Source organism: Serratia sp. B501 (genome assembly GCF_051172315.1).
In the GTDB taxonomy this organism is placed as follows: domain Bacteria; phylum Pseudomonadota; class Gammaproteobacteria; order Enterobacterales; family Enterobacteriaceae; genus Serratia; species Serratia ureilytica.
Genome location: NZ_JBPIZB010000005.1, coordinates 111,849 through 168,043 on the forward strand (window position 1 = coordinate 111,849; position 56,195 = coordinate 168,043).

Below are 56,195 nucleotides of genomic sequence, written 5' to 3' on the forward strand. Positions count from 1 at the left end.
ATCGCGCTGCTGGGCGAGATGGTGAAAAACATCTGTTTCGACAACGCCAAAAACTATTTCGCCATTGAACTGGCGTAGCCGTTATCCGGGACCGGTTTATGCAAAGTACGATAAAGATTCACGAGCAGGATAACGTGGCGGTGGCGCTGCGCGATCTGGCTGCCGGAGAGCGCGTTGAGCTGGAAGGCGCGGTCGTCAAACTGGCGCAGCCGGTGGCGCGCGGGCATAAATTTGCGCTCGGCCCGATCGCCGAGGGTGAAGACATCATCAAATACGGTCAGCCGATCGGCCATGCGCTCGCGGACATTGCGCCTGGGGAGCATATTCATTCGCAAAACGTCAAAACCAACCTGAGCGATCTGGACAGCTACCGTTACCAGCCGCAGTTCCCGGCGCTGCCGCCGCAGGCGGCGGATCGCGAGGTGCGGCTGTACCGACGGGCCAACGGCGAAGTGGGGATCCGCAACGAGCTGTGGATCGTGCCGACCGTCGGTTGCGTCAACGGTATCGCTCGCCAGATCCAGCAGCGCTTTTTGCAGCAAACACAGGCGGACGGGATCGACGGCGTGCATCTGTTCAGCCACCCGTTCGGCTGCTCGCAGCTGGGGCAGGATCATGCCAACACCCGCATCATGCTGCAAAACCTGGCGCGCCATCCCAATGCCGGCGCGGTGCTGGTGATCGGGCTGGGTTGCGAGAACAATCAGGTGGATGCCTTTCGCGCCACGCTGGGGATAGGGGACGAGAGGCGGTTGCGCTTTATGGTGTGCCAACAGCAGGACGACGAAGTGGAGGCCGGGCTGGCGCTGTTGCACGAGCTGTATCGGGAGATGCGCCACGATCGCCGCGAGCCGGGCCGCCTGAGCGAGCTGAAGTTCGGCCTGGAATGCGGCGGTTCGGACGGGCTGTCGGGCATTACCGCCAACCCGCTGCTGGGGCGCTTTTCCGATTATGCGATCGCCAACGGCGGCACCACGGTGCTGACCGAAGTGCCGGAGATGTTCGGCGCCGAGCGCATTCTGATGAGCCGCTGCCGCGATGGAGAAACCTTCGACAAAACCGTCGACATGATCAACGATTTCAAACGCTATTTCATCGCCCATCAGCAGCCGATTTATGAGAATCCGTCGCCGGGCAACAAGGCCGGCGGCATCACCACGCTGGAGGAGAAGTCGCTTGGCTGCACCCAAAAGGCGGGGCTAAGCCAGGTGGTGGACGTGCTGAAATACGGCGAGCGGCTGCGCGTGCCGGGGCTGAATCTGCTCAGCGCGCCGGGCAACGACGCGGTGGCGACCAGCGCGCTGGCCGGCGCCGGCTGTCATATGGTGCTGTTCAGCACCGGGCGCGGCACGCCGTACGGCGGCTTTGTGCCGACGGTGAAGCTGGCGACCAACAGCGAGCTGGCGGCGAAGAAACCGCACTGGATCGATTTTGACGCCGGCAGCCTGATCCACGGCGTGGCGATGGAGACGTTGCTCAGCCGCTTCATCGATCTGATTGTCGAGATTGCCAACGGGCGTCCGGCGCGTAATGAAACCAACGACTTTCGCGAGCTGGCGATCTTTAAAAGCGGGGTGACGCTGTAAAGCTGACAAAAAAGGCGCTCGAGGGAGCGCCTTTTTATGAAGCAACGCGCGATTAACGCACCTTCAGCGGGTCTTCGTTCGCCAGCCGCTGGTCTTCCGCCTGGCAGGCGGCGGCGGTGAACAGCACGTCGGTGGAGGAGTTGAGGGCGGTTTCCGCCGAATCCTGCAGCACGCCGATGATAAAGCCGACCGCCACCACCTGCATCGCCACGTCATTCGGAATGCCGAACATGTTGCACGCCAGCGGGATCAGCAGCAGCGAGCCGCCGGCCACGCCGGAGGCGCCGCAGGCGCACAGGGCGGCCACCACGCTCAGCAGCAGGGCGGTCGGGACGTCCACCGCGATGCCCAGCGTGTTTACCGCCGCCAGCGTCAGCACGGTGATGGTGATCGCCGCGCCGGCCATGTTGATGGTGGCGCCCAGCGGGATGGAAACCGAGTAGGTGTCCTCATTCAGATTCAGCTTTTTGCACAGCTCCATGTTCACCGGGATGTTGGCGGCGGAGCTGCGGGTGAAGAAGGCGGTCACGCCGCTCTCGCGCAGGCAGGCGAACACCAGCGGATACGGGTTGCGGCGGATCTTCCAGTACACGATCAGCGGGTTGAGCACCAGCGCTACCAGCAGCATGCAGCCGATTAACACCATCAGCAGTTGCGCATAGCCCCACAGCGCGCCGAAGCCGGTTTCCGCCAGCGTGGAGGCCACCAGGCCGAAGATGCCGAGCGGCGCACAGCGGATCACTGCGCGCACCACCAGCGTGACCGCATGGGACATGTCGTTGATCAGCCCCTTGGTGGTTTCGGAAGCGTGGCGCAGCGCCAGCCCCAGCCCGACGGCCCACGCCAGAATGCCGATGTAGTTGGCGTTAATCAGCGCATGGAACGGGTTGGCCACCACGCTCATCAACAGGCCCTTCATCACGTCCACGATGCCGCCTGGCGGGGTGATGTCGGTTGCGCCGGTGGTCAGCGCCAGCGTGGAAGGGAAGATAAAGCTGACGACGACCGCCACCAGCGCCGCAGCGAAGGTGCCCAGCAGATAGAGGAACAGGATGGGGCGAATGTTGGTTTTCTGCCCCTGTTTATGGTTGGCGATCGAGGCCATCACCAGTATCAGCACCAGCAGTGGCGCTACCGCTTTCAGCGCGCCGACGAACAGGGTGCCGAGCAGGCCGACCGCCGCTGCCGCCGCCGGTGAAACCAGCGCCACCAGAATGCCGGCCACCAGGCCGACCATGATTTGTTTGACCAGGCTGCCCTGCGTGATCTTTTGTAGTAGTTTTTGCATAGTGCTTCTCTTCCTGATGTTATCTGGCCGCCGCGGCGGGAACGACGCCGGACAGCTTTATATGATTCTGTAACTAAGTGTGTTTGCCGAATCAGTATTCAGTAATCGAATGATGTTGGAAAGAGGCGAGGGTGAAATTCTGAGCGCGGATCAACACTTGATAACATACTGGTTACATTTGTGTGATCGTAATAACGTTTGGCGTTTTGGGGGAATTGCCAAACAATCGCGGGGCGACTAGCGCCCCGGATAACAGATTATGGTTATTTCTTCGCCAGGCGATCGTTGCGGCGATTGACCCAGGCGTTGATCAGCAAGGTGAGCGTCAGGATGCCCGCCACCACGCCGAGCGAGATACCGATCGGGATGTGGAAGAAGTCGATTATCAGCATCTTGATACCGATAAACACCAGGATCACCGACAGGCCGTATTTCAGCATCGAGAAACGTTCCGCCACGTTGGCCAGCAGGAAGTACATGGCGCGCAGGCCCATGATGGCGAACAGGTTAGAGGTCAGCACGATGAACGGGTCGGTGGTCACGGCGAAAATCGCCGGGATGCTGTCCACCGCGAAAATCACGTCGCTCAGTTCCACCAGGATCAGCACCAGCACCAGCGGGGTGGCGAACAGGATGCCGTTGCGGCGCACGAAGAAACGCTCGCCTTCCAGGCTGTCGGTCATGCGCAGGCGGCTGCGCAGCCATTTCACCAGCGGCTTGTCGCCGATTGCCGAGTCGTCTTCCTTCGCCAGCGCCATCTTGATACCGGTGAACAGCAGGAAAGCGCCGAACAGATACAGCAGCCACTGGAACTGGCTGACCAGCCAACTGCCGGCGAAGATCATGATGGTACGCAGCACGATCGCCCCCAACACGCCGTAGATCAGCACCCGCCGCTGCAGGTTGGCCGGCACGGCGAAGTAGCTGAACAGCATCAGCCAGACGAACACGTTATCCACCGCCAGCGCTTTTTCGATCAGGTAGCCGGTCAGGAAGGCCAGCGCCTGGGTATCGGCGACGGCGCGCCCGGCGGTTTCATTCAGGTAGTACCAGAAACCGAAATTGAACAGCAGAGAGAGGCTGACCCACACCAGCGACCAACTGGCGGCCTGCTTCAGGGTCATGGTGTGCGCGCCTTTACGGCCCTGCAACAGGAGGTCGATTGCGAGCATCACGACTATGACGGCGGCGAAGCTGCCCCATAACCACGGTGTGCCAACGGAATTCATCATCAGAGGTATCCTTCAAAAACAAAAACGGCCAACGTCGGAAGACGCCAGCCGCTCTGTGAACGCTGCAAGCAAACCTCGCCTTCCGGCAAGGTCTCACTTACAACGTTGATGAAGGTGGTTACACCTTTGACATCAGGTTGCCCGGTAACCGGATGCTTGCGCATCGTAATGACGATTGACCGGCAATGAAGTTACTCCCCTTTGCAGAGCAGAAAGTAATGCAAAATGTGTCGGCGGTCAACGTGAATCGCGTTAGCCGGCCAACGCTTTTTGCGCGCCCAGGCTGACGACGAATCCCTGCAGCAGCAGGCGGCTGAACGGCGTGTCGCTAACCTGTTGTTGTTGCTGCTGATAGCGAGCCTGCTGCTCGGGATGCAGCTCGCCGAGCCACTGCAGATACTGGCTCATCACCGCGCCGTTGAATTCCGGGTGGAACTGGGTGGTCAGGGCATGATCGCCATAGCGCAGGATCTGGTGCGCGTCCTGCTGCGAACGCGCCAGCGTCTGCGCGCCGGCGGGCGGCGTCAGCACGCTCTGCGAGTGGATCAGGTTGGCTTTGAAGCGCGGTGGCAGCAGGGTGAGCCGCCGGTCTTCGGCCGCGGCGGGCAGCAGTTCGATCTCCAGCGTGCCCACCTCCATGCCCTGCGGGTGGTAACCCACTTCGCCACCGAGCGCGTAGGCCAACAGCTGGTGGCCGTAGCAGACGCCGAACAGCGGCAGTTTGAGCGCCATCGCCTGGCGCAGCCACTCGGCCGCCGCCTCGCTCCACGGTAGCTGTTCGGTCACCATCGCCGGCGAGCCGGTGATGACCACGCCGCAATAGGCGGCCGGCGGCAACGGCCGCTCGCCGGCGGGCAAGTGTACGATGTGCGCGCGTTCGGCGTCGATATTACCCTGTTGCAGGAACATGCCATCAAAGTTGGCCAATTCCTGACGAATGGCCTGCGGCGCGTCGCCGGTTTGCATCACGAGCAGCGGTTTCATCTCATTCTCCGTCGGCGGGGAAGACGACGCCGGTCTGGCGGCGGATATCGGTCAGCAGGCGGGCGACGATCAGCGAATTCTCCAGCCCCGGATGTTCCACCCGGTGATTTTCCACCAGCTCGGCGAAGGCCAGCGCTTCATACAGCATGGTGTTGATGTGCTGCGGCTGGCTCAGATCTTGGCGGTTGCCGCCGCGCGGCGTCAGCGCCACGCCCTGACACTCGGAAATCTTGTCGATAATCAGCGTGCCTTCCTCTCCCTGGATCTCGCTGGGGATCGCCGAGTCGCTGACCTTGGAATGGGAAAGCGTGACGTCGAAATCGCCGTAGTTCAGGCAGACGGTGCCGTGGGCGTCCACACCGGTATCGAGCAGCGTGGCGCTGGCGAGCACCGACTGCGGCGCGCCGAACAGCGCCACCGCGCTGGCCAGGCAGTAGTAGCCGATATCCATGATGGAGCCGTTGGAGAACTGCGGGTTAAACGTGTTGGGGTTCTCGCCGGCCAGGTAGCGCGGGTAGCGCGAAGAGTATTGGCAGTAGTTGATGAAGGCTTTGCGCAGCCGGCCGACTTTCGGCAATGCCTGCTGCAGCGCCAGAAAATTCGGCAGATAGGCGCTTTTGAACGCTTCGAACAGCACCACCTGATTTTCCCGCGCGCAGGCCGCCAGCTGTTCCGCTTCGCGCTGGTTGGAGGCCAGCGGTTTTTCACAGATCACGTGCTTTTTATGGCGCAGGAACAGCAGCGATTGCGGGCAGTGCAGGGAATTGGGGCTGGCGATATATACCGCGTCTATGGCGTCGGACTGGGCCATCGCCTCGAGCGAGTCGAAAAACTGCGTGACCTGATAGTTGGCGCCAAACGCCTGCGCCTGTTCCAGCGAGCGTGAATACACGGCGCTCAGCTTGAGTTTGCCGCTCTCATGGGCGGCATCGATAAAACGTTCCGTAATCCAGTTGGTGCCGACGACGGCAAAGCGAATCATGGCGAACTCCGGTCCAGGCTTAAAACCGCAGATTATCACGCCCTCATTCGCTATGCATACAGCTCGCCGAACAGCGAAAGGTGCGTCAGATACAGCCGGGTATCGAACTCCAACTGGTGGTAATCCGGCTCCATATGGCAACACAGGCTGTAGAACGCCTTGTTGTGATCTTTCTCTTTCAGGTGCGCCAGCTCATGCACCACGATCATGCGCAGGAACGGTTCGGGCGCGACCTTGAACACCGTCGCCACGCGGATTTCCGCCTTGGCCTTCAGCTTGCCGCCCTGCACGCGCGAGATGGCGGTGTGCAGGCCCAGCGCGTGCTTCATGACGTGGATCTTGCTGTCGTAGGCCACCTTGCTCAGCGGCTGGGCGTTGCGCAGATACTGGTTTTTCAGATCGACGGTAAACTGATACAGCGACTTGTCGGTGGTGCAGTCGTGCACCTGCGGATAGCGCTGCAGCAGCACGTCTCCCAGCCGGTTCTGGTGGATCAATTGCTGCACCTGGCTTTGCAGATGCGCCGGGTAGCCTTGCAGGTAGGTCAATTCAGACATTCTTGTTCCGTATCAACGGCCATTCAGCCGGTCATTCTATGCTGTTTTTTCGCTCAAATCCTGACATACGCAATTTATCCGAAAAAACATTTTACTGACGGGCGTTTTTAGGGGATAAACAGCCCAAATTTTATCAGTCAGGAGGGGCAATGAGCCAACTCGATCTGGGAACACAGCAACTTGAGCTGGAGCGTTATCCCCAACAGGAAGAATCCACCCAGCTGCAGGCGTGGGAAGCGGCGGACGAATATCTGCTGCAACAGCTTGAAAACGTAGATATCGGTGGCCGCCCGGTGCTGATTTTCAACGATAACTTCGGCACCCTGGCCTGTGCGCTGCACGCGCATCGTCCTTACAGCGTCAGCGACTCGTACATGAGCCAGCTGGCGACGCGTCACAACCTCAAGCTCAACGGTCTGGATCCTGAGCAGGTCACGCTGTTGGACAGTCTGGCCGAGCTGCCGGCGGCGCCGGCGGTGGTGCTGATTCGCGTGCCGAAAGCGCTGGCGCTGCTGGAACAGCAGCTGCGCGCGCTGCGCCACGTCGTGACCGAAGACACGCTGATCGTCGCCGGCGCCAAAGCGCGCGACGTGCATACTTCGACGATGCAGCTGTTTGAAAAGGTGCTGGGCCCAACGCGCACCAGCCTGGCGTGGAAGAAGGCGCGCCTGATCTTCTGCCAGGCGGCGGACATCGTCCCGCCGGCGGCGGCGGAAACCACCAACTGGACGCTGGACGGCACCGATTGGCTGATCCACAACCACGCCAACGTCTTCTCGCGCGGCAGCCTGGATATCGGCGCGCGCCTGTTCCTGGAGCATCTGCCGCGCGGCCTGAATGGCCATATCGTCGATCTGGGCTGCGGCAACGGCGTGATTGGCCTGACGGCGCTGGCGCAGAATCCTGACGCGCAGGTGACTTTCGTCGATGAATCCTACATGGCGGTGGCCTCCAGCGAGCTGAACGTGGAGCACAACCTGCCGCAAGAGCTGGACCGCTGCCAGTTTGAGGTGAACAACGCGCTGGCGGGCATCGAGCGCGAAAGCGTGCAGGCGGTGCTGTGCAACCCGCCGTTCCACCAGCAACACGCCATTACCGATCACACCGCCTGGCAGATGTTCTGCGACGCCAAGCGCTGCCTGCAAGTGGGCGGCGAACTGCGCATCGTCGGCAACCGTCACCTCGACTACCATCAGAAGCTCAAACGTCTGTTCGGCAACTGCACGCTGGTGGCCTCGAACAAGAAGTTCGTGATCTTGAGAGCGGTGAAATCCGGCGCGCGTCGCTGAGAATCAATAACAAGGGGCGCGGTGCGCCCTTTTTTTACAGCGCCATCGCCAGCCGCGTGCCCTGATCGATCGCGCGGCGGGCGTCCAGCTCGGCAGCCACGTCGGCGCCGCCGATCAGATGCACGGTTTTCCCCATCGCCAGCAGCGGCTGCTGCAGTTCGCGGCGCGGTTCCTGCCCGGCGCAAATGACCACCGTGTCCACCGGCAGGCAGCTGTCTTGCTCGGCGCGGGTGATGTGCAGCCCTTCGTCGTCGATCAGCCGATAGCTGACGCTGTTGAGCATCTTCACGCCGCGCATCGCCAGGCTGGCGCGGTGGATCCAACCGGTGGTTTTCCCCAGACCTTCGCCCACCTTGCTGGTTTTGCGCTGCAACAGGTAGATCTGCCGGGCGGCGCGTGGTGCCTGCGGGCCTTGCGCCGCCAGCCCGCCGCGTTGCTCAAGGCGGCCGTCGATGCCCCATTCGCGGTTGAATTCCGCCTGATCCAGGCTGCTGGAGACGCCGTGTTGGCTAAGGTACTCGGCGGTGTCGAAGCCGATGCCGCCGGCGCCGATGATCGCCACCCGCTGGCCGACCGGTTTTTTATCGCGCAGCACATCCAGATAGCTCAGCACCTTGGCGTGCCCGATGCCGGGAATATCCGGGGTGCGCGGCACGATGCCGCAGGCGAGGATCACCTCATCGAATTCGCTTAAATCCGCCGCCTCGACCTTGACGCCCAGTTTGACCGTCACTTCACGCAGCGCCAGCTGGCGGCGGAAGTAACGCAGGGTTTCATGGAATTCTTCCTTGCCGGGGATCTGCTTGGCGATGTTGAACTGGCCGCCGATCTGCTCGGCAGCGTCGAACAATGTCACCTGATGGCCACGGCTGGCGGCGGTGGTGGCAAACGCCAGCCCGGCGGGGCCGGCGCCGACCACCGCCAGTTTTTTCGGCTTTTCCGCCATCGTCAGCGGCATTTCGGTTTCACGGCAGGCGCGCGGGTTGACCAGACAGGAAGTCAGCTTACCTTCAAAGATCTGGTCGAGACAGGCCTGGTTGCAACCGATGCAGGTATTGATCTCGTCGGCGCGCCCCTCGGCGGCTTTCTGCACAAAGGCGGCGTCGGCGAGGAACGGGCGCGCCATCGACACCATGTCGGCGCAGCCGTCCGCCAGCACCTGCTCGGCTACCGCCGGATCGTTGATGCGGTTGGTGGTGATCAGCGGGATGCTGACCTTGCCCATCAGCTTGCGGGTCACCCAGCTGAATCCGGCGCGCGGCACCATGGTGGCGATGGTCGGAATACGCGCTTCGTGCCAGCCGATGCCGGTATTGATGATCGTGGTGCCCGCCTGTTCGATCGCCAGCGCCAGCTGCTCGATCTCCTGCCAGCTGGAGCCATCTTCCACCAGATCGAGCATCGACAGCCGGTAGATCAGAATGAATTCCGGGCCCACCGCCTGGCGTACCGCCTTGACGGTTTCGACGGCGAAGCGCATGCGGTTGGTGAAGCTGCCGCCCCATTGGTCGTCGCGCTGATTGGTGCGCGTCGTCAAGAATTGGTTGATCAGATAGCCCTCGGATCCCATCACCTCAACGCCGTCATAGCCGGCCTGCTGCGCCAGCGCCGCGCAGCGGGCGAAGTCGGCGATAGTCTGCTCGATCTCCGCTGCGCTGAGCGCGCTCGGCGTAAACGGGTTGATCGGCGCCTGCAGCGCGGAAGGGGCCACCAGCTTGGGTTGATAGCTGTAACGGCCGGTGTGCAGGATCTGCAGCGCAATTTTGCCGCCCGCCCGGTGGACGGCTTCAGTCACCGGGCGGTGGTGAGGCAATTGCTCCTCGCTGTTGAGGATCGAACCGCCGCGAAACACCACGCCCTGTTCGTTCGGGGCAATGCCGCCGGTGACGATCAGCGCCACGCCGGCGGCGGCGCGCTCGGCATAGAACGCGGCCAGGCGCTGCGGGCCGTCGGGCAGCTCTTCCAGGCCGGTATGCATCGATCCCATCAGCACCCGGTTTTTCAGGGTGGTGAAGCCGAGATCCAGCGGCGCCAGCAGGTGAGGGTAATTGCTCATTGCACTCTCCATCGGGTGAAATCGGGGCCCGTTGTTATAATTATGTGAACACAAGTGGTCGGATGAGATAAATCTAGCCGTTGTCGCGCCGCTTGGGAATCTGCGTTGCGCCGAATGTGATAGATGTCATGAATCTCAGACTCTGTTTGCATAACGAACAAAAGATCGGTTAGCCTTTACGCGTTGTAAATTCCTTCTCTCTGCGGAGCCATCACCGAAAATGAACACCCACACCTGTTGATATCGTGTCCCACGCTGTGCGCTCTCGCGCCCTGTGGGGATGTTTTGATCTCATTCAGGAGTGCTTATGGCTCATTCAGCGCAGTCCCCTTATTTCGTTTTACATCAACTGACCTGCCAATTTGCTGACGGCGAAACGCTGTTCGGCCCGCTGGATCTCGCTTTCGACCGGCAGCGCTGCGGTCTGGTAGGGCGCAACGGCGTCGGCAAAACCCAGCTGCTGCGCCTGATCGCCGGGCGGGATCAACCGGGCAACGGGCACGTCGAATCTCATGCCGCAGTAGCTTACGTTGCACAGCAACCGGAGATCGCCGCGGACACCACGCTGGCCCAGCTGTTGGGCTATGGCGAGGTGTTCGCCGCGCTGGCGCGTCTCGAGCAGGGGCGGCCGCTGGCGGACGATATCGATCGTCTGGAAGGGCGATGGGATCTCCACGATCGCCTGCAAAACGCCTTCGCCGCCGCCGGGCTGCCGGCCTTCGATCCGTTGCGATCCGCCAGTTCGCTGAGCGGCGGCGAGCGGATGCGCGCGGCGCTGTGCGGCGCCTTGCTCGGCGAGGCGGATTTTCTGCTGCTGGACGAACCGACCAACCATCTCGACAGCGTCGGGCGCGCCTGGCTATATCAGCAACTGGATCAGTGGCGGGGCGGGTTGCTGATCGCCAGCCATGACCGGCAGCTGCTGGCGCGCATGGAGCGCATCGTTGAATTGACGCCCGGCGCGCTGCGCAGCTACGGCGGCAACTATGATGACTACCGGCGCCAGCGCGATACGGAGCAGCAGGCGGCGCGCGCCGATCTGGAGCATGCACGCGAGGAGCGCCGCCGCACCCGCGCCCGCCAACAGAAAGAGCACGACATGAGCCAGCGGCGCTCGGCGCAAACGCTGCGCGTCGTCGATACGCTGAATATCGCCTCTTTCGAGCGGGTGGCCTACAAGTCGGCGGCGAAGGAGAGCCTCGGCACGCTGCGCAAACAGCATCAGGATCGGCGCGACAGCCTCGATGCGGCGGTGCGCGAAGCCTACCAGCGGGTGGAAGAGGAACAGCCGGTGTTGCTGGCGCTGCCGGGCAGTGAAGTGAGCGCGAACAAGCAGGTGCTGGTGCTCGAGCGGCTGCAGCTGCCGTTCGTCAGCGCGCCGCCGCTGGATCTGCGTATCGACGGCCCGATGCGCGTGGCGTTGACCGGCCCCAACGGCTGCGGCAAATCCACTTTGCTGAAGACTATTCTCGGCCGGCTGGCGGCGCTTTCCGGCCATTGTCATTGTCCGCTGTCGACCGCCTACCTCGATCAAACCCTGTCGCAGCTCGACCCGGGCCTGTCGGTGATGGAGCATCTGGGGCTACAGGATTCGCCGTTGGCGGAAGGCGCGTTGCGCACCCGGCTGGCGCAGCTGCAGCTTGGCGCGGATCGCATCGCGTTGCCGCTGGGCTCGCTGAGCGGCGGTGAACGGCTGAAGGCGGCGTTGGCCTGCGCGCTGTGGCGGCGACAACCGGCGCAGCTGCTGTTGCTCGACGAGCCGACCAACCACCTGGATCTGGCGTCGTCGCTGGCGATTGAAACCGCGCTGGCGGATTTCCCCGGCGCGATGATGGTGGTGTCGCACGACGAAGACTTCCTGCAGGCGCTGCGGCCGACGCACCGCCTGCACCGACAGGCGGACGGCTGGTGGCTTCAGGCCTGGTGAGGCAGGTGGGCGGCGCTCTGACTTAGTGCGGGGCGTTGATGCACGCCAACAGTTGGGTGAAGGCGGCGGCCATCTGCTCTTCCGGCACGCAGGCAAAACCCATCAGCAGGCCGCGCCGCCGATTGGGCAGCATGTAGTAGCGCGACAGCGGCCGCACCAGCACCCCTTGCGCGCCGGCGGCGGCGGCGATCGCCACGTCGTCGGCCTCGTCCGGCAGGTTGAGGATCAGGTGCAATCCGGCGTTGCTGTTGAACTCGCTGAGCGCCTGTTTGCCGAGGTGCCGTTCGATCAAGCCGGTCAGGAAGGCGCGCCGCCGGGCGTACAGCAGCCGCATGCGGCGGATATGCGCGGTGTAGTGCCCCGCCTGGATGAACTCCGCCAGCGCGCTCTGGATCAGCAGGTGCCCGCCGCGATAGAGCTCGGCGTGGGCGGTTTTCAGCGCCTGCACCAGCGGCGGCGGTAACACCACATAGCCGAGGCGCAGCGCCGGGTAGAGTGTTTTGCTGAAGGTGCCGATGTAGATCACCGGCGCGTCGGCTTCCAGCCCTTGCAGCGCCGGGATCGGTTGGCCGGAAAAGCGGAATTCGCTGTCGTAGTCGTCCTCGACGATCCAACCGCCGGCGTTGCGCGCCAGCGCCAGCAGTCGTTGGCGGCGCGCCAGGCTCATCACCGAGCCGAGCGGATACTGGTGCGACGGGGTGACGAAGATCAGCCGCGGCGGGTTGGTCGGCTGCTCCGGCGGCACCAGCCCGGCTTCGTCCACCGCCAGCGGGCAGATGTTCAGCGCATTGATGCGCAGGATATTGCGGATCCCCCAATAGCCCGGCTCTTCGATCCAGGCGTCATCCCCCGGATTGCACAACATGCGCGTCACCAGATCGATCGCCTGATGGATGCCCTCGGTGATCAGGATCTGTTCCGGCGAGCAGCGCACCGAGCGCGCCACCCGTAAATACTCCACCAGTGCATGCTGTAGCTCCGGGCTGCCGCCCTGATTGCTGTAGGTCAGCCGCTGCGGCGTCGGGCGGCGGCTGAGGCGCGCCTGGATCTTGCTGAACAGCTGATGAGGAAAGGCGTTGACGTCGGGCACGCCGGGAATGAACGCCCCCCACTGTTTGGGGCTGGCGCTGGCGTGGTGCAGCAGCGTGGCGCCGCGCTCCGACAGTTCGACGCGCCGCGGTTGCCCGCTGCCGTCCGCCGGAGCGCCGCCGGTGGAGAGGCAGCTGTCCGGCACCGTGTCAGCGACGAAGGTGCCGCTGCCGGCGCGCGCCGACACGTAGCCTTCCGCCAGCAGTTGTTCATAAACGGTTAACACGGTGTTGCGGGACAGGCTGAGCTCCTGCGCCAGATCGCGTGAGGCGGGCAGGCGGCTGGAGGGCGGCAGGCTGCCGTCGAGAATGCTGGTGCGGATCGCGTTATAAAGCCGCTTGTGCAGCTTGTCATCGGACTGTTCGCCGAGGCGCTGCAGCAACAGATCACCACTCAATGAGCGCAATTGGATCCCTCAATTATTCGTAACTGGCACTCGATTATAGGGCCACATCCTGTGTAAATAAACGGCATTGTTTCACGAATGTGAACGAAACGTGTAACTGGCACCGACCGGAGAGAACAGCATGAAAAACGCAGAATTGAACCAACGCCGTCAGGACGCCACCCCGCGCGGAGTGGGCGTGATGTGTGGTTTTTACGCCGAGCGCGCAGAGAACGCCACGCTGTGGGATGTGGAGGGCAAAGAAGTGATCGACTTTGCTTCGGGGATCGCCGTGCTGAACACCGGGCACCGTCACCCGAAGGTGATCGCCGCAATTGAAAAGCAGCTGCAGGCCTTCACCCACACCGCCTATCAGATCGTTCCTTACGAAAGCTATGTTTCTTTGGCGGAGCGCATCAACCAGCGCGCGCCGATCGCCGGTCCGTGTAAAACCGCTTTCTTCACCACCGGCGCGGAAGCGGTGGAAAACGCGGTGAAGATCGCCCGCGCTTACACCGGCCGTCCGGGCTTGATCACCTTCGGCGGCGGCTTCCACGGCCGCACCTATATGACCATGGCGCTGACCGGCAAAGTGGCGCCTTACAAACTGGGCTTTGGCCCATTCCCCGGCTCGGTGTTCCACGGCCAGTACCCGAACGCGCTGTACGGCGTGACCACCGAAGACGCGATGAACAGCCTGGATCGCCTGTTTAAAGCGGATATCGATCCCAAGCAGGTGGCGGCCATTGTGCTGGAGCCGGTGCAGGGCGAGGGCGGTTTCAACGTGGCGCCGGCCGATTTCATGCAGGCGCTGCGCGCGCTGTGCGACCAGCACGGCATCCTGCTGATCGCCGACGAAGTGCAGACCGGCTTCGCCCGTACCGGCAAGCTGTTCGCCATGGAGCACTACAGCGTTAAGCCCGATTTGATCACTATGGCGAAAAGCCTGGCGGGCGGCATGCCGCTGTCGGCGGTGGCGGGCCGCGCCGAGGTGATGGACGCGCCGGCGCCGGGCGGGCTGGGCGGCACCTATGCCGGTAACCCGCTGGCGGTGGCCGCCGCGCACGCGGTGCTGGACGTGATCGACGAAGAGCAGCTGTGCCAGCGCGCCGAGCGCTTGGGGCAGCACCTGGTGGAAGTGTTGCAGCAGGCGCGCAAAACCAGCCCGGCGATCGCCGATGTGCGCGCGCAGGGATCGATGGTGGCGGTAGAGTTCAACGATCCGGTTACCGGCAAGCCTTCGGCGGAGATCACCCGTCAGGTGCAGCAGAAGGCGATGGAGGAAGGGCTGCTGCTGTTGAGCTGCGGCGTGAACGGCAACGTGATCCGCTTCCTCTACCCGCTGACTATCCCGGACGATCAGTTCACCAAGGCGATGGGCATTCTGTCCCGCGCGCTGGCCCACTAAGGAGCGATCGGCATGAAATTGAATAATCCCGAGCTGTTGCGCAGCCAGTGTCTGATCAACGGCGAGTGGTGCGATGCCCTGAGCGGCAAACGCGAAGCGGTGATCAACCCGGCCACCGGCGCCGAACTGGCCAGCATTCCGCTGGTCAGCGAAGAGGAAACCCAGCAGGCGATCGCGGCGGCGCTGCGGGCGCAAAACGACTGGAAACAGCTGACCGCCAAGCAGCGTTCCGCGCTGCTGTTGGCCTGGGCCGACAAGGTGCTGGCCGCACAGGAAGATCTGGCGCAGCTGATGACTGCCGAGCAGGGCAAATCGCTGGCGGAAGCACGCGGCGAAGTGGCGTACGCCGCGTCGTTCATCACCTGGTTCGCCGAAGAGGCCAAGCGGGTGGACGGCGCGGTATTGCAGGCGCCGCAGGCTTCGCAGCGCCTGGTGGTGGTGAAGCAGCCGATCGGCGTGTGCGCGGCCATCACCCCGTGGAATTTCCCGGCGGCGATGATCACCCGCAAGGTGGCGCCGGCGCTGGCGGCAGGCTGCGCCATCATCGTCAAACCGGCCGAGCAAACGCCGCTGACCGCGCTGGCGTTGGCGAAGCTGGCGCAGGACGCCGGTATTCCCGCCGGCGTGTTGCAGGTGGTGACCGGCGAAGCGGCGCAGGTGGGAAAGGTGCTGTGCGACAGCCCGGTGGTGCGCAAGCTGAGCTTTACCGGTTCGACCGAGGTCGGCCGCATTCTGATGGCGCAGTGCGCGCCGAGCATCAAGAAACTGTCGCTGGAGCTGGGCGGCAATGCGCCGGTCATCGTGTTCGACGACGCCAATCTGGACGCGGCGGTGGCGGGCATCATGGCCTCCAAGTTCCGCAACAGCGGCCAGACCTGCGTGTGCGCCAACCGTATCTACGTGCAGGACGGCATCTACGAGCGGCTGGCGGAGAAACTGGTGGCGGCGGTCGAGCAGTTGAAAGTCGGTGACGGCAGCCAGGAAGGCACCACTCAGGGGCCGCTGATCGACAGCGATGCGGTGGCGAAGGTGCAGAGCCATATCGACGACGCGCTGATCAAAGGGGCGCAGATCGCCACCGGCGGCCAGCCGCACGCGCTGGGCGGCACCTTCTTCCAGCCGACGGTGGTGACCGGCGTAACGCAGAAGATGCGCTTCGCCAAAGAAGAGACCTTCGGGCCGGTGGCGCCGCTGTTCCGTTTCCATGACGAGGCGGAAGCCATCGCCATGGCCAACGACACCGAATTCGGCCTGGCCGCCTACCTGTTCACGCAGAACGCCGCGCGCCAGTGGCGCGTGCCGGAAGCGCTGGAGTACGGCATGGTCGGCATCAACACCGGGCTGATTTCCAACGAAGTGGCGCCGTTCGGCGGCGTGAAACAGTCAGGGCTCGGGCGTGAAGGATCGCGCTACGGGATAGAAGAATATCTGGAGCTGAAATACCTGTGTATCGATGTGAGCTGTTGAGCGTCAGGACGTTAACCCATCCCGGCGGCCAGCGTCGCCGGGCGATGAAGGATGATGCATGTCTGATAATATCTCTGTTTCTCCGGCGCTTGCCGCCGGGGTGCGAGCACCTGCACCCGCCAAATCGTTAAGTTTCCTCGAAGGGGTGGCGATGATCGTCGGCACCAACATCGGCGCCGGGGTGCTCTCCATCGCCTACGCCTCCAGCAAGGCCGGCTTTCTGCCGCTGCTGTTCTGGCTGGTGCTGGTGGGAAGCCTGACCACCATCACCATGCTGTACGTCGCCGAATCCACGCTGCGCACCCGCGCGCATCTGCAGCTGAGCGGGCTGGCGAAGCGCTACGTCGGTGGACTGGGCGCCTGGCTGATGTTCGCTTCGGTGTGCGTCAACAGCGTTGGGGCGCTCACCGCCTATATGACCGGCAGCGGCAAGCTGCTGCAATCGCTGTTCGGCATCTCGCCGGCTCTGGGCAGCCTGCTGTTCTTCGTGCCCGCCGCCGGCGTGCTGTACCTCGGTTTGAAAGCGATTGGCCGCGGCGAGAAGTTCATCAGCATCGGCATGGTGGTGATGTTGACCGCGCTGGTGGCGGCGACGCTGCTGAAAGACACCACCCAGATGCGCAACCTGCTGGACGGCGACTGGCGCTATATGGTGCCGGTGTTCAACGTGGTGGTGTTCTGCTTCTCGGCGCAGTACATCGTGCCGGAAATGGCGCGCGGCTTTGCCGACAAACCGGAGCAACTGCCGAAGGCGATCATCGTCGGCATGGTGGTGACGTTCATTTTGCTGGCGGCGGTGCCGATGTCGGTGATTGCGCTCAGCGGGTTGAATGACATCTCCGACGTGGCCACCATTTCCTGGGGCCAGGCGCTGGGGCAGTGGGCGTTCTTCTCCGCCAACATCTTTGCGCTGTGCGCGATGCTGACCTCGTACTGGGGATTGGGCGGCAGCTTCCTGACCAATATCTTCGACAAGTTCCGGCTGGGCAACGACGAGCTGCCGCTGCGCCGCTTCGGCGTGCTGCTGCTGGTGGTGGTGCCGCCGTTCGCGCTGGCCTACAGCGGGCTGGTGTCGTTCGTCAACGCGCTCTACTTCGCCGGGGTGTTCAGCGGGGTGATCCTGTCGATCATGCCGATGCTGATCCTGCGCGGTGCGCGCAAACAGGGCGACCAGACCCCGCGCTGGCAGTGCAACTGGATCACGCACCCGTTGCTGCAGGTCAGCATTGTGTTGCTGTATCTGGCCAGCGCGGTGTACGCCATCGCTTCATTGTTAGGCTATCTGCCCTCTGGATGGTGATTTGCCTTCCCTCAAGCAGTGATGTTGTTTCTCGGCATTGAGAACGGCGGCGTCGTGGCCGCCGATTTTTTTCTCAGGCGCGCCGTTTTTCCGACAACGCCAGCCAGGCCTGCACCGACGGGCGCTGCCACTGCTTGTGCGCATAGTGGCGCACGCGCTCCGGCACCGGATCGCCGTGCATCACCAGCCGGTTGAGCATCAGCGCCAGATCGGTGTCGGCGATGCACCACTCCCTGAACAGATTGTCCTGCCCGTGGCTCAGCAGCTTTTCCACGGCGGCGATCAGCTTGCGCGCGGCCTCCTGCGCGGCTTCGGACAGCGGCGGGAACTTGCCGTTGTTGAACACCACCTCGGTCGAGCGCTCGGCGCGGATCGGCAGCAGATCGCTGCGCAGCCAGGCCTGGATCTCGCGCGCCTTGGCGCGCAGCTTCACGTCGCGCGGGTATACGGCGTGGGCTGGATGGATGTCTTCCAGGTATTCTGCGATCGCCGAAGACTCCGAGAGCTGGAACTCGCCGATCGCCAGCGTCGGCACCCGGCGGGTGAGCGACAGCGCCGCGTAGGCCGCCTCTTTGTTCTCTTCTTTCGCCAGGTCCACCGGCTTCACGGTGAACGGAATGCCTTTTTCCGTCAGCACGACAAAGGCGGACATGGCGTACGGGCTGAAAAATTCACTGTCGGTATAAAGCTCGGTGATCGGTTGAGACATCGGCGGTTCCTCGGGGTTAAGGGGGGAACATTCATCATTGTTGAGGGGAGGCTAAAAATCAATCTGTTAGCCTAAAAGTTCTTTTATGACGCGGCGGACGGCGGCGCTGGCGCGACGTGATATATTTGTTGCCAACACGTGAATTGAGCCGTATCGGGTAACATGAAGACGCAGTGGATAGAACGGGTAAGAGTGGGAGTTGCGCGCCTGTGGCCGCACCCGCTGGCGGTGGGCAAGCGAGAGATGCTGATTTCCAGCGTCGGCGCCGGTTTGGGGCTGATGCTCGCCGGCTGGATCAGCCACTTTATTTTGGGTGAGGTGAACCTGTGGTTTATCGCGCCGATGGGCGCTTCGGCGGTGCTGCTGTTCGGCGTGCCCAACAGCCCGCTGGCGCAGCCCTGGTCGATCGTCGGCGGCAATGCGCTGGCGGCGACGGTGGGCGTCAGCGCCGGTCTGCTGATCCTCGATCCCGGCCTGGCCTGCGGCGTGGCGGCGGCGGTGGCCATCGGCCTGATGTTCAAGCTGCGCTGCCTGCATCCGCCGGGCGGCGCGGTGGCGCTGACCGCCATCCTCGGCGGCCCCGGCATTCACCAGATGGGCTATCACTTTGTGCTGTACCCGGTGCTGCTGAACTCGGTGCTGCTGGCGGTGCTGGCCATTCTGTTCAATAACCTGGCCGGGCGACGCTACCCGCACGCGCTGGCGCCGGCGGAGGCCAAGCCGGCCAATCTGCCGATCGATGCCGTTGCCATCACCCGCGCCGATCTGCACGAGGCGCTGATGGAGGGAGATCTGTTCGATATCGACGAGGACGATCTGCAGGAGATCCTGCTGCGCGCCGAGCAGCTGGCGCACCAGCGGCAAAGCAAGGCCGCCTGATCAGCCCAGCGTTTTATCTGATGGCGGAAGGCGCGTAACCAAAACGCTTTTGAAAGCGTTCGCTAAAGCGCGCTCTGGATTTGTAGCCGCAGGCTTCTGCAATGCGGGTCATATCCCATCGGGTGGTTTGAACCAACATCATGGCGTGATGCATACGGACGTCTATCAGTAAGTCTTCGAAGCGCGTCTGTTCGGCGGCAAGACGCCGCCGCAACGTTGCCGGGCTCATCGCTAACGTTTTTCCCGCTGTTTCCGCCGTCCAGTTTTGTTCCGGAGCCTCAAAAATCAAGGTGCGCAGGCGCTGTGATGCGCTATCCAATGGCAAATGCGTGAAAACATGCCCCCGTTCGGCCAGCGCGGTCAAAAAGTCCAACAGGCGATATTGCAGGCGAATATCGCTGATTTCCTGTTTTTCCACGCTTTCAATCACGTGATAAAACGTCGCCGACAGATCTTCGTTCAGAGGCAGCGTGTTACACGCGTAGTCTGTATAGCGAATGGGGGCCGAAGCTTGCCGGTTTCGGTGAAAGGTATCCAGCAATTCTGCCGACAGCGTCAGGAATAGCGAGCGAAAAGGCCGATCGATGTCGACCGGTGTTTTGACCAAATCTGCACGGGTATTGGGGGCGATCAAGACCAGTTCGCCGGGGTTCTCCAGAGAGAAGTGGTGTGAGGCCGTTGTAATATCGAGCTGGCCGGCCACGATCAACAAGACCGTCGCTTCATGGAAGACGAATTGCGGCGTATGCAGCTGGCGTTTCAATGTCGGCTGACACACCCCGCATAGCCGACGCCTTGACACCGGAGCCCCCGAAGGAGAATACCAGGGCAAACGCTTCGCATCTGGCTCGCGTCTGGTTTTCATTGGCCTGGAGGAACTGTGCCGGTTCATGCTCGACTCCTTCATGCGGTTATTTTACCGTCGGCGCTACGTTTGGGTTCAGGCTGTAGAGCCCCGTCAGGCTCGCCTGGGCTAACACCGGCGCTTCCGCCAGGGCGGCATTCACATTAGTCCCTGTCAAAGGCCCCTGCACATCCAAACCGGGGGTAGCAAGCGCATAAACCGTGAAAATATAATGATGAACTAACGTATCGTTCCACGGTGGGCATGGGCCATCGTAACCGTAATATTCCCCCTTCATCTGCTCGTCGGCGGCAAACCAACCGGTATAGTCATTGATGCCGTGGCGATAGGCCGAAGGGGCGTTTGGCCCGGTTTTGCCACGCGGCGTTACGCCGTCCGATTGAGAGCCCGCCGCAATTTCCACGGTACTGGCCGGAATATCCAGCAGCAGCCAGTGAAAGAAATCAACGCGCGGCAACGATGCGGGCACAACCCGACCCTCTTGATTCACATCATCACCGCGGCTTGGCACGTCGGGATCATGGCAGACGATCACGAAAGACTGCGTGCCTGCAGGCACTTCACTCCAGGCGAGATGGGGGTTGCGATTTGCCGATAAAGCGACATGGTTGGCGGCATCGGGGACAGCGAAGGCGAAATCACCGGGAATGAACTCTCCTTCTTTAAAGCTTTGGCTGGTCAGTTTCATAAATGCCAATCTCCTGTTCTATTGAGCGGTATCTGCGGGTATGTGATGTCCCCATTATAAGTTTTTCAAAATAAAGTAAGGCGACAAATCCAATCAAAATAGAACCAATTACGCTCATTATGATTGTATTTGATAGCCTTATGTTGATGGGCGACCGATACGGCTGCTATGCCGGTGAGAGTGCCACGGCAAACGCTGGATGGGGATGGGGTTTGGTTAATATTGGTGGGGAAGAGGCTGCTGCGCGCCGAGCAGCTGGCGCATCAGCGGCAAAGCAAGGCCGCCTGATCAGCCCAGCGTTTTACGGTAAAACACCACCCGTTCCGTTTCGGCAAAACCCAGCGCCGCATGCAGGCGCTGGGAGTCCAGATTGGCGATGTCGGTATCCGACGCCAGCTCGCTGCACCCCTGTTGCTTCGCCCACTCCTGCACCTGCGCGATTAAGAGCGCGGCCCAGCCCTGGCGGCGGGCGCGTTCGGCGGTATAAATCCCTTCCAAAAATGCCACCGGCGACGATTCGCAGCCGTTGACATAATCGTAGCGCAGCGCGACCTCGGCAAAGGCGACAAAAACGCCATCCAGCCCCCGCGCCATAAACGCGGTGTGGTGCGGCGAAGCCAATATTTCGCGCATTTCCGCGCGGTGTTCTTCCAACGGGCAGGTGGGCCATAGCGCCGAGCGCAGAGCCAGCCAGGCATCAAGGTTGTCGTGGTCGCAGTTGACGATCATGCGGGGCCCTTTTGAGTCGGAATAAATCAGGCATGCCGAAAGTGAAGTGTGGCACGGCGGCGGGAAACAAAAAAGCCACCCCGAACAGGATGGCTTGTAAGGCTGTGAAAACAGCTAAAATTTGGTGGCCCCTGTTGGGTTTGAACCAACGACCAAGCGATTATGAGTCGCCTGCTCTAACCACTGAGCTAAGGGGCCAAGCCGCGAGATTATAGGGAATCCTTAAGCGGCGGTCTACTGTTACCCGCCCGTATGTTGCTTTTCTGCACAGTTCTAGCCTGTTGTAATTGCTGGCGGATTTTGCGATAACCGCAGTAAATCTCTGCAATGGACTCACGATACTCATGGAACTTCTGGCGCCTGGCCTGCGGGTGGTGTTTTGCGGCATCAATCCCGGCCTTTCTTCCGCCCATCAGGGCTATCCTTTCGCCAACGGCAGCAACCGCTTCTGGAAGGTGATCCATCAGGCCGGCTTTACCGAGAGCCAGCTGGCGCCGGAGCAGTGGCAGCAGCTGAAGGATAACGGCTGCGGCATTACCGCGCTGGTGGCGCGCCCGACGGTGGCGGCCAGCGAGCTGTCGCGCGACGAGTTGCGCAGTGGCGGTGAGGCGCTGCAAGAGAAGATCCTGCGCTACCAGCCGCGCGCGCTGGCGATTTTAGGCAAGCAGGCGTTCACCACCGCCTTTGGGGTGAAAAACGCGCCCTGGGGCAAGCAGACGATGATGCTGGGGCAAACCGAGGTGTGGGTATTGCCCAACCCCAGCGGATTGAACCGCGCCACGCTGGAGCAGCTTACCGCCAGCTATCACGAGCTGTTCCTGGCGCTGCAATGACATAAGGGAGTATGCGATGACATCGATAATGAAAGGCTGTGTGATGGCGCTGTTATTGGTGACCGGCGCTGCGCAGGCGGGGCATTCGCCACAGGAAGCGCGCAACAAACAGAACGTGCTGGAGTTTTATCGGCAGGGGCTGAACAACAAGGATTTTGCGGCGGCGCGGCCGTTTTTAGGCGAACAGTACAAACAGCATAACCCCAATGCCCAAGACGGCGTGGAGGGATTTCGTCAATTTGTCGAGCTGCTGAAAACGCGTTACCCCAACTCGCACAGCGAGATTAAACAGGCGTTCGTCGACGGCGACTACGTGATCCTGCATGTGGAGGTCAGCGGACGCGAAGCCGGCAAGACGGCGGCGATCGTCGATATCTTCCGTCTCGACAGCGCCGGAAAAATCGTCGAGCACTGGGACGTGACGCAGCCGGTGCCGGAAAAGACCGCCAGCGGCAACAGCATGTTCTGAGGCATAAAAAAACCCCGGCAGGCCGGGGTTTTTGTTTTTGATGCGGCAGCCGGACTTAGTCGTCCAGGAAGCTGCGCAGCACTTCGGAGCGGCTTGGGTGACGCAGCTTGCGCAGCGCCTTGGCTTCGATCTGACGAATACGCTCACGGGTAACGTCAAACTGCTTGCCAACCTCTTCCAGCGTGTGGTCGGTGTTCATGTCGATGCCGAAACGCATGCGCAGCACTTTCGCTTCGCGCGCGGTCAGGCCGGCCAGCACGTCGTGGGTGGCGGAACGCAGGCTTTCCGAAGTCGCGGAATCCAGCGGCAGCTCGAGGGTGGTATCCTCGATGAAGTCGCCCAGATGCGAATCTTCGTCGTCGCCGATCGGCGTTTCCATCGAGATTGGCTCTTTGGCGATCTTCAGCACCTTGCGGATCTTGTCTTCCGGCATCAGCATGCGCTCGGCCAGCTCTTCCGGCGTCGGCTCGCGGCCCATCTCTTGCAGCATCTGGCGCGAAATACGGTTGAGCTTGTTGATGGTCTCAATCATATGCACCGGGATACGGATGGTGCGCGCCTGGTCGGCGATGGAGCGGGTGATAGCCTGACGGATCCACCAGGTGGCGTACGTCGAGAACTTGTAGCCGCGGCGGTATTCGAACTTGTCTACCGCTTTCATCAGGCCGATGTTGCCTTCCTGGATCAGATCCAGGAACTGCAGGCCGCGGTTGGTGTATTTCTTGGCGATGGAAATAACCAGACGCAGGTTGGCCTCAACCATCTCTTTCTTCGCGCGGCGGGCTTTCGCTTCACCGATCGACATGCGACGGTTGATGTCTTTGACCTGCTCGATGGTCAGGCCGGTCTCTTCTTCGATCTGACGCAGTTTCTGCAGGCTGCGCTGCACGTCTTCAGCAACGTCTTTCAGCTTTTCCGACCATGGCTTGGCCATCGCCAGTGCGGCTTCGAACCAGGAATCGCTGGTTTCGTTGCCGGCGAACAGGGTGACGAAGTTTTTCTTCGGCATTTTGCACTGTTCAACGCACAGCTTCATAATGATGCGTTCCTGGGTGCGAACGCGGTCCATCATGACGCGCATGCTGTTGACCAGGAAGTCGAACTGTTTCGGCACCAGGCGGAACTGCTTGAACACTTCAGACAGCTTCAGGATCTCGTCCGCGGCGCTGGCATGGCTGCGGCCGTTCTTTTTGATCACCAGACGCGTCGCTTCATACTGATCGCGCAGTTCGGCGAACTTCTGACGCGCCAGCTCAGGATCGATGCTGTTGTCGTCTTCGGTGTCGTCGTCTTCGGCATCCTCATCTTCTTCGTCGTCGTCTTGCTCTTCGCTCGACAGTTCGGAACCGATGTGGGTCGCGGTTGGGGCGATGTCCTCTTCCGCGTTAGGATCGACGAAGCCGGTGATCAGATCGGACAGGCGCGCTTCGCCCGCTTCGACGCGATCGTACTGCTCAAGCAGGTAGGTGATGGCTTCCGGGTATTCGGCAACCGAGCACTGCACCTGGTTGATGCCGTCTTCGATGCGCTTGGCGATGTCGATTTCGCCTTCGCGCGTCAGCAGTTCGACGGTACCCATTTCGCGCATGTACATGCGCACCGGGTCGGTGGTGCGGCCGATTTCGGATTCCACGCTGGACAGAACCTGTGCGGCGGCTTCTTCCGCATCTTCGTCCGTGCTGTTCGAGTTTTCGGCGAGCAGCAGGTCATCGGCGTCCGGTGCTTCTTCCATCACCTGGATGCCCATGTCGTTAATCATCTGGATGATGTCTTCGATCTGATCGGAGTCGACGATATCTTCCGGCAGATGGTCATTGACCTCAGCATAGGTCAGATAGCCTTGCTCCTTACCACGGGTGACAAGTAGCTTCAGCTGTGACTGCGGGTTTTGCTCCATAAGACGGTATCCACACTTCAGAGTATTTAGGTTGGTGTCGGTCGGCGAAACCGCCAACAATAGCATTTGGGGCGTTTTCGTTATCGCCGCGGCCCACTATGGCGGCACTGTGCAGGGCTCTGCCCTCGCAATTATCGGCACTTAAGCCGTTTGGTATTCAGTTTTTCTTCGCTAAAACCTGGTTGAGGGAACGGACTTCTTCACGTTCCTCCGGGCTCAGTCCGCGCGTTCTGGCCTGCGCGATCAGCGTTTCCAGCCGTTGCTCGAGCACCGAGTCGTACAGGCTGGCCAACGTATCCAAAAAGGTCTGTTCGACCATGTCCTCAACGATCATATGGTTCCAGGTCGCCAAGGTTTCAAGCTGCTGGCTGAATTTGTTGTCGCGATACAGCTCCAGCAATTGCCCGGTTGTCAGGCCCGGCTGCGCCAAACAGGTCTGCACCAGTTCGACGAACAGCGGCAATCCCGCCTGTTTGGTCTGCTCCAACCCTTCCAGCGAAGGGATAAGTGTAGCCAACTGCGGATTTTGCACCAGTAACCCTATCAGTATACGCATGGTTGTGCGTTTTAGCTGGGGCGCCTGATAAGGATTCGCATTTTCAGCCTGCTTGGGCATCAGCTTGTCGAGCTGGCTGTCGTCCAGCAGCCCCAGCTTGTTGCCGAGCTCCTGACGCAGGTACAAGCGCAACGTTTCGCCCGGCACCTGAGTAATCAGCGGCAGCGCCAGCGTGCTCAGCTTGGCGCGCCCGTCCGGGCTGCTCAAATCCACCTGCGGCAGCAGGCTTTCGAACAGGAAAGTGGACAGCGGCTGCGCCTGCTCCATTCGCTGTTCGAAGGCTTCTTTGCCTTCCTTGCGCACCAGGGTGTCCGGGTCTTCGCCGTCGGGCAAAAACATGAACCGCAGCTGGCGCCCGTCGTTCAGGTACGGCAGCGCGGTTTCCAGCGCCCGCCAGGCCGCTTCGCGGCCGGCGCGGTCGCCGTCGTAACAGCAGACGACGTTGTCGGTGGCGCGGAACAGCAGCTGAATGTGTTCAGCCGTCGTCGAGGTTCCGAGCGAGGCGACGGCATAATCGATGCCGAATTGCGCCAACGCCACCACGTCCATATACCCTTCCACCACCAGCAGCCGCTGCAGGGTAGGGTGATTCTGCTGTGCTTCATACAGGCCATACAGCTGGCGGCCCTTATGGAAAACTTCGGTTTCCGGCGAGTTCAGGTACTTGGGCATGCCGTCGCCCAGCACGCGGCCGCCGAAGGCGATGACGCGCCCGCGCTTGTCGCGGATGGGGAACATCACCCGTTCGCGGAAACGGTCGTACGAACGCCCCTGATCGTTAGTCACCAGCATGCCGGCATCGTTCAATGCGCGGCGCGAGTCGGCGTCGCGGCCGAAACGCTTCAGGGCGTTGTCCCATCCCGCCGGCGCGAAGCCGATGGCGAAATGGCGAATAACGTCGTCACTTAATCCGCGCTGCTGCAAATAGCTGCGCGCCGGTGCCCCGGAGGACTGCTGCAGTGACTGTTGATAGAACGCGCTGAGCTGTTCCATCAGTTGGTATAGGCTCTGGCGCTGATGGCGTTCGATCTGGGTCGGCCCGGTGCCCGCTTCGTAAGGCACTTCCAACCCGTGCATGGTCGCCAGCTCTTCGATGGTTTCGACAAACTCGAGTCGGTCGTAATTCATCAAAAAGTCGACGGCGTTGCCGTGCGCACCACACCCAAAACAGTGATAAAACTGCTTTTCGCCATTAACGGTAAATGAAGGCGTCTTTTCGTGGTGGAACGGACAGCACGCGTGGTAGTTCTTGCCTTGCTTCTTGAGCTTCACGCGGGCGTCGATCAAATCGACGATGTCGGTGCGAGCCAGCAAGTCATTGATAAATACGCGCGGAATTCGTCCAGCCATAAGCCCTTACTTCATTAGCCTATAAACGAGAACAAGCCGCGCATTCCTTTCGGAAAGCACGGCCTTCGTATGCAACTACTCGGTCTGCGCGATTTTGAAAATCAGAAATTCACGCGGTGGGGTTGCCCCCGAAGAATTAATACAGACGAGTGCGGCGTGCGTTTTCGCGAGCCAGTTTCTTCGCGTGACGTTTCACAGCAGAAGCTTTAGCGCGTTTACGTTCGGTAGTTGGTTTTTCATAAAACTCACGACGACGAACTTCAGCTAAAACACCCGCTTTTTCGCAAGAGCGTTTGAAACGACGCAGAGCAACGTCAAATGGCTCGTTTTCACGTACTTTAATTACCGGCATGTGCCTCTCACCTCAATAAAATTCGGTTTGCTGCTGGCCAAGCGCCAGCCTTTTCAAAATGGTGCGGAATTTTACTCCAATGGATGCTGCTTTGTAAAGCATCACCGCAAATTGAAACCCGCGTCGCTCTGCCGCAACGTGCGCAATTTTGCACCGGGCGCTGATTATAGACTAATCAGAAAAAAATGCTCGTGTTTAATCGCTCGGGCATTTTCTGGATGAATCATCGACATAGGCGCAAGCCGGTGACAAGATGCGCCGCAGCGGCGGTAAATGCGGCGGAATGTGGTAGACTGGCGGCCGCACGTGAATGATGGGAAATGTAATGCGAGTACTGGGTATAGAAACGTCCTGCGATGAAACCGGAATTGCAGTGTATGACGATCAAACCGGTTTGTTGGCTAACCAATTATACAGCCAGGTGAAGCTGCACGCCGATTACGGCGGCGTGGTGCCGGAACTGGCCTCCCGCGATCACGTGCGCAAAACCGTGCCGCTGATTCAGGCGGCGCTGAAAGAGGCCAACCTGACCCCGGCCGATATCGACGGCGTGGCTTATACCGCCGGGCCGGGCCTGGTAGGCGCGCTGCTGGTCGGCGCTACCGTCGGGCGTGCGCTGGCGTTCGCCTGGAACGTGCCGGCGGTACCGGTGCACCACATGGAAGGCCACCTGCTGGCGCCGATGCTGGAAGATAACCCGCCGGCGTTCCCGTTCGTCGCGCTGCTGGTCTCCGGCGGCCACACTCAGCTGATCAGCGTCACCGGCATCGGTGAATATGAACTGCTGGGCGAGTCGATCGACGATGCCGCCGGCGAAGCGTTCGACAAAACCGCCAAGCTGCTCGGCCTGGATTATCCCGGCGGGCCGATGCTGTCGAAGATGGCGCAGCAGGGCACGGCGGGGCGTTTCACCTTCCCGCGACCGATGACCGATCGTCCGGGGCTGGACTTCAGCTTCTCCGGCCTGAAAACCTTCGCCGCCAACACCATCCGCTCCAACGGCAACGACGATCAGACGCGTGCCGACATCGCCCGCGCCTTCGAGGATGCGGTGGTGGATACGCTGGCGATCAAATGCAAACGCGCGCTGGAGCAAACCGGCTTCAAACGCCTGGTGATGGCCGGCGGCGTGAGCGCCAACCGCACGTTGCGTGCCAAACTGGCGGAGATGATGCAGAAACGCGGCGGGGAAGTGTTCTATGCCCGCCCGGAATTTTGCACCGACAACGGCGCGATGATCGCCTATGCCGGCATGGTGCGGCTGAAGAGCGGCGCCAACCCGGAGCTGAGCGTGTCGGTGCGGCCGCGCTGGCCGCTGGCGGAACTGCCTGCGGTATAAAACAAAGGGCCGGATTATCCGGCCCTTACGTTATTCGTCTTTCGGCTGGTCGCCGTTATCCTCATCCGCGTCGTTTTTCTTCTTGCGGAACTTGCCCCAAATCTTGCCTTCCTGGCCGCGCCACAGGCGCTGAATATTGTCGTGATGCCGCATCAGGATCAGGCAGGAGAGCATCGCCACCGGGAAGGTGAACTGCGGTTTGAACCACCAGACGTAGAACGGGGCGATCAGCGCGCTGACGATGGCGCCGAGCGAAGAGTAGCCGCTGAGCAACACCGTCAGCAGCCAGGTGCCGGTCATCAGGCCGGTCAGATCCCAGCCGATAGGCGCGATGGCGCCAAACGCCGTCGCCACGCCTTTACCGCCGCGGAAGTGGAAGAACACCGGATAGATGTGCCCAAGACAGGCGGCGATCGCCGTCAGGCCCAGATAAAGCGGCGGCACATTGAGTTTGTAGGCCAGCCAGACCGGCAACATCCCTTTCAGAATATCGAACACCAGCACCGCCGCCGCCGCCAGCCGGCCGCCGATGCGCAGGACGTTGGTCGCCCCGGGGTTTCCTGAGCCATGTTCACGCGGGTCCGGCAGCCTGGCGATCCGGCAAACCAGGATCGCGCTCGAAATCGAGCCGCACAGATACGCGAAGATAATCATGCCAAGCGCGGTAGCACTCATAACGCGGTTCCGTTTAATAATGGTCGTTTTACTCGCAACATCTATGGATAATACGCACATTCCGCTGGAAGTGGTATCCGGCAAGGCCAAAAACAGAGAATGACGTGATGGATATCGTATTTATTGAAGAGCTTACCGTAATTACCACCATTGGCGTTTATGAGTGGGAACAGGGCATTCGTCAGAAGCTGGTGTTCGATATCGAAATGGGCTGGGATAACCGGCCGGCCGCCGCCAGCGACGACGTAAATGACTGTCTGAGCTATGCCGACGTCAGCGATGCCGTGATCCAACACGTGGAGTCGAACCGGTTCGCGCTGGTGGAGCGCGTGGCGGAGGAAATATCTGAAATTTTGCTCCAGCGCTTCAATTCCCCCTGGGTCCGTATTAAGGTCAGCAAACCGGGCGCTGTAGCACATGCCAATCGGGTCGGCGTGATCATTGAGCGCGGCACCCGTCCCGCATGATTTTATGTCATCTGCTTGCAACGAAAGACCGTTAACCTGGTCTTAATCCTGAGAATTGTTTTAGCGGCATTGTCTTTAAGCATTGCCGCTTTTTTATGTGATAGCCGTTATTTTATGGGGTGAGCGAAGCACATGGCAGACATGCATTCACTGTTTATTGCGTTTGTTCTTGGGGTTGTCGAGGGATTAACCGAATTTTTGCCGGTTTCTTCCACCGGGCATATGATCATCGTCGGCGAGTGGCTGGGCTTTACCGGCGACAAAGCCAAAACCTTTGAAGTCATTATCCAGCTGGGGTCGATCCTGGCCGTCGTCGTGATGTTCTGGCGCCGGTTGTTCGGTCTGATCGGCATCCATTTCGGCGGCAAGCCGGTGGAGCACGAAGGCAAAACCAGCGGCCAGCTGAAGCTGGGGCACATCCTGTTGGCGATGATCCCGGCGGTGGTGCTGGGGCTGGCCTTCCATGATTTCATCAAGTCGCTGTTTGCGCCGAAAAACGTGATGTACGCGTTGGTGGTCGGCGGCCTGCTGCTGCTGGCGGCGGAATGGCTGAAGCCGAAGAAGCCGAGCGCGGAAGGGCTGGATGACATCACTTACCGTCAGGCGTTCATGATCGGCTGCTTCCAGTGTCTGGCGCTGTGGCCAGGCTTCTCCCGTTCGGGTTCCACTATCGCCGGCGGCATGCTGGTGGGCGTGAACCGCTATGCGGCGTCCGAGTTCTCCTTCATTCTGGCTGTGCCGATGATGATTGGCGCCAGCGGCCTGGATATGTACAAGAGCCTGCACTTCCTGACCTGGGGCGACCTGCCGATGTTCGCCGTCGGTTTCGTCACCGCCTTCGTGGTGGCGTTGATTGCGATCAAGACCTTCCTGTCGCTGATCAAACGCATCTCGTTCGTGCCGTTCGCTATCTACCGCTTTATCGTGGCGGCAGTGGTTTACATGGTGTTCCTGTAAGCCTTCACGCCAGGAAAAAACCCCGCTCCGCGGGGTTTTTTTATGCCTGATCGTTGATGATAGTTTGGGTGAGCTTCCACTCGGCCAGCGCCTGCTGGCGGCGGCGTTTGAGCTCGTCGCGGATCGCGGTGCCCTGCAGCCCGCTGGCCACCACCTCTTTAATAGATACCGCGTTCGCCACCTGATACGCCTGGCGCAGATAGTCGCCCTGCGGATAGGGATTCTCCTCAAAGCCGGTACGGCCGCGCGCGTCCGCCTCACTGGTCAGGATCATCTGCTCCAGTCGGTGCGGCTTGCGCCAGACGTCGATGGCGTCGAACAGCTTCAATAGGGTCTCCGGCCGCAGCTTGTTCACGGTGTGGATCAGATCATGGTACTCGGCCACCAGCTTGCTCAGATCGCGCACCGGGTTGGGCACCCGCAGCCGCTGGCACAGCGCCTCGACCAGCCGCACGCCGGCCGGGCCGTGACCGTGGTGATGCGGCCAGAACTCTTTTGGCGTCAATCCCTTGCCGAGGTCATGGCACAGGGTGGCGAAGCGCACGTCCACCTCCGGCGTGAGGCGGGCGGCGATCGCCAACGCCATCAGCGTGTGCACGCCGGTGTCGATCTCCGGGTGCCACTTGGCGGGAGCCGGCACGCCGAACAGCGCGTCGATTTCCGGGAACAGCACCGCCAGCGCATCGCAGTCGCGCAGCACCTGAAAATAGACCTGCGGGCTCTGGCTTTGCAGCGCCTTTTCCGTTTCTTTCCAGACGCGTTCGGCGGTCAGCGCGGCCAGTTCACCGCTGTGCGCCATCCGGCGCATCAGGGCGAGCGTTTCGTCGGCGATGCGAAAACCCAGATGGACGAAGCGGGCGGTGAAGCGCGCCACGCGCAGTACGCGCAGCGGATCTTCGCCGAAGGCGTCGGAAACGTGGCGCAGCACGCGCGCCTGCAGATCGGCCACGCCGCCGTAAGGATCAATCAGCTCCCCCTCGGCGGAACGGGCGATGGCGTTGATGGTCAGATCGCGCCGCAGCAGATCCTCCTCCAGCGTGACGTCCGGCGCGGCATAGCAGGTAAAACCGGTGTACCCCTGGCCGGATTTGCGCTCGGTGCGCGCCAGCGCGTACTCCTCGTGGGTGTCGGGATTAAGGAATACCGGAAAATCTTTGCCGACCTGCTGGTAGCCCAACGCCAGCAGCTCGGCCGGCGTGGCGCCCACCACCACCCAATCATGATCGACCACCGGAATGTCGAGCAGGCTGTCGCGAACGGCGCCGCCGACCAGATAAATCTGCACTGTTGACTCCTGAATATCGTGTAAGGCTCTGTCTATCAGATTACATGAATTGGCCGCGGGATGTCGGCGCCAATGAAAAGGGCGCCCGCAGGCGCCCATACTCAAACTGAACGATACTGAGATCAGTTCATCCAGCGATTGTTGTTCTTGCGGCGCGGGATCAGGTGCGGCAACAGCAGGCCCAGCAGCAAACCGACGCCGGCGACGCCGCCGCCGTACATGAACCACTGCAGAATAATGGTGCGCTGTTTGTCGTCGAGCTGCAGGTTAACGGCGTTAACCTTCTTCTGCGCGACCACCAGCTGGTTTTTCAGATCCTGGTTTTCCTTCTGCAGGCTGCTGATGGTGCTGTCGCTGCCCGCGACTTTTTCCTGCATTTCCGCCGTGCGCTGGTTCCAGGTGTTATCGATGTTGGCCAGCTTGTCGGTCAGGGTTTTCACCTGCTGTTCCAGCTCGGGCACGCGGGTGCGCAGGCTCGGCGTCTGGCTGAGCTGATCGAGTGGGATCCAGGTGGTGCGGCCTTTCGGATCGCGGATTTGGCCGTAGTTGGTGCTGTCGTTGACGCTCAGCAGGGTGACTTCTTCACCGGCGTTAAGAGTGCCGACAATACGGTACTGATTACCTGGGCCGCTATGGACGTAAGTGCTTAACTCATCGGAGATATAGCGTTTATCTTCGGCATGTGCGCCCCAAGTGATGCTGAAGCTCAGCGCGGCAAGGCAAATCAGGCGTAATTTCTGCATTAGTTCATCGTTTCTTGGTGAATTTATGGAACGATAGTAGAGGGTTCAGTCTGACGACGCAACGCCAAAACCGGAATGAGAACTATCTTACTGTGGCTGATTCTGTGAGTTGCGCGGCGTTTTATAACGTAACAGGTTTTTTCTACAGTTAGCAGGGTTAAGGCGCCGGGAATCGCGGTAAGATAACGGCAACTGTGCGTCAGTGGGCAGTATGCGGCGGGCCGAACGCGCCGCGCTGAAACAGACGTGAATGCATAACTTATTGGTGTTAAAGAATTATGACCGTTGAAATTGAACTGAAATTCATCGCCGCGCCGCAAGCGGTGGCCGCTCTGCCGCAATGGCTTGCCGCCTGGCCGCATCTGCATTCCGCGCCGCAAAAACTGACCAACATTTACTTCGAAACGGCCGATAACTTCCTGCGCAGTCACGACATGGGGCTGCGCATTCGCGGTTTCGACGATCGCTATGAGATGACCATCAAAACCGCCGGTAAAGTGGTGGCCGGCCTGCACCAACGTCCGGAATACAACGTCGCTATCGCCGAGCCGCAGCTGGCGCTGGCGCAGTTTCCTGCCGACATCTGGCCACAGGATTGTGATATCGCGGCGCTGCAGCAGGCGTTGCAACCGCTGTTCCGTACCGACTTTGCGCGTGAAAAGTGGGTGGTTACTTACGGCCAAAGCGAGATCGAGATTGGCTTGGATCAGGGAGAGGTGCGTGCCGGTGACCTCAGCGAAGCCCTGAGCGAGATCGAACTGGAGCTGCTGAAAGGCAACACCGCCGATCTGCTGGCGTTGGCCGGCGAGCTGGCGGCCCATGGCGGGCTGCGTCAGGGCAGCCTGAGCAAGGCGGCGCGCGGCTACCACCTGGCGCAGGGCAATCCGCCGCGCGAGGTGCGCCCGCTGCGGGTGCTGAAGCCGGCGGCGAAGGCGACCGTGGAGCAGGGGATGATCGCCGCCTTCGAGCTGGCGCTCAACCATTGGCAGTATCATGAGGAGCTGTGGCTGCGCGGCGATGCGCAGGCGCGCGGGGCGGTCCTCGAAGCGGTCGGCACCATCCGCCAGGCGCTGGTGATCTTCGGCGGCCTGGTGCCGCGCAAGGCCAGCGCCGATCTGCGCGCCCGCCTGACCGAGCTCGAACCGCTGTTGGCGGACAAAGCCGCGCAACCGGAAAGCCTGTGCTACAGCGCGGCCTATCTGCAATGTAAGTTGGCGCTCACATCATGGCTGGTGCGCGGCGCCTGGCGGCCGTTTATCGACGCCAAAGGGCAGGCCAAACTGGACGGTTCTTTCAAACGCTTCAGCGACATCATGCTGGGGCGCAGCGGCGCGGAGCTGAAAGAAGCCTTCAGCCGTACGCTGAACGAAGATGAATATCAGGAACAATTGCCGCGCCTGACGCGTCAGATTTCGGCGCTGGTCCTGCTGTCGGGCGCTTACCCCGACGAGCAGACCGGGCCTTATATCGACGCCTGGCGCGAGCTGCAGGCGGCGCTGAGCGAGCGCCGCCAGGGCTGGTATGAAGCCAGCCGCAAACAGGCCTTATCGCATGCGCCATTCTGGTTAAACGGCGCGCTTCGTTAATCCAGCCGGCCCGCCAGCCGTGGGCCGCAGAACGGGTCAAACACTATGTCGCCACTTTCAGCCGCATTACAGGCTCAGGCACAGCAGGTTGTGCAGCGTTTTCAGGAAGTTCACGGCGCGGACTGCGCCTTTAGCGAGCAAGAGCAGTGGGTGCTGGCGTCGAGTGACTTCGTCAGCGACGCGCTGCTCGCCCAGCCGGCCTGGCTGGCGACGCTGCGCGAACAGCCGCCGGCGCCCGGCGAGTGGCAACACTACGCCGCTTGGTTGCAGGACGAGCTGGAAGAGGTGCGCGACGAAGCGCAACTGATGCGCACGCTGCGTCTGTTTCGCCGCGAAACGCTGGTGCGCATCGCCTGGGCGCAGGCGCAGGGGCTGTGTTCGACCGAAGAAACGTTGCTGCAGCTGAGCGGGCTGGCGGAGACGCTGATCGTCAGCGCGCGCGACTGGCTGTACCAAACCTGTTGCCGCGAGTGGGGCACGCCGTGCAATGCCGACGGCGAACCGCAGCCGCTGCTGGTCCTCGGCATGGGCAAGCTGGGCGGCGGCGAGTTGAACTTCTCGTCGGACATCGATCTGATCTTCGCTTACCCGGAAAATGGTCAAACCCAGGGCGGGCGGCGCGAGCTGGATAACGCCCAGTTCTTCACCCGTCTCGGCCAGCGGCTTATCAAGGCGCTGGATCAACAGACCATCGATGGCTTCGTCTATCGCGTGGACATGCGGCTGCGGCCGTTCGGCGACAGCGGCCCGTTGGTGATGAGCTTCGCGGCGCTGGAAGATTATTATCAGGAGCAGGGGCGCGACTGGGAACGCTATGCGATGGTGAAGGCGCGCCTGATGGGCGGGGCGGAAGACGCCTACAGCCAGGAGCTGCGCAAAACCCTGCGGCCGTTCGTGTTCCGTCGTTACATTGATTTCAGCGTCATTCAGTCTCTGCGCAACATGAAGGGCATGATCGCCCGCGAAGTGCGGCGGCGCGGCCTGAAGGACAACATCAAGCTGGGCGCCGGCGGCATTCGCGAAATCGAATTCATCACCCAGGTATTCCAGCTGATCCGCGGCGGCCGTGAACCGGCGCTGCAGGGGCGTTCGCTGCTGCCGACGCTGCAGGCGGTGGGCGAGCTGGGGCTGCTGGAAAGCGAGCAGGTGCGGGCGCTGAGCGCCGCCTACCTGTTCCTGCGGCGGCTGGAGAACCTGCTGCAGGCGATCGGCGATCAGCAAACCCAGACGCTGCCGCAGGAGGCGCTCGATCAGGCCCGGTTGGCCTACGGCATGGGGTTGGCGGATTGGCCGGCGCTGATAGCGGCGCTGGACGTGCACATGCAGGCGGTGCGCGCGGTGTTCGACGACCTGATCGGCGACGATAGCCCGGATGTCGGCGAAGATCCCGATTACCAGCACTACCACAGCCTGTGGCAGGACGCGCTGGAGGAGAACGAGCTGGCGCCGCTGACGCCGCACCTGGACGAAGAGGCGCGTCGACAGATGCTGCGCACCATCGCCGATTTTCGTCACGATGTCGACAAGCGCACCATCGGCCCGCGCGGCCGCGACGTGCTCGATCAGCTGATGCCGCGCCTGCTGGCGGAGGTGTGCCCGCGCCAGGACGCGCCGACCGCGCTGGTGCGGCTGGCGCAGCTGCTGCTGAGCATCGTCACCCGCACCACCTACCTCGAATTGTTGGTGGAGTACCATGCGGCGCTCAGCCATCTGATCCGCCTGTGCGCCGCGTCGCCGATGGTTGCCAACCAGCTGTCGCGTTACCCGCTGCTGCTGGACGAACTGCTGGATCCGGCCACGCTGTATCAGCCGGTGGCGCTGGACGCCTACCGCAGCGAGCTGCGGCAGTATCTGCTGCGGGTGCCGGAAGACGACGAAGAGCAAAAGCTGGAGGCGCTGCGTCAGTTCAAACAGGCGCAGCAGCTGCGCATCGCCGCTGCGGATATCGCCGGCGCGCTGCCGGTGATGAAAGTTAGCGATCACCTGACTTATCTGGCTGAGGCGATCATCGACGCGGTGGTGCAACAGGCCTGGAGCGACATGGTGGCGCGCTACGGCCAGCCCACCCATTTGCAGGAGCGGGAGGGGCGCGGATTTGCGGTGATCGGCTATGGCAAACTGGGCGGCTGGGAGCTGGGGTACAGTTCCGATCTCGATCTGGTGTTCCTGTTGGATTGCCCGCCGGAGGTGATGACCGACGGCGATCGCTGCATCGACGGCCGCCAGTTCTACCTGCGCCTGGCGCAGCGGGTGATGCATCTGTTCAGCACCCGCACGTCCTCGGGCATTCTGTATGAGGTGGACGCCCGCCTGCGGCCTTCCGGTGCTGCGGGGATGCTGGTCAGCACCGTCGAGGCGTTCGCCGACTACCAGCAAAACGAAGCCTGGACCTGGGAGCATCAGGCCCTGGTGCGCGCGCGCATCGTGCACGGCGATCCGGCGCTGCATCAGCAGTTCGACGCAATCCGGCGCGAGATCCTGTGCAAAACGCGCGATGCGCAGACCCTGAAGCGCGAAGTGCGCGAGATGCGCGAAAAGATGCGCAACCATCTCGGCAACAAACAGCGCGATCTGTTTGATATCAAGGCCGATGAGGGCGGCATTACCGACATCGAATTTATCGCCCAATATCTGGTCTTACGCTATGCGCCGGGTGAACCGCGCCTGACGCGTTGGTCGGACAACGTGCGCATCTTCGAGCTGATGGCCAATTACGACATCATGCCGGATGAAGAGGCGCGCGCGCTGACCCAGGCCTATGTCACCATGCGCGACGAGATCCACCACCTGGCGCTGCAGGAACATTCCGGCAAGGTCGGCAGCGAGCTGTTTGCCGCCGAGCGCGAGCAGGTGCGCGCCAGCTGGGCCAAATGGCTGGATTAATACCTTTTTGCGGGTATTCCGGCGGTCTGTGGTAATATCTGCGCCACTAAAATTTTGTTCTTTTTTGGAGTTATCGGATGAAAGTTACGCTGCCTGATTTTCGCCGCGCCGGTGTGCTGGTGGTCGGTGACGTCATGTTGGATCGCTATTGGTATGGGCCGACCAGCCGCATTTCACCGGAAGCCCCGGTGCCGGTGGTCAAGGTCGATACCATCGAAGAGCGTCCCGGCGGCGCGGCTAACGTGGCGATGAACATCGCTTCGCTGGGCGCCACTTCCCGTCTGGTGGGCCTGACCGGCATCGACGATGCGGCGCGGGCGCTGAGCGCCAAGCTGAATGAAGTCAACGTGCGCTGCGACTTCGTCTCGGTGCCGACCCATCCGACCATTACCAAGTTGCGCGTGCTGTCGCGCAACCAGCAACTGATCCGTCTCGACTTCGAAGAAGGCTTCTCCAACGTTGATCCGCAGCCGATGCTGGAGCGCATTCAGCAGGCGCTGCCGCAGATCGGCGCGCTGGTGCTGTCCGATTACGCCAAGGGCGCGCTCAGCCAGGTGCAGGGCATGATCCAACTGGCGCGCGCCGCCAAGGTGCCGGTGTTGATCGATCCGAAAGGATCCGATTTCGAGCGCTATCGCGGCGCGACGCTGCTGACGCCAAACCTGTCCGAGTTCGAAGCGGTGGTGGGCCACTGTAAGGATGAAGCGGAACTGGTGGAACGCGGCATGAAGCTGGTGACGGATTTCGAGCTGTCGGCGCTGCTGGTTACCCGTTCCGAACACGGCATGACGCTGCTGCAGCCGGGCGTTGAGCCGCTGCACTTGCCGACCCAGGCGCAGGAAGTGTTCGATGTGACCGGCGCCGGCGATACCGTGATCGGCGTGCTGGCCGCCTCGCTGGCCGCCGGCAACTCGCTGGAAGAGTCCTGTTTCCTGGCCAATGCCGCCGCCGGCGTGGTGGTGGGCAAGCTCGGCACGTCCACCGTGTCGCCGATCGAGCTGGAAAACGCGGTGCGCGGCCGCGCCGAGACCGGTTTTGGCGTGATGACCGAAGCGCAGTTGAAACAGGCCGTCGCGCAGGCGCGCCAGCGCGGCGAAAAAGTGGTGATGACCAACGGCATCTTCGACATTCTGCATGCCGGCCACGTCTCTTATCTGGCCAATGCTCGCAAGCTGGGCGATCGCCTGATCGTGGCGGTGAACAGCGATGCGTCGACCAAACGCCTGAAAGGGGAAAAACGCCCGGTCAACGCGCTGGAGAACCGCATGATTGTACTGGGCGCGCTGGAAGCGGTGGATTGGGTGGTGCCGTTCGAGGAGGACACGCCGCAGCGCTTGATCGCCGACATCTTGCCGGATCTGCTGGTGAAAGGCGGCGATTACAAGCCGGAAGAGATTGCCGGCAGTGCGGAAGTGTGGGCCAACGGCGGCGATGTCAAAGTGCTGAACTTTGAAGACGGCCTGTCGACCACCAACATCATCAAAGCGATCAAAGACGGGCGCGGCTAACGCCGGGCGACGTAAAGAACAAGGGCGCGCGGTGCGCGCCCTTGGCGGGAATTATTCGTCTTCCTGTTTGGCGGCCGGCGCCGCGCTCAGCTTGCTTTCCAGCTCGGCCATGCGCTGTTCCAACAGCGCCAGCTTTTCGCGGGTGCGCAACAGCACCTGAGTCTGCACGTCGAACTCTTCGCGGTTAACCAAATCCAGGCGGGTCAACTGCGACTGCAGCACCTGACGGATTTTTTTCTCAACGTCTTCCCCGAATTCACGAACGCCTTTAGGCATGGACTCATGAACCTGGCGTGCGATTTGTTCGATTTTTTTCGGGTCAATCATGGCGTATCCCTTTCAGAGTTTAATAGCTGCCGCTTAGTGTAATGCGAGTTGCCCGCCGGATAAACACCATTAAGCGCATTCGCCGCGCGTGGCCGAATTGTGCTTTTGCCAATTGCCCTGTCTATCCATTAGCGTTATAGTCATCTTGCTTATTCTCAGGGCGGGGTGAAAGTCCCCACCGGCGGTAAATCACCTTCTATGGTGAAAGCCCGCGAGCGCTCAGCCAGCCTGTAAAGGCCGGTTAGAGGTCAGCAGATCCGGTGTAATTCCGGGGCCGACGGTTATAGTCCGGATGGGAGAGAGTAACGGTATCTGCCGGGCATGCGCCCGCTTGCGTTATTTTTTTAGCTATTGCTAGCTACTCCTCAAGATCGCCCTGGTTCTGGTAATCCATAATTTTTAATGAGGTTTTTTACCATGAATCAGACGCTACTTTCAGACTTCGGCACGCCGACAGAACGCGTTGAACGCGCGATCGACGCACTGCGCAACGGGCGCGGCGTGATGGTGCTCGATGATGAAAACCGTGAAAACGAAGGTGACATGATCTTCGCCGCGGAGACCATGACCGTTGAGCAGATGGCGCTGACCATTCGCCACGGCAGCGGCATCGTGTGCCTGTGCATCACCGAAGAACGCCGTCAGCAGCTTGAGCTGCCGATGATGGTGACCAACAACTCCAGCCAGTTCCAGACCGCCTTCACCGTGACCATCGAAGCGGCGCAGGGCGTGACCACCGGGGTTTCCGCTTCCGATCGCCTGACCACCATCCGTGCGGCGGTGGCAGACAGCGCCAAGCCGAGCGACCTGAACCGTCCGGGCCACGTGTTCCCGCTGCGCGCGCAGCCGGGCGGCGTGTTGAGCCGTCGCGGCCACACCGAAGCGACCATCGATCTGGTCTCCATGGCCGGTTTCAAACCTGCCGGCGTGCTGTGTGAACTGACCAACGACGATGGCAGCATGGCGCACGCGCCGGAAGTGATCACCTTCGCCAAACAGCACGACATGGTGGTGCTGACCATCGAAGATCTGGTGGCCTACCGCCAGGCGCACGAGAAAAAAGCCAGCTGATAGCCGGCCGCTTTCAACGATAAAAAAAGCCGCGTAAAGCGGCTTTTTTTGTGGCTACCGTTTTGACAGGCGTTCGCCGATGCGGCTGGCGTAATTCATCACGTGGAAGGTGTAGTTCTCCTCAACCGTACCCTGGAACAGATGTGCCCAGGGGCCGATGGCGTAGATGCCGAGATCTTCCCCGCCGTGCGTCTCGCTTTTCAGTGGCACCAGCGCCGGCTGAATAAAGTCGGGCGCGGTGGTTTGCTCCATGGTCAATGCCGGGCGCTCGGTCAGCGGGATCGCGCCGCCGGGGCCGTTGGCGAAACCGAGGGTGGTGTAGGGCTTGCCGTCGCTGCCCAGCCGAGGTTTACCGTCGACGCCGACGGAAATGCCGAGGATAGGATTGCCGCGCTTGGCATAGCCGGCGATGGTCAGCGTGTGGCTGTGATCGCCGGTCACGATCACCAGCGTTTCGTCCAGGTTGACCTTGCCGACAATGGTTTTCACCGCCTCGTTCAGGGCGACCGCGTCGCTCAGCGTGCGGTAGGCGTTGCCGTTATGGCTGCCGTGATCGACGCGCCCGCCTTCCACTAGCAGCAGATAGCCTTCGGGATTCCTGGCCAGAATATCGATGGCCTTGCCGGTCATTTCCGCCAGCGAAGGCTCTCCCGCCGCGTCTTGCCGCCGGTCATGCTCGAAGTTCATGTGCGACGGCTCGAACAGGGCCAGCAAATGGTCGACGTTGCCCGGTTCGATTTTGTCGAACTGCGCCTGATTCCAGACGTATTGTCCGCGCTCGCCGTAGCGTTGCAGCCAGGCCTGCGTCAGGTCACGGCCGTCCTTTCTGGCACCTTTCTTGCCGGGATATTCCGGATCGCTCACGCTGTCGGGCAGGAAGTTGGCGCGCCCGCCGCCCATCGCCACGTTCAGGCCGTTGCCGTACTTCATTTCCACCAGCTGGCGCGCGATGTCGCGGCAGCCTGCGGCCAGGGCATCCGCCGGCATTTTGGCGTCAGATTCCCAGTCGCGGTTGGCGATATGGGCATAGGTGGCGCCCGGCGTGGCGTGGGTAATGGTCGCGGTCGTCACGGCGCCGGTGGACATGCCGAGCGTTGCGGCCATCTCCCACAGCGTGGTGACGGCCTTGGTTTGCTGATCCTCGCAGTTGTTGAGGGCGGCCGTATGGTTGAGACCCATCAGATCGTTGATGGTTTTGACGCCGGTGGTCATCGCCACCGCGCTGGGCGCAGAGTCGGTGATTTGGGCGTCGGCGGAATAGGTTTTGGCTGCCGCCAGATAGGGGAAGGCTTCCCAGGCCAGCACGTTGGATTCGCCGTCCACGCCGCGCTGCTGTCCTTCAAAAATACGGGCGGCGGTCACGGTGGAAAACCCCATGCCGTCACCGACCACCAGAATGACGTTTTTAGCGCGGTTGGTGTTTGGGGTCTGTTTCAGTCGCTGTTGCAGCTGAGCTTGCGCCTGAAGGAAGTAAGGGTCTTCGCGCTGCGTCAGCGGCGCGTTGTCCGTCGCTTTGGCGGCTGCCGCCCCGGTGGCTAACAAGGACATGGAAAGCGCCAGGCGGGTTGCCAGTGTGAGTCTGAACATGAATTCCTCCTTGGTGAGACGTGATTCCCGTAGCGCCGACGGGCTGCCAACACCCTGTCGACGGAAGGAGGAGTGTATCGATTGTGTTAACAAAAAATACATAAATTGTTCACAATTTAGATCTGTGTGGCAGTAATGCCATGGTATTCACTGATCTTATTATTTTATTGAAATATATGATTTTTTTATCTTTCTGTTGACCGACGTATTTCTCTGCTTTTAATTCAAATTTATTGAATATCTTCATCACGGTTATCCGGCTGTGTTGCTGCGGCAAAGCGCGTAATGTAGCGGCATAGCACAATTTGAACTAAGGATCCCTCTATGAACACCTCTCGTATGCCGGCACTGTTTCTTGGCCACGGTAGCCCGATGAACGTGCTGGAAGACAACCGTTACACCCGGGCATGGCGTGCGTTGGGTGAGTCATTGCCGCGCCCGAAGGCGATCGTGGCGGTTTCCGCGCATTGGTATACCCGCGGCACTGCGGTCACTGCGATGGAAAAACCCAAAACCATTCACGACTTTGGCGGGTTCCCGCAGGCGCTGTTTGATACCCGTTATCCGGCGCCAGGCTCTCCCGCGCTGGCCGCGCAGCTGCAGCACATTCTGGCGCCGGTGCCGGTAACGGCGGATCTCGGCGAGTGGGGGTTGGATCACGGCACCTGGGGCGTATTGATCAAGATGTATCCCAATGCCGATATCCCGGTGGTGCAGCTCAGCGTCGACGGCACTCAGCCGGCGGCTTACCACTATGAGCTGGGCCGCAAACTCGCGGCGCTGCGCGATGAGGGCGTGATGATCGTCGCCAGCGGCAACGTGGTGCACAACCTGCGCATGGTGAAATGGCAGGGCGATACCAGCGCCTATCCGTGGGCGGAGTCTTTCAATAACTTTGTCCGGGATAACCTGCGTTATCGGGGCGATAACCACCCGCTGGTGGATTTCATGCGCCATGAGGGCGCGGCGCTGTCGAACCCGACGCCGGAACACTATCTGCCATTGCTGTATGTGCTCGGCGGCTGGGATGGAAAAGAGGCCATCAGCGTGCCGATCGACGGTATCGAAATGGGGGCGCTGAGCATGCTGTCGGTACAGGTGGGGTAAAGAAAGAACGCCAGTCAGAGACTGGCGTTTTTGCTTTCAGCGGGGCGATCAGCCGAGGATGGTGTGCGGATAGAAGCGCGACAGATCCTGCGTGATCAATTCGCGATCTTCGCGCAGGCCGATGCCGCAGGGTTGATCGTTCACCAGCCAGCTGCCGATCAGCGTGTAGCTGTCTTCGAACTTCGGCAGCGGATGGAACTGCTGCACGATCATGCCTTCTTCGCCGTACGGCCCATCGACGCGCGCCACTTCCTGACCGTTTTCGACGATCTGGATATTGGCGCCTTCGCGTGAGAACAGCGGTTTGGTGACGTAATGATCCATTGGCGGATGATCGTCTTGCGCGAAATAAGCCGGCAGCAGGTTAGGGTGATTCGGGAACATTTCCCACAGCAGCGGCAGCAGCGCCTTGTTGGAGATGATGCTTTTCCAGGCCGGCTCCAGCCAGCGCACGCCGGCGTCTTCCAGCTTGGTGGAGAACATCTCGCGCAGCATGAATTCCCACGGATAGAGCTTGAACAGGTTGCCGATCACTTGATCCTGCAGATCGGTGAACTGGCCTTTCTCGCCGAGGCCGATCTCTTCCATGAACAGGAACTCGGTCGGCAGACCGGCTTCCTGCGCGCAGTCCTGCAGGTATTGCACCGTGCCGCGATCTTCTTCGCTGTCCTGGCAGCAGGCCAGGTGCAACAGGCCGAAGCCTTGATGCGCTTTCAGCTCGGCGAAACGCTCGATCAGTTTCTCCTGCAGGCTGTTGTACTGATCCGATTCCGGATCCAGCTTGCCGGCGTTGATCTGGTCTTCCAGCCACAGCCATTGGAAGAAGGCCGCTTCATACAGTGAGGTGGGCGTATCGGCGTTGTTCTCCAGCAGCTTCGGCGGATTGACGCCGTCGTAGGCCAGATCGAGACGCGAATACAGCGACGGCTGGTTGGTGCGCCAGGAGCTGCGCACGAATTCCCAGGTGTGTTTCGGGATGCAGAACTTGGCCATCAGCTCGTCGCTGGCGACCACTTTCTCCACCACCTGCAGGCACATCTGATGCAGCTCGGCGGTGGCATTTTCGATCTCTTCAATCTGCGCCAGCGTGAACTGGTAATAGGCGTCTTCACACCAGTACGGCTCGCCGTACATGGTGTGGAAACGGAAGCCGAACTCGGTCGCTTTTTCGCGCCAGTCCGGGCGCTCGGTAATGGCAATACGTTTCATGCATCAACCGCCCATGCTGCGAGAGCCGGAGTTGGAGGTGGCGCTGCTGCGCTGCATGCTGGTCTGCTTGGCCACGGTCTCGCCGAAACCGCCGCGGGTCACGGTGTTGGTGACCGCAGGCTTCGGCGCCATGGCGGTTTTCGGCACCGTCATGGTGCGACCGCCGGCGGTGGCCGGGCCGTAGCTCTTGCCGCTGGCGTCGACAAACTTGCCGTTCGCCGGGCTGGCGGCGTTCTTGGAGGTGAACAGCGGCTGCTGCGCGAAACCGGAACCGCCCATCAGGCGGCCCATCATGTAGCCCGCCATCAGCGGCATCCAGAAGCTGCCGCTGCTTTGCGATTCCGCCGCCATGCCGGCCTGCGCCGGAGCCGGCGCCTGGGTGCACTGCGCTTCGCCGAACTCGGCGACGCAGTCTTCGCGGGTGGCGTATTTCGGCGCGGTTTTCGCCGCTTCTTTCAGGGCGTTGTTGTAGGCGGTGGTGCACTGCTCGCTCATCGAAGGGTTGGCGCGCGAACAGTCATCGGCATTCTGATACAGGGAGACCGTTTCATCGCTCTTCTCGCAGCCGGCCAGCATAAAGACGGCGCTGATCGCCAAGGCCACGGGCGCGACACGGTAGCTGCGCCAGGATTTGCGGAACGTCTCTTGGTTGATGTTTTTTGTCCGTTTCATCGTTATCAATCCCATCATGCGGGCTGTTTTCGCCCTTTCCCAGTAGTGGCGCTAAGGATAGGGGAAACATGGTCAAAATTAAAGCTGAAACGCCCGCAGAATCCACTCTTTACGCAGTTATACGTTGGGGTGTGCGCCAGTTCGCTTTCGCGGCGAAAAAACGCGCATTGGCGTTTCATCATGAAACGTTATCGCTATGATGATGTTCCATAATGGAACAAAAATCGCGTGGCTCGCCAGGCGGGCGGCAGGCGCTCATAGTCGAAGCACAACAACAAGCCGGCGGCGAAGTCGGCGCGTCATCACCTGATATCTGAACGTTACCATCGCCAACTCCCTACAAGGATCCGGTTATGTTGAGAATCATCCAGTCACCAGGTAAATACATTCAGGGCGCCAATGCGCTGGCCGCCGTCGGCGAATACGCCAAATCCCTCGCCGACCATTATTTCGTGATCGCCGACGACTTCGTGATGCAGTTGGCGGGAGACACCCTGATGGGCAGCCTGCAGCAGCACGGCGTGAAACATCATGCGGCCCGCTTCAACGGCGAGTGCTGCCGTAAAGAGATAGACCGGCTTGGCCACGAGCTGCAGACCCACGGCTGCCGCGGGGTAATCGGCTTCGGCGGCGGCAAGACGCTCGACACCGCCAAGGCCGTCGCCCACTACCAACGGCTGCCGGTGGTACTCATTCCCACCATCGCCTCCACCGATGCGCCGACCAGCGCGCTGTCGGTTATCTACACCGAACAGGGCGAATTCGCCGAATACCTGATCTACCCGCGCAACCCGGACATGGTAGTAATGGACAGCGCCATCATCGCCAAAGCGCCGGTGCGCCTGCTGGTAGCCGGCATGGGCGACGCGCTCTCCACCTATTTCGAAGCGCAGGCCTGCTTCGACGCTCAGGCCACCAGCATGGCCGGCGGCAAATCGACGCTGGCGGCGCTCAGTCTGGCGCGGATGTGCTACGACACGCTGCTGGCCGAAGGGGTGAAGGCCAAGCTGGCGGTCGAGGCCGGCGTGGTGACGGAAGCGGTGGAACGCATCATTGAGGCCAATACGTATCTGAGCGGCATCGGCTTCGAGAGCAGCGGGCTGGCGGCGGCGCACGCCATTCACAACGGTTTCACCGTGCTGGAGGAGTGTCACCACCTGTATCACGGCGAAAAAGTGGCGTTCGGCACCCTGGCGCAGCTGGTGCTGCAGAACAGCCCGATGGCGCAGATTGAAACCGTGCTGGCGTTTTGTCATGGCATCGGCCTGCCGATCACGCTGGCGCAGATGGGCGTTACCGGCGACGTGGCGACGAAGACGATGGCGGTGGCCGAGGCCAGCTGCGCCGCCGGCGAAACCATTCACAACATGCCGTTCAAGGTCACCCCTGCCGGCGTGCAGGCGGCGATCCTGACGGCGGATCGGCTCGGCGCCGCCTGGCTGCTGCGTCATTGATACCGTTGGGGCGCGGTGCGCCGCGCCCCTGGCTTACAGAGGAAACCATCGTGAAAAAACTGATTAATCAGGTCGAGTCGGTGTTGGAAGAGCAGTTGCAGGGGCTGGTGGAGGCTCATCCCGAGTTGCTGGTGCATGCGGATCCGGCGTTCGTCACCCGCGCCGACGCGCCGGTAGCGGGCAAAGTGGCGATCCTGTCCGGCGGCGGCAGCGGCCACGAGCCGATGCACTGCGGTTTCGTCGGTGAAGGGATGCTCGACGGCGCCTGTCCGGGCGAGATTTTCACCTCGCCGACGCCGGATAAAATGTACGAGTGCGGTCAGGCGATCGACGGCGGCGCCGGGGTGCTGCTGCTGATCAAGAACTACACCGGCGACGTGCTCAACTTCGAAACCGCCACCGAGCTGCTGCACGACAGCGGCGTCGCGGTGGCGACGGTGCTGGTGGATGACGACGTGGCGGTCAAGGACAGCCTGTTCACCGCCGGGCGGCGCGGGGTGGCCAACACCGTGCTGATGGAGAAATTGCTGGGCGCCGCCGCGGCGCGCGGCGACGATCTGGACAGCGTGGTGACGCTGGGGCATCGCATCAACAACCACGGGCATTCGATCGGTATCGCGCTGGGCGCCTGTACCGTCCCCGCCGCCGGCAAACCGTCGTTCACCCTGGCGGAGAACGAGATGGAGTTCGGCGTCGGCATTCACGGCGAGCCGGGCATTGCGCGCCGTCCGTTCACCACGCTCAACGCGGCGGTGGATGACATGTTCCATACGCTGATTGACCACGGCCACTATCAGCGCATGATCCGCGTCTGGGATCGCCAACAGGGCGAGTGGCGCGACGAGATGCAGACCAAGCAGCCGCTGACGCGCGGCGATCGGGTGATCGCGTTGGTCAACAACCTGGGCGCCACGCCGCTGTCCGAGCTGTATGGCGTGTACCATCGGCTGGCGGAGCGCTGCGCCGAGGCGGGCATCATCATCGAACGCAACCTGGTGGGCGCGTATTGCACTTCGCTCGATATGCAGGGCGTGTCCATCACGTTGTTGAACGTGGACGACGAACTGTTGTCCTTGTGGGATGCGCCGGTGAAAACGCCTGCGCTGCGTTGGGGTTGCTGAGGAGGAATTATGGCGTTGACCAAACCACAGGTCGTCGATTGGCTGATGCGTTGCGGCGAAGTGTTCAGCCGAGAGCGCGATTTTCTTACCCAACTGGACACCGAGATCGGCGATGCCGACCACGGCCTGAACATGAATCGCGGTTTCAATAAGGTGGTGGAAAAGCTGCCGTCGGTGGCGGACAAGGATATCGGCTTTATCCTGAAAAACACCGGCATGACGCTGCTGTCGAGCGTAGGCGGCGCCAGCGGTCCGCTGTTCGGCACCTTCTTCATCCGCGCGGCGCAGGCGGCGAACGCCAAGCAAAGCCTGGATCTGGCGGAGCTGCATCAAATGATGCAGGAAGGGGTGGAAGGCGTGGTGATGCGCGGCAAGGCGGAGCCGGGCGACAAGACCATGTGCGATGCCTGGTGGCCGGTGGTGGAAAGCCTCGGCCAGTCCGCGCAGCAGAACCTGAGCGTGGCGGATGCGCTGCAGCGCGCCGCCGACAGCGCCGAGCGGGCGGTGGAGAGCACCATCACCATGCAGGCGCGCAAGGGGCGGGCCAGTTACCTGGGCGAGCGCAGCATCGGCCACCAGGATCCCGGCGCCACTTCGGTGATGCTGATGATGAAAACGCTGGCCGAGGTCGCCGGCAGTTAGCAGGAGGCGAGATGATTAATATCGTGGTGGTGTCGCACAGCGCGTTGCTGGCGCGCGGCGTTGAGCAACTGGCGCGGCAGATGATGCGCGGCGACGGCTGCAAGTTGGCGCTGGCGGCGGGCGTGGATGACGAGGAGCACCCGATCGGTACCGACGCGGTCAACGTCATGGAGGCGATCGAAGCGGTCGCCGACGGCGATGGCATTCTGGTGCTGATGGATCTGGGCAGCGCGCTGCTCAGTGCCGAAACCGCGCTCGATCTGCTGGATCCGGAGTTGGCCGCCAAGGTGCGGCTGTGCGCCGCGCCGCTGATCGAAGGCACGCTGGCGGCGGTGGTGGCCGCCAACTCCGGCGCTTCGCTGGAGCAGGTGGTGGCGGAGGCGCAGGGGGCGCTGCAGGCCAAGCAGGCGCAGCTGGGCGAGGCTTCACCTACGGCGAAGCGCGCGGCCTTGCCGCTGGCGCAGGGCAAAAGCGCAACCTGGACGGTGCAGAACCCGCACGGACTGCACGCGCGCCCGGCGGCGCGGCTGGTCGAAGCGCTGGCGCCGTTCAAGGCCGAGCTGGTGCTGGAAAAACAGGGGCAGTGCGTCGATCCGCGCAGCCTCAATCAGCTGGCGCTGCTGCAGGTGCGCCACGGCGACACCATCCGTTTGATCGCCGACGGCGCGCAGGCGGACGAGGCGCTGGCGGCGTTCAAAACGCTGGCGGAGCAGCATTTTGGCGAGACGGTCTCCGAGCGGCAGCAGCCTTCGCTGCACGGCATTCCGGTGGCGGAAAGCGTCACCAGCGGGCCGGTGTTCCAGGCCCGCAGTGTCTGGCCGTCAGCCGCCGAGCGCCGGATCGGCGCGGACGAGGTGTTGGGCGAACAGCAACGCCTGCGGGAGGCGCTGCAGCACACGTTGAGCGATCTCAACCGGCTGGCGGAGCGCACCGGCACGCTGATCGGCAAGCCGCAGGCGGCTATCTTCGGTGCCCACAGCATGCTGCTGGACGATCCGGATCTGCAGCAGGCGGCTTACACCCGCATTTCGCAGCAGTTGTGCAGCGCCGAGCAGGCCTGGCGGCAGGTGCTGGAGGCGATCGCCGAAGAGTACCGCGAGTTGGATGACGACTACATGCGGGCGCGCGAACTGGACGTGCGCGACATGCTGCGCCGCACGCTGTGCCACCTGCAGGGGCAGCCGCTGCCGACCATTGCGCTCGCAGAGCCGTCAATACTGGTGATGGATGAGCTGATGCCCTCAGAGGTAGTGATGCTGGATCGCCGACTGGTGCTCGGCATCTGCCTGAGCGGCGGCAATGCCCTTTCGCACAGCGCCATTCTGGCGAAGGCGATGGGCATTCCGATGGTGGTCGGCATGCAGGATTGCCTGAGCAAAACCCGCAGCGGCCAGAAGGCGATGCTGGACGCCGCGCGCGGGGTGTTGCAGCTCAGCCACTAGGCGTGCAGCTTGAACTGGCGGATGTCGATCCCGTGCTGTTTGATCTTCCGCCACAGCGTGGTGCGGCCGATGCCCAGCAACTGCGCCATTTCCGTCAGTTGGCCGCGGCTGACGGTCGCCGCCCGCAGGATTGCCTGGCGCTCCATGTCCGTCAGCGTCAACAGCGGCGCGCCGGGCTGCGGATCGCTTTCCAGCAGCGACGGGTGGCCGAGCAGGTGCGCCGGCAGGTCCGCCAACTGGATGTGGTGGCCGTGGCATATCATCGCCGCGCGCTCCACCACTCCTTTCAGTTCCAAATCGTTGCCCGGCCACAGATAGAGCGCCAGCTGAGCCATCACCTCGTCATCCACCCGGAAGCGACACTGAAAATGTTGCTCCAGCGTGCGCAGATGGTGTTTGACCAGCAGCGGAATATCGCTCAGCCGCTGACGCAGCGGCGGGATTTGGATCTCGAACGCCTGCAGGCTGTAAAACAGCTGGCGGCGGAAGCGGTTTTGCTGCACCAGCAGCGGCAGGTCGGCGGCGCTGCCGGCGATCACCCGCACATCGACCGGGATCACCCGGCTGGAATTGAGGCGGATCACCACGCCGGTTTTCAGCACCTGCAGCAGCGCCGACTGCATCTCCGCCGGCAGGTATTCGATCTGTTCCAGGTACAGCGTGCCGCCGTTAGCCAATTCGAATTTACTGAGCTGGCCCGCCTCTTCTTCGCTGGCGTCGCTGCCCAGCAGCTCACGCAGCCCCTGCGCCTGCGGCAGCAGTTGGCAGTTGAGGGCGATATACGGCCCGGCGGCGCGCTCGCCGGCGTTGTGGATAGCCTGGCTGAGCAGCTCTTTGCCCACCCCTTCTTCCCCACGCAACAGGATCGGATGCTGGCCTTTGGCCGCCTGCTGCCCGTAACGGATCAGTCGCCGCATTTCCAGCGAGGCGGAGGGCATCTGTTCGAAGCTGTGGCTGACGCGCCCCAGCTGGCTGCTGACATATTGGCGCAGCCGTTCGATCGGGTGCAGCAGGGCGATGAAACTGCAGCGATCGCCGTCGAAAATCGGCTTGAGTGTCAGCAAGGCGGCGATAAACTGCCGCTGGCTTTCGAAGGTGACTTCGACGTGTTGCAGCGGTTGGCGATCGGCGATGGCGCGCTTGAGCAGCGCGGGCAGCGTCAACAGCTGCGCCAACGGCTTGCCCTGGCTCTGCTGTTCGTCCAGCTTCAGCAGGCCGGCGGCGCGCTGGTTGATGTATTGCAGGTAGCCGCGGTGATCCCAGGCCATGACGCCGTCGTCCACGCCGTCCAGCAGGCCGTAAAGCTGATTCAGATGGCGGTTGGATTCCGCCAGCAGGCCGTCGGCGTTCAGCGAGTTGCCGATTTCGCGGGCGATGGCCAGCGTCAGCGACAGATCGCCGGCGGCGCAGTCGGCCAGCAGGCAGCCCAGCGCGATCGAGCCGCGCTGGCGGCCGCTGTTGTCGTAGACCGGCGTGGCGCAGAACGACCAGCCGTGCAGCGCTCGGCGCACGTGTTCTTCACCGCTCACCCGCACCGGGTGGCCTTCCGCCGCCGCCAGCGCCGGGGCATTGGTGCCTATCTGCCCTTCGGCCCAGTAAGCGCCGGGGGCGAACCCCAGTTGCTGCAGATGTTCCCAGGTTTGGGTGTCGCCACAGCGCCACAGCATGCAGCCGCTCTCGTCGAGGATCATCAGCAGGCAACGCCGCGGCTCCATGTATTCACAGGCGTCTTCCAGCGACGCCTGGCCGAGCGTCAGCAGATCGTTCTTGCGGCGGCAAATCGATTCGAAGGTGGCGCCCTGCGCACGGTGCGGCGCTTGCCAGACATCGGGCTGCATCAGGCTGCGGCAACGCAGCCAGGAGGCGTACACCGCCGACGTCGGGCGCAGCGGCGGCGGCAGTTCGCCGTCGTTAATCAGTTGCTGCCAACGTGAATCGTTGTCCATCGAACCTCATCCAACTGCGAAAACGAGAGTGACGATGATATCACCTGGCGCAGCGGCGGCTGTGAGGCGGCGGGCAGAAGCGGGGAAAATCGGGACAAAAAAAACGGGGCGCGGCGTAGGCCGGACCCCGTGTTTGTCAGCGTGCGGACATCAGTTGCGGAATGGGTTGCCGCTGTGGCGAGCCGGTTGGCTGGTGGTAACGGCCGGCGCGGATGCGCGAGTGGCCGCCGGTGCCGGCGCCGCAGTCTGTTGCATCGGCGCATTGTCCTGATAACCGTCCGCATAGGCGTCCTGCGCGCGGTTTTGCGGTGCGACGGCGTCAGGCGCGGTCGATACCGGCTTGCCCAACGCGCCGTTCAGCAGCAGCAGATCGTTCTGGTTCAGCGTGCCGAGCGCCGACTTGATGTTCAGCTGGTTGATCAAATAGGTATAACGCGCGTCGGACAGCTGACGTTTGGCGTTATACAGCGTGGTGGTGGCGTCCAGCACATCGACGATGGTGCGGGTACCGACCTGATAACCGGCTTCCATCGCGTCCAGGGAGCTCTGCGCGGAGATCACCGCCTGTTTGTAGGCGTTGATGCTGCTGATCGAAGCGTTAACGTTGTTGAACGATGAACGCACGGTCTGCACCACGCTGCGGTGAGCGCTTTCCAGCTGCTCGCTGGCGCCGACGAAGCCGTACTGCGCTTGTTTAACCTGCGAGTTGGTCGCGCCGCCGCTGTACAGCGGCAGGTTGAAGCTGATGCCCACTTTATTTTGGCCCGCATCGGAGTCGCTGTAGCGTGCGGCATTCGCGCCGCCGGTGTTTGAGCCGTTGTATTTGGTATTGCTGATGCCGGTTGACGCGCTGACGTCAATCGTCGGCATATAGCCGGTTTGGGCTGCGCGGATCTGTTCGCGCGCCAGATCCTGGCTCAGGCGGGCGGACAGCAGGCTCAGGTTGCGCGCTTCCGCTTCTTTCAGCAGGTTGTTAACCGCTTCCGGGCGCTGGGTGCTGAAGCGATCGGTGTTCAGCGAGGCCAGCTCAGGGTAGAAGCTGCCGGTGACCTGACGCAGCGTTTCCAGCGCGTTGTCCAGATCGTTGCGGGCGGAGACTTCCGCCGCCAGCACGGTGTCATAGTTCGAGCGGGCGTTCTGTACGTCGGTGATCGCCACCAGGCCCACGTTGAAGCGCTGAGTGGTTTGATCCAGCGTGCGGTACACCGCGTCTTTCTGCGCCTGGGTGTACGACAGCGTGTCGATCGCCTTCAGCACGTTGAAGTAGGCGGTGGCGGTGTTGAGAATCAGCGACTGCTCTGCGGTCTGGAAGGTGACGTCAGAGATGCCGGCGCTCTTTTCCTGCAGCGTCAGTTGGCGCCATTTCGACATGTCGAAGAGGGTCTGCGTCAATGCCAGCGAACCGCTGGTGACGTTGCTGTTAACGCCATTGCTGTCACGATAACCGTTGGTGTAATCGTAACCTGCGGTTAAACCGAGCTGCGGCAGCAGCGGGCTGCGCGCTTCATTGATCTTTTCGAATGCGGCGTCGCGGTCAGCTGCACTTTTGCGCAGATCCGGGTTACTTTCCCTGGCCTGTTTGTAGACCTGCAGCAGGTTCTCTGCCTGGCTCATTGCACTGAAGCCGCCCAGGCTCAGTCCGATAAGAAGGGGGAGCAGTTTCTTCATTTGCATTCCTTGTTGTGCAGCAATATTGCTATGTTAGCGCTGACGATAGACGAAATAGTTGCCGATTCTAGCAGAGTCTGCGGTACGCATCAGGTGGCTGAATGTGCCATCTCACGTAACTTTTACCTTTCAGACCGCCCATTTACCTTGGCGTACTGCCCGGGTCGACTGCAGCTGATATTATGGCTGACAATCCGGATTGTTTCTCGCTATTACCTACGAGCGCACAAACGTGCCGCATCCGGCGGCGAAAAACAGCCTAACATAAAGCCGCGGCAGAGAGTCGCGCTGTTTCTGTCATCAAAACCGATTATTTTATCGGCATACTCACGCAGGAGAATTCGCGCATGAACCGTTCGCAGCCATCGCCCGTCACTTTCGATAAAAAAGATGTAGAAATTATTGCACGCGAGACGCTGTACCGTGGTTTTTTTTCACTCAATTTATACCGGTTTCGCCATCGCTTGTTCAATGGCGAAATGAGTCCTGAAATCACGCGTGAAATTTTCGAGCGCGGCCATGCGGCGGTGCTGCTGCCCTACGACCCGGTGCGCGACGAAGTGGTGCTGATTGAACAACTGCGCATCGCCGCGGTCGATACCAGTAATTCGCCCTGGCTGCTGGAAATGGTGGCGGGTATGATCGAAACCGGCGAAAGCGTCGAAGACGTGTGCCGCCGCGAAGCGCAGGAAGAAGCCGGCGTGGTGGTCGGGCGCTGCAAGCCGGTGCTGAGCTATCTGGCCAGCCCGGGTGGCACCAGCGAACGCTTGTCGATCATGGTCGGTGAAGTGGACGCCGGCACCGCCGAAGGCATCCACGGCCTGGCGGAAGAACATGAAGATATTCGCGTCCACGTGGTCAGCCGCGAGCAGGCTTACCGCTGGGTGGAAGAGGGCGCGATCGATAACGCCGCATCAGTGATTGCATTGCAATGGCTGGCGTTGCACCATGAATCGTTGAGAAAAGAGTGGGCCAACTAATGAAACAGCGCTATACCCCTGATTTCCCCGAAATGATGAGATTGTGCGAAACCAACTTCGCGCAATTGCGCCGCTTGCTGCCGCACAACGACGAAGCGGGCGAAACGGTGACTTATCAGGTGAACGGCGCCGGCTATCGTTTGACCATCGTTGAGTCCACGCGTTACACGTCGCTGGTGGAGATCGAGCAGATCTTTCCGGCGGTCAGCTACTGGAGCCTGCCCGCGATGACGGTGCGGTTATACCATGACGCCATGGTTGCGGAAGTGTGTTCCAGTCAGCAGATCTACCGCTTTAAAGCGCGTTATGATTATCCTAATAAAAAGTTGCATCAACGCGACGAAAAGCATCAAATTAACCAGTTTCTTGCTGATTGGCTGCGCTACTGTTTGGCGCATGGAGCGATGGCGGTTCCGGTTTGTTAGACAGACTGAAATAACAAAGGACACCATTTGGAAAGCCTGTTTAAACTGCCCGTGGCGAGTGGGGCCGCGGTCAGGATTCTACAAATAACAGATACCCACCTTTTTGCCGGCGAACACGAGACGTTGCTCGGCATCAATACCTATCGCAGCTATCACGCGGTGCTGGACGCCATTCAGGCGCAGCGCCGCGATGTCGATTTGATCGTCGCCACGGGAGATTTGGCGCAGGATCATTCGCAGGAGGCGTACCGCCACTTCGCCGCCGGCATCGCGCAACTGCCGGCCCCGTGCGTGTGGCTGCCGGGCAACCACGATTTCCAACCGGCGATGGTCGACGCGTTGGCCGCCGCCGGCATCGCCCCTTCCAAGCAGGTGCTGCTGGGCGATAACTGGCAGGTGCTGATGTTGGACAGCCAGGTGTTCGGCGTACCGCACGGCGAGCTGAGCGAATACCAGCTCGAGTGGATGGAGCGCTGCCTGCAGGCGCACCCCGAGCGTTACACGCTGTTGCTGCTGCACCACCATCCGCTGCCTTCCGGCTGCACCTGGCTCGATCAGCACAGCCTGCGCAACCCGCATATGCTGGGCGCGATCCTGTTGCGCTACCCGAAGGTGAATACCGTGGTGTGCGGTCATATTCACCAGGATCTGGATCTGGAATGGCAGGGCCGGCGTCTGTTGGCGACGCCGTCCACCTGCGTGCAATTCAAGCCGCACTGCACTAACTTTACCATCGACGACGTCTCCCCCGGCTGGCGTTACCTCGATCTGCTGCCGGACGGCCGCGTCGAGACGCAGGTGTTCCGCCTGGAAAACGACGATTTCCGCCCCGATATGGACTCGGATGGATACTGATGCCTTCGACACTGCTCTACCTGCACGGTTTCAACAGCTCGCCGCAGTCGGCCAAGGCGGTGGCCTTCAAGGCCTGGCTGGCCGAACACCATCCCGCTATCGAGATGCTGGTGCCGCAGTTGCCGGCCTTTCCGGCGGAGGCCGCCGAAATGCTGGAAAATCTGGTGCTGGAACGCGCCGGACAAACGCTCGGATTGGTGGGGTCCTCGCTGGGCGGCTATTACGCCACCTGGCTGTCGCAGTGTTTTTCGCTGCCGGCGGTGGTGGTCAACCCGGCGGTCAAGCCGTTTGAGCTGCTGGTCGACTATCTCGGCGCCAACGAGAACCCCTACACCGGCCAGCAATATGTGTTAGAGTCTCGTCACGTTTACGATCTGAAAGTGATGCAGATCGATCCTTTGGAGTCGCCGGATTTAATCTGGCTGCTGCAGCAAACGGGCGATGAAATTCTCGATTACGGCCAGGCAGTGGCGTATTACACCGCGTGTCGGCAAACGGTGGAGTCGGGTGGAAACCACGCCTTCGTCGGTTTCGAGCACTACTTCCCCCAGATTGTGGATTTTTTAGGGCTAAACGCGGTCTGACGGACCGTTCCGGCACCTCCCTTTAACCACGAAAAAATAATCAACGATGACTCAATCCAGCTATAACGCTGATGCCATTGAAGTACTCAGCGGTCTAGAACCAGTGCGCCGTCGTCCCGGCATGTATACCGACACGACGCGCCCAAACCACCTCGGCCAAGAGGTGATCGATAACAGCGTCGACGAAGCGTTGGCCGGACACGCCAAGCGTATCGACGTGATCCTGCACGCCGATCAGTCGCTGGAAGTGATCGACGACGGCCGCGGCATGCCGGTGGACATCCACCCGGAAGAGGGCGTGCCGGCGGTTGAGTTGATCCTGTGCCGGCTGCACGCCGGCGGTAAATTCTCGAATAAAAACTACCAGTTCTCCGGCGGCCTGCACGGCGTTGGGATCTCGGTGGTTAACGCCCTGTCGAAGCGGGTGGAAGTCAACGTGCGCCGCGACGGCAACGTTTACGGCATCGCCTTCGAAAACGGCGACAAAGTGCAAGACCTGACGGTGACCGGCACCTGCGGCAAACGCAACACCGGCACCAGCGTGCACTTCTGGCCGGACGAACAGTTCTTCGACAGCCCGCGTTTCTCGGTATCGCGCCTCACTCACCTGCTGAAAGCCAAAGCGGTGCTGTGCCCCGGCGTTGAGATCTATTTCATCGACAAGGTGAACAACACCGAGCAGCGCTGGTGCTACCAGGACGGCCTGACCGACTACCTGATGGAAGCGGTTAACGGCCTGATCACCCTGCCGGAAGCGCCGTTCGTCGGCAATTTCGCCGGTGATA

Annotated in this window: 50 protein-coding genes, 1 tRNA gene and 1 riboswitch (2 of these 52 cut by a window edge); of the genes, 27 read left to right on the forward strand and 24 right to left on the reverse strand. The window is 61.6% G+C overall.

Going from position 1 to position 56,195, the window contains the following annotated elements:
• Positions 1–78, forward strand: partial view of a glucuronate isomerase gene (gene uxaC, locus ACSBQV_RS16760; protein ID WP_117187582.1) — the end only. 1,335 nt of this gene lie to the left of the window's left edge; the window shows 78 of its 1,413 coding nt (coding positions 1,336–1,413); its start codon lies beyond the left edge, outside the window; it ends in the stop codon at positions 76–78.
• 20 nt (positions 79–98) lie between these two features.
• Positions 99–1,586: a UxaA family hydrolase gene (locus ACSBQV_RS16765; protein ID WP_099783945.1), complete on the forward strand. Its 1,488-nt coding sequence runs from the start codon at positions 99–101 to the stop codon at positions 1,584–1,586.
• A 52-nt stretch (positions 1,587–1,638) separates the two neighbouring features.
• Here ACSBQV_RS16765 and sstT read toward each other — a convergent pair whose 3' ends face one another.
• The 5 genes from sstT to ACSBQV_RS16790 all read right to left on the reverse strand — a co-directional run bounded on the left by sstT (position 1,639) and on the right by ACSBQV_RS16790 (position 6,629).
• The gene (sstT, locus tag ACSBQV_RS16770) at positions 1,639–2,874 is read right to left on the reverse strand and encodes a serine/threonine transporter SstT (RefSeq protein WP_047573594.1); all 1,236 of its coding nucleotides are present in this window, start codon (positions 2,872–2,874) and stop codon (positions 1,639–1,641) included.
• A gap of 263 nt (positions 2,875–3,137) precedes the next feature.
• Positions 3,138–4,106 (reverse strand): TerC family protein, encoded by a 969-nt coding sequence (locus ACSBQV_RS16775; protein WP_025304345.1) that lies wholly within the window; start codon positions 4,104–4,106, stop codon positions 3,138–3,140.
• A gap of 252 nt (positions 4,107–4,358) precedes the next feature.
• Positions 4,359–5,090: a glutamine amidotransferase gene (locus ACSBQV_RS16780; protein ID WP_089195209.1), complete on the reverse strand. Its 732-nt coding sequence runs from the start codon at positions 5,088–5,090 to the stop codon at positions 4,359–4,361.
• Position 5,091: 1 nt separating this feature from the next.
• On the reverse strand, positions 5,092–6,072 hold the full coding sequence (locus tag ACSBQV_RS16785; RefSeq protein ID WP_075685009.1) for a Gfo/Idh/MocA family protein: 981 nt from the start codon (positions 6,070–6,072) through the stop codon (positions 5,092–5,094).
• Positions 6,073–6,122: 50 nt separating this feature from the next.
• A complete protein-coding gene (locus ACSBQV_RS16790; RefSeq protein ID WP_033632026.1) occupies positions 6,123–6,629 on the reverse strand; it encodes a M48 metallopeptidase family protein in 507 nt (168 codons plus the stop codon).
• A gap of 149 nt (positions 6,630–6,778) precedes the next feature.
• Between ACSBQV_RS16790 and rlmG the strand changes: the two genes are divergently transcribed.
• Positions 6,779–7,918, forward strand: a complete 1,140-nt coding sequence (gene rlmG, locus ACSBQV_RS16795; RefSeq protein WP_033651272.1) for a 23S rRNA (guanine(1835)-N(2))-methyltransferase RlmG — start codon at positions 6,779–6,781, stop codon at positions 7,916–7,918.
• Positions 7,919–7,952: 34 nt separating this feature from the next.
• On the opposite strand, the gene ACSBQV_RS16800 is transcribed toward rlmG, so the two are convergent.
• Positions 7,953–9,974 carry an NADPH-dependent 2,4-dienoyl-CoA reductase gene (locus tag ACSBQV_RS16800; protein ID WP_099783947.1) on the reverse strand — a complete coding sequence of 674 codons (2,022 nt, stop codon included), beginning with the start codon at positions 9,972–9,974 and terminating at the stop codon, positions 7,953–7,955.
• Between the two features lie 307 nt (positions 9,975–10,281).
• Between ACSBQV_RS16800 and ACSBQV_RS16805 the strand changes: the two genes are divergently transcribed.
• Complete coding sequence (locus ACSBQV_RS16805; protein ID WP_099783949.1) at positions 10,282–11,901, forward strand: ABC-F family ATP-binding cassette domain-containing protein; 1,620 nt, start codon at positions 10,282–10,284, stop codon at positions 11,899–11,901.
• Positions 11,902–11,923: 22 nt separating this feature from the next.
• Here the strand turns inward: ACSBQV_RS16805 and ACSBQV_RS16810 are convergent, their stop codons facing one another.
• Positions 11,924–13,396, reverse strand: a complete 1,473-nt coding sequence (locus ACSBQV_RS16810; protein WP_099783951.1) for a PLP-dependent aminotransferase family protein — start codon at positions 13,394–13,396, stop codon at positions 11,924–11,926.
• A 121-nt stretch (positions 13,397–13,517) separates the two neighbouring features.
• On the opposite strand from ACSBQV_RS16810, the gene ACSBQV_RS16815 reads away from it, so the two are divergent.
• Genes ACSBQV_RS16815 through ACSBQV_RS16825 form a run of 3 tightly spaced genes read left to right on the forward strand, consistent with a single transcriptional unit; the run spans position 13,518 to position 17,550 of the window.
• A complete protein-coding gene (locus tag ACSBQV_RS16815) occupies positions 13,518–14,783 on the forward strand; it encodes a 4-aminobutyrate--2-oxoglutarate transaminase (RefSeq protein WP_094143336.1) in 1,266 nt (421 codons plus the stop codon).
• A 12-nt stretch (positions 14,784–14,795) separates the two neighbouring features.
• The gene (locus ACSBQV_RS16820; RefSeq protein WP_099783953.1) at positions 14,796–16,250 is read left to right on the forward strand and encodes an NAD-dependent succinate-semialdehyde dehydrogenase; all 1,455 of its coding nucleotides are present in this window, start codon (positions 14,796–14,798) and stop codon (positions 16,248–16,250) included.
• Between the two features lie 58 nt (positions 16,251–16,308).
• Positions 16,309–17,550 carry an aromatic amino acid transport family protein gene (locus ACSBQV_RS16825; protein WP_099783955.1) on the forward strand — a complete coding sequence of 414 codons (1,242 nt, stop codon included), beginning with the start codon at positions 16,309–16,311 and terminating at the stop codon, positions 17,548–17,550.
• Between the two features lie 73 nt (positions 17,551–17,623).
• On the opposite strand, the gene yfcF is transcribed toward ACSBQV_RS16825, so the two are convergent.
• Positions 17,624–18,259: a glutathione transferase gene (gene yfcF / locus ACSBQV_RS16830; protein ID WP_004937171.1), complete on the reverse strand. Its 636-nt coding sequence runs from the start codon at positions 18,257–18,259 to the stop codon at positions 17,624–17,626.
• A 162-nt stretch (positions 18,260–18,421) separates the two neighbouring features.
• Here yfcF and ACSBQV_RS16835 point away from each other — a divergent pair, with 162 nt between their 5' ends.
• Positions 18,422–19,138, forward strand: coding sequence for an HPP family protein (locus tag ACSBQV_RS16835; RefSeq protein WP_099783957.1), 717 nt, complete (start codon positions 18,422–18,424; stop codon positions 19,136–19,138).
• Positions 19,139–19,151: 13 nt separating this feature from the next.
• Here ACSBQV_RS16835 and ACSBQV_RS16840 read toward each other — a convergent pair whose 3' ends face one another.
• The 4 genes from ACSBQV_RS16840 to ACSBQV_RS16855 form a co-directional block, all read right to left on the reverse strand.
• Positions 19,152–19,901, reverse strand: coding sequence for an AraC family transcriptional regulator (locus ACSBQV_RS16840; RefSeq protein WP_197774801.1), 750 nt, complete (start codon positions 19,899–19,901; stop codon positions 19,152–19,154).
• A 148-nt stretch (positions 19,902–20,049) separates the two neighbouring features.
• On the reverse strand, positions 20,050–20,691 hold the full coding sequence (locus ACSBQV_RS16845; RefSeq protein ID WP_099783961.1) for a YbhB/YbcL family Raf kinase inhibitor-like protein: 642 nt from the start codon (positions 20,689–20,691) through the stop codon (positions 20,050–20,052).
• Between the two features lie 288 nt (positions 20,692–20,979).
• Positions 20,980–21,420 carry an aminoglycoside 6'-N-acetyltransferase gene (gene aac(6') / locus ACSBQV_RS16850; protein ID WP_099783963.1) on the reverse strand — a complete coding sequence of 147 codons (441 nt, stop codon included), beginning with the start codon at positions 21,418–21,420 and terminating at the stop codon, positions 20,980–20,982.
• Positions 21,421–21,542: 122 nt separating this feature from the next.
• Positions 21,543–21,618, reverse strand: a tRNA-Ile gene (locus ACSBQV_RS16855).
• A 146-nt stretch (positions 21,619–21,764) separates the two neighbouring features.
• Here ACSBQV_RS16855 and mug point away from each other — a divergent pair.
• A complete protein-coding gene (gene mug, locus ACSBQV_RS16860) occupies positions 21,765–22,253 on the forward strand; it encodes a G/U mismatch-specific DNA glycosylase (RefSeq protein ID WP_099783965.1) in 489 nt (162 codons plus the stop codon).
• Between the two features lie 16 nt (positions 22,254–22,269).
• Positions 22,270–22,722, forward strand: coding sequence for a nuclear transport factor 2 family protein (locus ACSBQV_RS16865; protein ID WP_099783967.1), 453 nt, complete (start codon positions 22,270–22,272; stop codon positions 22,720–22,722).
• Positions 22,723–22,777: 55 nt separating this feature from the next.
• On the opposite strand, the gene rpoD is transcribed toward ACSBQV_RS16865, so the two are convergent.
• From rpoD to rpsU, 3 genes are all read right to left on the reverse strand, one after another.
• Positions 22,778–24,619, reverse strand: coding sequence for an RNA polymerase sigma factor RpoD (gene rpoD / locus ACSBQV_RS16870; RefSeq protein ID WP_099783969.1), 1,842 nt, complete (start codon positions 24,617–24,619; stop codon positions 22,778–22,780).
• Between the two features lie 157 nt (positions 24,620–24,776).
• The gene (dnaG, locus tag ACSBQV_RS16875) at positions 24,777–26,525 is read right to left on the reverse strand and encodes a DNA primase (protein WP_025304325.1); all 1,749 of its coding nucleotides are present in this window, start codon (positions 26,523–26,525) and stop codon (positions 24,777–24,779) included.
• 136 nt (positions 26,526–26,661) lie between these two features.
• Entirely contained in the window at positions 26,662–26,877 is a 216-nt protein-coding gene (gene rpsU, locus ACSBQV_RS16880; RefSeq protein WP_001144069.1) for a 30S ribosomal protein S21, read from the reverse strand.
• 325 nt (positions 26,878–27,202) lie between these two features.
• Here rpsU and tsaD point away from each other — a divergent pair, with 325 nt between their 5' ends.
• Entirely contained in the window at positions 27,203–28,216 is a 1,014-nt protein-coding gene (tsaD, locus tag ACSBQV_RS16885; RefSeq protein ID WP_004937199.1) for a tRNA (adenosine(37)-N6)-threonylcarbamoyltransferase complex transferase subunit TsaD, read from the forward strand.
• A 30-nt stretch (positions 28,217–28,246) separates the two neighbouring features.
• Here the strand turns inward: tsaD and plsY are convergent, their stop codons facing one another.
• Entirely contained in the window at positions 28,247–28,891 is a 645-nt protein-coding gene (plsY, locus tag ACSBQV_RS16890) for a glycerol-3-phosphate 1-O-acyltransferase PlsY (RefSeq protein WP_033644590.1), read from the reverse strand.
• Positions 28,892–28,998: 107 nt separating this feature from the next.
• Here plsY and folB point away from each other — a divergent pair, with 107 nt between their 5' ends.
• Together folB and bacA are read left to right on the forward strand one after the other, a co-directional pair.
• Positions 28,999–29,358 (forward strand): bifunctional dihydroneopterin aldolase/7,8-dihydroneopterin epimerase, encoded by a 360-nt coding sequence (folB, locus tag ACSBQV_RS16895; protein ID WP_015379095.1) that lies wholly within the window; start codon positions 28,999–29,001, stop codon positions 29,356–29,358.
• 132 nt (positions 29,359–29,490) lie between these two features.
• A complete protein-coding gene (gene bacA, locus ACSBQV_RS16900; RefSeq protein ID WP_099783971.1) occupies positions 29,491–30,315 on the forward strand; it encodes an undecaprenyl-diphosphate phosphatase in 825 nt (274 codons plus the stop codon).
• A gap of 40 nt (positions 30,316–30,355) precedes the next feature.
• Here bacA and ACSBQV_RS16905 read toward each other — a convergent pair whose 3' ends face one another.
• Both ACSBQV_RS16905 and ACSBQV_RS16910 read right to left on the reverse strand, forming a co-directional pair.
• Positions 30,356–31,600 (reverse strand): multifunctional CCA addition/repair protein, encoded by a 1,245-nt coding sequence (locus tag ACSBQV_RS16905; protein ID WP_099783973.1) that lies wholly within the window; start codon positions 31,598–31,600, stop codon positions 30,356–30,358.
• 122 nt (positions 31,601–31,722) lie between these two features.
• Entirely contained in the window at positions 31,723–32,343 is a 621-nt protein-coding gene (locus tag ACSBQV_RS16910) for a TIGR04211 family SH3 domain-containing protein (RefSeq protein WP_033644594.1), read from the reverse strand.
• 278 nt (positions 32,344–32,621) lie between these two features.
• On the opposite strand from ACSBQV_RS16910, the gene ACSBQV_RS16915 reads away from it, so the two are divergent.
• The 3 genes from ACSBQV_RS16915 to hldE all read left to right on the forward strand — a co-directional run bounded on the left by ACSBQV_RS16915 (position 32,622) and on the right by hldE (position 38,320).
• Positions 32,622–33,929: an inorganic triphosphatase gene (locus tag ACSBQV_RS16915; protein WP_099783975.1), complete on the forward strand. Its 1,308-nt coding sequence runs from the start codon at positions 32,622–32,624 to the stop codon at positions 33,927–33,929.
• A 45-nt stretch (positions 33,930–33,974) separates the two neighbouring features.
• Complete coding sequence (glnE, locus tag ACSBQV_RS16920) at positions 33,975–36,812, forward strand: bifunctional [glutamate--ammonia ligase]-adenylyl-L-tyrosine phosphorylase/[glutamate--ammonia-ligase] adenylyltransferase (protein ID WP_099783977.1); 2,838 nt, start codon at positions 33,975–33,977, stop codon at positions 36,810–36,812.
• Positions 36,813–36,889: 77 nt separating this feature from the next.
• Positions 36,890–38,320, forward strand: coding sequence for a bifunctional D-glycero-beta-D-manno-heptose-7-phosphate kinase/D-glycero-beta-D-manno-heptose 1-phosphate adenylyltransferase HldE (gene hldE / locus ACSBQV_RS16925; protein ID WP_046687827.1), 1,431 nt, complete (start codon positions 36,890–36,892; stop codon positions 38,318–38,320).
• Between the two features lie 51 nt (positions 38,321–38,371).
• On the opposite strand, the gene ubiK is transcribed toward hldE, so the two are convergent.
• Positions 38,372–38,647, reverse strand: a complete 276-nt coding sequence (ubiK, locus tag ACSBQV_RS16930; protein ID WP_004937216.1) for a ubiquinone biosynthesis accessory factor UbiK — start codon at positions 38,645–38,647, stop codon at positions 38,372–38,374.
• 147 nt (positions 38,648–38,794) lie between these two features.
• A riboswitch (FMN riboswitch) is annotated at positions 38,795–38,955 on the forward strand.
• Between the two features lie 109 nt (positions 38,956–39,064).
• On the opposite strand from ubiK, the gene ribB reads away from it, so the two are divergent.
• Complete coding sequence (ribB, locus tag ACSBQV_RS16935) at positions 39,065–39,718, forward strand: 3,4-dihydroxy-2-butanone-4-phosphate synthase (protein ID WP_004937218.1); 654 nt, start codon at positions 39,065–39,067, stop codon at positions 39,716–39,718.
• A gap of 54 nt (positions 39,719–39,772) precedes the next feature.
• Here the strand turns inward: ribB and ACSBQV_RS16940 are convergent, their stop codons facing one another.
• Positions 39,773–41,305: an alkaline phosphatase gene (locus tag ACSBQV_RS16940; RefSeq protein WP_193160619.1), complete on the reverse strand. Its 1,533-nt coding sequence runs from the start codon at positions 41,303–41,305 to the stop codon at positions 39,773–39,775.
• A 324-nt stretch (positions 41,306–41,629) separates the two neighbouring features.
• Between ACSBQV_RS16940 and ygiD the strand changes: the two genes are divergently transcribed.
• Positions 41,630–42,412 (forward strand): 4,5-DOPA dioxygenase extradiol, encoded by a 783-nt coding sequence (gene ygiD / locus ACSBQV_RS16945; protein WP_099783981.1) that lies wholly within the window; start codon positions 41,630–41,632, stop codon positions 42,410–42,412.
• A 48-nt stretch (positions 42,413–42,460) separates the two neighbouring features.
• On the opposite strand, the gene ACSBQV_RS16950 is transcribed toward ygiD, so the two are convergent.
• Positions 42,461–43,621: a glutathionylspermidine synthase family protein gene (locus ACSBQV_RS16950; RefSeq protein WP_099783983.1), complete on the reverse strand. Its 1,161-nt coding sequence runs from the start codon at positions 43,619–43,621 to the stop codon at positions 42,461–42,463.
• 3 nt (positions 43,622–43,624) lie between these two features.
• Positions 43,625–44,293, reverse strand: a complete 669-nt coding sequence (locus ACSBQV_RS16955) for a DUF1190 family protein (protein ID WP_033644601.1) — start codon at positions 44,291–44,293, stop codon at positions 43,625–43,627.
• 353 nt (positions 44,294–44,646) lie between these two features.
• Here ACSBQV_RS16955 and ACSBQV_RS16960 point away from each other — a divergent pair, with 353 nt between their 5' ends.
• Genes ACSBQV_RS16960 through dhaM form a run of 4 tightly spaced genes read left to right on the forward strand, consistent with a single transcriptional unit; the run spans position 44,647 to position 48,952 of the window.
• Positions 44,647–45,747 carry a glycerol dehydrogenase gene (locus ACSBQV_RS16960; protein ID WP_434991470.1) on the forward strand — a complete coding sequence of 367 codons (1,101 nt, stop codon included), beginning with the start codon at positions 44,647–44,649 and terminating at the stop codon, positions 45,745–45,747.
• A gap of 50 nt (positions 45,748–45,797) precedes the next feature.
• Entirely contained in the window at positions 45,798–46,868 is a 1,071-nt protein-coding gene (gene dhaK, locus ACSBQV_RS16965) for a dihydroxyacetone kinase subunit DhaK (RefSeq protein WP_099783987.1), read from the forward strand.
• Between the two features lie 9 nt (positions 46,869–46,877).
• Positions 46,878–47,510 (forward strand): dihydroxyacetone kinase subunit DhaL, encoded by a 633-nt coding sequence (gene dhaL, locus ACSBQV_RS16970; RefSeq protein WP_047026469.1) that lies wholly within the window; start codon positions 46,878–46,880, stop codon positions 47,508–47,510.
• An 11-nt stretch (positions 47,511–47,521) separates the two neighbouring features.
• Positions 47,522–48,952: a dihydroxyacetone kinase phosphoryl donor subunit DhaM gene (dhaM, locus tag ACSBQV_RS16975; RefSeq protein ID WP_099783989.1), complete on the forward strand. Its 1,431-nt coding sequence runs from the start codon at positions 47,522–47,524 to the stop codon at positions 48,950–48,952.
• Here dhaM and dhaR read toward each other — a convergent pair.
• Both dhaR and hasF read right to left on the reverse strand, forming a co-directional pair.
• Entirely contained in the window at positions 48,949–50,898 is a 1,950-nt protein-coding gene (gene dhaR / locus ACSBQV_RS16980; protein WP_099783991.1) for a dihydroxyacetone kinase operon transcriptional regulator DhaR, read from the reverse strand. The genes dhaM and dhaR overlap by 4 nt on opposite strands.
• Before the next feature lie 150 nt (positions 50,899–51,048).
• Entirely contained in the window at positions 51,049–52,566 is a 1,518-nt protein-coding gene (gene hasF / locus ACSBQV_RS16985) for a multidrug efflux transporter outer membrane subunit HasF (RefSeq protein ID WP_033644608.1), read from the reverse strand.
• Between the two features lie 347 nt (positions 52,567–52,913).
• On the opposite strand from hasF, the gene nudF reads away from it, so the two are divergent.
• The 5 genes in view from nudF to parE are tightly spaced (at most 46 nt apart) and all read left to right on the forward strand, a layout consistent with a single transcriptional unit that may run on beyond the window.
• The gene (gene nudF / locus ACSBQV_RS16990) at positions 52,914–53,546 is read left to right on the forward strand and encodes an ADP-ribose diphosphatase (RefSeq protein ID WP_004937242.1); all 633 of its coding nucleotides are present in this window, start codon (positions 52,914–52,916) and stop codon (positions 53,544–53,546) included.
• Positions 53,546–53,971: a DUF1249 family protein gene (locus ACSBQV_RS16995; protein WP_099783993.1), complete on the forward strand. Its 426-nt coding sequence runs from the start codon at positions 53,546–53,548 to the stop codon at positions 53,969–53,971. Before nudF ends, ACSBQV_RS16995 begins: the two co-directional genes overlap by 1 nt.
• Before the next feature lie 27 nt (positions 53,972–53,998).
• Positions 53,999–54,826: a 3',5'-cyclic-AMP phosphodiesterase gene (cpdA, locus tag ACSBQV_RS17000; protein WP_004937250.1), complete on the forward strand. Its 828-nt coding sequence runs from the start codon at positions 53,999–54,001 to the stop codon at positions 54,824–54,826.
• Positions 54,826–55,410 (forward strand): esterase YqiA, encoded by a 585-nt coding sequence (gene yqiA, locus ACSBQV_RS17005; protein ID WP_004937252.1) that lies wholly within the window; start codon positions 54,826–54,828, stop codon positions 55,408–55,410. The genes cpdA and yqiA overlap by 1 nt, the downstream gene beginning before the upstream one ends.
• Positions 55,411–55,456: 46 nt before the next feature.
• On the forward strand, positions 55,457–56,195 hold the 5' portion of the coding sequence (gene parE, locus ACSBQV_RS17010; RefSeq protein ID WP_025304305.1) for a DNA topoisomerase IV subunit B. The gene runs 1,157 nt beyond the window's last position; only the first 739 of its 1,896 coding nucleotides appear in the window; its start codon is at positions 55,457–55,459; its stop codon lies beyond the right edge, outside the window.

Excerpts from the sequence above, each read along its gene's own strand:
- ACSBQV_RS16765 (WP_099783945.1), top strand. The coding sequence starts at position 99 with ATGCAAAGTACGATAAAGATTCACGAGCAGGATAACGTGGCGGTGGCG.
- sstT (WP_047573594.1), bottom strand. The coding sequence starts at position 2,874 with ATGCAAAAACTACTACAAAAGATCACGCAGGGCAGCCTGGTCAAACAA.
- ACSBQV_RS16775 (WP_025304345.1), bottom strand. The coding sequence starts at position 4,106 with ATGATGAATTCCGTTGGCACACCGTGGTTATGGGGCAGCTTCGCCGCC.
- ACSBQV_RS16780 (WP_089195209.1), bottom strand. The coding sequence starts at position 5,090 with ATGAAACCGCTGCTCGTGATGCAAACCGGCGACGCGCCGCAGGCCATT.
- ACSBQV_RS16785 (WP_075685009.1), bottom strand. The coding sequence starts at position 6,072 with ATGATTCGCTTTGCCGTCGTCGGCACCAACTGGATTACGGAACGTTTT.
- ACSBQV_RS16790 (WP_033632026.1), bottom strand. The coding sequence starts at position 6,629 with ATGTCTGAATTGACCTACCTGCAAGGCTACCCGGCGCATCTGCAAAGC.
- rlmG (WP_033651272.1), top strand. The coding sequence starts at position 6,779 with ATGAGCCAACTCGATCTGGGAACACAGCAACTTGAGCTGGAGCGTTAT.
- ACSBQV_RS16800 (WP_099783947.1), bottom strand. The coding sequence starts at position 9,974 with ATGAGCAATTACCCTCACCTGCTGGCGCCGCTGGATCTCGGCTTCACC.
- ACSBQV_RS16805 (WP_099783949.1), top strand. The coding sequence starts at position 10,282 with ATGGCTCATTCAGCGCAGTCCCCTTATTTCGTTTTACATCAACTGACC.
- ACSBQV_RS16815 (WP_094143336.1), top strand. The coding sequence starts at position 13,518 with ATGAAAAACGCAGAATTGAACCAACGCCGTCAGGACGCCACCCCGCGC.
- ACSBQV_RS16820 (WP_099783953.1), top strand. The coding sequence starts at position 14,796 with ATGAAATTGAATAATCCCGAGCTGTTGCGCAGCCAGTGTCTGATCAAC.
- ACSBQV_RS16825 (WP_099783955.1), top strand. The coding sequence starts at position 16,309 with ATGTCTGATAATATCTCTGTTTCTCCGGCGCTTGCCGCCGGGGTGCGA.
- yfcF (WP_004937171.1), bottom strand. The coding sequence starts at position 18,259 with ATGTCTCAACCGATCACCGAGCTTTATACCGACAGTGAATTTTTCAGC.
- ACSBQV_RS16835 (WP_099783957.1), top strand. The coding sequence starts at position 18,422 with ATGAAGACGCAGTGGATAGAACGGGTAAGAGTGGGAGTTGCGCGCCTG.
- ACSBQV_RS16845 (WP_099783961.1), bottom strand. The coding sequence starts at position 20,691 with ATGAAACTGACCAGCCAAAGCTTTAAAGAAGGAGAGTTCATTCCCGGT.
- mug (WP_099783965.1), top strand. The coding sequence starts at position 21,765 with ATGGAACTTCTGGCGCCTGGCCTGCGGGTGGTGTTTTGCGGCATCAAT.
- ACSBQV_RS16865 (WP_099783967.1), top strand. The coding sequence starts at position 22,270 with ATGACATCGATAATGAAAGGCTGTGTGATGGCGCTGTTATTGGTGACC.
- rpoD (WP_099783969.1), bottom strand. The coding sequence starts at position 24,619 with ATGGAGCAAAACCCGCAGTCACAGCTGAAGCTACTTGTCACCCGTGGT.
- dnaG (WP_025304325.1), bottom strand. The coding sequence starts at position 26,525 with ATGGCTGGACGAATTCCGCGCGTATTTATCAATGACTTGCTGGCTCGC.
- rpsU (WP_001144069.1), bottom strand. The coding sequence starts at position 26,877 with ATGCCGGTAATTAAAGTACGTGAAAACGAGCCATTTGACGTTGCTCTG.
- tsaD (WP_004937199.1), top strand. The coding sequence starts at position 27,203 with ATGCGAGTACTGGGTATAGAAACGTCCTGCGATGAAACCGGAATTGCA.
- plsY (WP_033644590.1), bottom strand. The coding sequence starts at position 28,891 with ATGAGTGCTACCGCGCTTGGCATGATTATCTTCGCGTATCTGTGCGGC.
- folB (WP_015379095.1), top strand. The coding sequence starts at position 28,999 with ATGGATATCGTATTTATTGAAGAGCTTACCGTAATTACCACCATTGGC.
- bacA (WP_099783971.1), top strand. The coding sequence starts at position 29,491 with ATGGCAGACATGCATTCACTGTTTATTGCGTTTGTTCTTGGGGTTGTC.
- ACSBQV_RS16910 (WP_033644594.1), bottom strand. The coding sequence starts at position 32,343 with ATGCAGAAATTACGCCTGATTTGCCTTGCCGCGCTGAGCTTCAGCATC.
- ACSBQV_RS16915 (WP_099783975.1), top strand. The coding sequence starts at position 32,622 with ATGACCGTTGAAATTGAACTGAAATTCATCGCCGCGCCGCAAGCGGTG.
- glnE (WP_099783977.1), top strand. The coding sequence starts at position 33,975 with ATGTCGCCACTTTCAGCCGCATTACAGGCTCAGGCACAGCAGGTTGTG.
- hldE (WP_046687827.1), top strand. The coding sequence starts at position 36,890 with ATGAAAGTTACGCTGCCTGATTTTCGCCGCGCCGGTGTGCTGGTGGTC.
- ubiK (WP_004937216.1), bottom strand. The coding sequence starts at position 38,647 with ATGATTGACCCGAAAAAAATCGAACAAATCGCACGCCAGGTTCATGAG.
- ribB (WP_004937218.1), top strand. The coding sequence starts at position 39,065 with ATGAATCAGACGCTACTTTCAGACTTCGGCACGCCGACAGAACGCGTT.
- ACSBQV_RS16940 (WP_193160619.1), bottom strand. The coding sequence starts at position 41,305 with ATGTTCAGACTCACACTGGCAACCCGCCTGGCGCTTTCCATGTCCTTG.
- ygiD (WP_099783981.1), top strand. The coding sequence starts at position 41,630 with ATGAACACCTCTCGTATGCCGGCACTGTTTCTTGGCCACGGTAGCCCG.
- ACSBQV_RS16950 (WP_099783983.1), bottom strand. The coding sequence starts at position 43,621 with ATGAAACGTATTGCCATTACCGAGCGCCCGGACTGGCGCGAAAAAGCG.
- ACSBQV_RS16955 (WP_033644601.1), bottom strand. The coding sequence starts at position 44,293 with ATGAAACGGACAAAAAACATCAACCAAGAGACGTTCCGCAAATCCTGG.
- ACSBQV_RS16960 (WP_434991470.1), top strand. The coding sequence starts at position 44,647 with ATGTTGAGAATCATCCAGTCACCAGGTAAATACATTCAGGGCGCCAAT.
- dhaL (WP_047026469.1), top strand. The coding sequence starts at position 46,878 with ATGGCGTTGACCAAACCACAGGTCGTCGATTGGCTGATGCGTTGCGGC.
- dhaM (WP_099783989.1), top strand. The coding sequence starts at position 47,522 with ATGATTAATATCGTGGTGGTGTCGCACAGCGCGTTGCTGGCGCGCGGC.
- dhaR (WP_099783991.1), bottom strand. The coding sequence starts at position 50,898 with ATGGACAACGATTCACGTTGGCAGCAACTGATTAACGACGGCGAACTG.
- hasF (WP_033644608.1), bottom strand. The coding sequence starts at position 52,566 with ATGAAGAAACTGCTCCCCCTTCTTATCGGACTGAGCCTGGGCGGCTTC.
- nudF (WP_004937242.1), top strand. The coding sequence starts at position 52,914 with ATGAACCGTTCGCAGCCATCGCCCGTCACTTTCGATAAAAAAGATGTA.
- ACSBQV_RS16995 (WP_099783993.1), top strand. The coding sequence starts at position 53,546 with ATGAAACAGCGCTATACCCCTGATTTCCCCGAAATGATGAGATTGTGC.
- yqiA (WP_004937252.1), top strand. The coding sequence starts at position 54,826 with ATGCCTTCGACACTGCTCTACCTGCACGGTTTCAACAGCTCGCCGCAG.